The sequence below is a fragment of the Ruminococcus sp. FC2018 genome, from assembly GCF_000621805.1.
Taxonomy (GTDB): Bacteria; Bacillota; Clostridia; order Oscillospirales; family Ruminococcaceae; genus Hominimerdicola.
On sequence record NZ_JHXH01000002.1, the window covers coordinates 115343 to 173013 of the forward strand.

A 57671-nucleotide genomic window follows, 5' to 3' on the forward strand; every position below is an offset into this window, starting at 1 on the left:
AGCAGCTGCAATAATTATCCTTTTCAATTCAAACATCCCTTTCCTTAGCTCATTACCTTTGTCTTTTCGTATCTCCATGTCCATTTCTGTCCGTAGTTTATAAGGTAACCGTTGAGTCCTGTTTCTGCCTGGAAATCCGGGTCGCAAACATATACCTTACCGCCCACGGTTATCTCCACCCAGGAGTGAGGACCGTAGCCGCCTATTCTCAGCGGTACCTTTCCGGAGATCTGTTCGCACTTGTATCCAAGGGTTCTTGCCATTTCGCAGAACATTGCCGCCATGGCGTAGCAGTTGCCCTTGTTGTTTGTAAATGCGTAGTTTGCATACCACTCTGTTGTGTGGTCAGCGTCCTTTGGCATATCCCTGTAATATTTGATACATGATGCCTGGAAAGCCTTTTTAAGGTCCCAGCCCACCTGGTCCAGCTTTGCTGCCGCCAGAGGGTACTTGTAGTATTTTTTGAATGTGAAACGCCATTTAACTCCGCCGCTTGCATACTGCTGATACTGTGACCTGTCAAATGCAGCCTGTATCAGGTTGGTGGAGCTTACCTTTTCTGCATTGGGCAGCTCGTTTCTGTCAATGTCAATGGTAGTCACCTTGCTGCCGGGAGCACAGGAAGCTTTCCTGAATGCCAGCTCACAGGTCCTTCCTGCCGCCTGGGCAACAGTATTCAGGGCAAGCACCTTGGACTTAAAGAAGCTCTCAGGGTATATCGCAAGATATTTTTCAACTATTGCCTGCTGGTAGTGGTAGGACATATATCCCTTGAAGTCTGCAAAGCTTGTGGCAACGTACTCCTTCGGATAAGCCTTTTCCGGCGCAGGCTGTGGAGTGGGCTCCGGAGCAGGCTCTGCAGAGCTGCTGTCCTGGGACTTATCGTCCTCAGCCTTGCTTTCGTCAGCCTTGCTCTGGTCGGCATTGCTGCTGTCCTGCTGTGCCTGCTGCTGTGCCTGCTGAGCTTTTTTAGCCGCCTCGGCTGCCTCGGCTGCCCTGTCTCTCAGACCTGAGAACAGCTGGTCTATCCTCACACTTGGCTTGAGTTCAACATCCGCAGCTTTTGTAGTAGCCTTGGTAGTCACCTTTGTGGTGGCTCTTGTGGTAGCCCTTGTGGTAACAGCGCCGCCGTTAAGCTCAAATGCCTGACCGTATCCCTTGCCCGGGTCGTTGCCGGGAGGGGGAGCCAGCTTCTCGGTGGTGGTAGCTTTTTTTGTGGTGGTCGCCTTAGTGGTCGTTGTAGTCTTAGTGGTTGTTGTGGCATATGTGGTTGTCGTTGTGGTAGTGCCCGAGGTGGTAGTGGTAACTACCTCGAAGCTATCGTTATCCTCTGTTTCTGTTGAGCCGCAGGCGGTAAGAGCGGCAGCTGCACAAAGCAGCCCTATAAGAAACAGCCTTTTCATTTTATCACCCTTTTTCCATTTAATTGTAATAACAAAACAATTATACCACTTTTTCGACACTATGTCAAATACACACAACAGGAAAAATCGGGCAAGAGCCTTTTACAGCTCCAGCCCGATATGTTTTGATATCTTACCCCAGGTCAGTGCGCATTTTCTTTGAGAACGCAAAGCAGCTAAGCGACATAAGCACCACAGCGCACAGAACAACTATTGCAAGGGGTATCATAAAGCTGTCTGCACCAAAGTCAAGTGCCATAGCTGCCCTTGCGGATTTGGTACAGTAGAAAAACGGAGTACATTTGCTTATTTTCAGCATCACACCGCCTGTGCCCTGGGCATCGAACCAGATGCCGCCGAAGAACGAGCCAAGTGATATGATTATCGAGCAAAGCCCCGGGGCGGATTTTTCGTTGAACAGCACACCGAATATCAGCCCGAAACCGATAAACATCAGCGCCGATGGGATAAGCGTTATCATGCAAATAAATATGCCGCCGATATTCAGCCCGCTTCCCACAATGACAGAGATAATAAAAGCAACTGTAAATGTGATTGCTGCCTGTACCATTGAGATGATAAGCATAGGGATAATGTAGCCTGCGGTGAGATCAGATGCAGTCATTGGTGTTGCGTAAAGCCGCATAAGGAACGTGCCCGAGCGGTCGGTGGAAACGTTCAGAGCCGTGAACAGCATAATAAACATCTGCCCGAAGACTGCAACCCCCGGCGCAAGGTTTTCAATGTGGAAAACCGTCATATTTGCCTTTGGCGGAATGCTGCGGTCAACGATCGTCATAATGATAAGCATTATCAGCGGAAACCCCAGACAGAAGATGTACCCCAGAGGGTCACGCAAAAGCTCCCTGATGTTTCTGCCTGTAAAAGCAAAGGCTCTTTTCATTACTGCGCACCCCCTTCTGCGATGGCTACAAATGCGTTTTCAAGTCCCGTAGTGCCCGTTTGTTTTTCTAACTCTGAAAGTGTGCCCAGCGCAGCGAGCCTGCCCTCTATCATTATTCCGATGCGGTCGGAGAGCTGCTGGGCTTCCTCCATGTAATGGGTGGTGAGTATTATGGTCAGCTTGCCCTTGAGGGACTGTATCTCACGCCATAGCTCACGCCTTGCCAGCACGTCAAGTCCAAGGGTCGGCTCGTCAAGGAACAGCACCTGTGGCTCACCTATAAGTGCCATAGCTATGGACAGCTTTCTTTTCCAGCCCCCCGAGAGGGTCTTTGCACGGCTGTCCGCAACCTTTTGCATACCGAATGTGTCAATAAGCTCAGCTGTGCGGTCCCGGCTTTTTTGCTTGTCAAAGCCGTACACACGGCACATGAATAAAAGGTTCTCCCTTACCGTGAGCCTCTCGGCAACGGCAGTGTCCTGGGGCGAAATGCCGATCATGGACTTTACCGCCGTCTTGTCGCTGTCACAGTTTTTACCCATTACCCAAGCCTCACCCGAGGTGGCTTTCGCAAGGCAGCACAGCATTCTTATGGTGGTGGTCTTGCCTGCACCGTTCACCCCAAGCAGCGAGAACAGCTCCCCCTGCTCCACCTCCAGGTCAAGACTGTCAACCGCAGTCAGATCCTTGTATTTTTTAGTAAGTCCCTTTGTCTGAACAGCAAGCATATTATCACTCCTTATCCTTGTGTATGAGCTTTTCCAGGTCGTCCATGAATCCGCCCATTTTTACCATGGCGATACCGCCCTTTTCCTCGTCCCCCAGGACCAGCATAACGTCTCCGGGCTTTATATCAAAAACCTTGCGGCAGCTTGAAGGCAGGGTGACCTGTCCCTTTGAGTTTACACGGGAAAGTCCGAAAATATGCTTTCCGTCCCCTGTGTGCTCCTGCTTTCCGAAGCTGCGCACCAGCATATCCACTGTCGTTCCGTATATGTCCGCCAGCTTCATGCAGCTGTCAATGTCGGGTACAGATTCTCCCCGTTCCCACTTTGCCACCGCCTGGCGTGAGACCCCCACCTTTTCCGCAAGCTCCTCCTGGGTCAATCCGCTTTGGGTGCGGTATCTTTTAAGTCTTGAAAAATCAATATTGCTCATATACAGCCCCCCTTGTTTTCGTATTTAGTATACAGCACCTAAAATGTTAAGTCAACATATCTTTTTATACATCAATGTTATGATTTGTAGCATTGTGGTAAAATGTTATCCGGGAAAGCATTTTACCACAAAATAAAAAAGCCCCGTGTAAGGGGCTTTGAGCTATCCGAGTATCTGCTTTAAAAGGGTATCCATATCCTGTCCCGTGTAGTGTATCCCTCTCATTCCCAGAGCTTTGGCTGCCTCCACGTTTCTCGGAGTGTCATCTATAAAAACGCACTCCGACGGCACAAGACCGTATCTGTCACAAAGCAGCCTGTATATCTGTGCATCCGGCTTTGTCATTTTTACAGTGCATGAAAAAATGCCTCCGTCCATATATCGGGTAAAATCCAGAGCCTCGGGAGCGGTGTGCATAAGAAAATAAAAATAGTTTGAAAGGAAATATACCTTGTGTCCCCCGGCTTTCAGAGCCTGTATGATAGGTATGGTGCTCTGCCGTTTTCCGGGACATTGAGCTATCTTGGAAAATACCAGTCTTATCTCCTTCTCGTACTGTGGCGCATGGTCGATGAACCGCAAAAGCACCTCCTCGTCCGAAAGCACTCCCCGGTCAAGCTCGTTCCAGTCGCCGCTGTTCCACATGGCGTCGATGACCGCCTGTGCAGCAGCTTCATCCCCAAGTACCCTGTGTACAAAGCCTTCAAAGTCAAAGTCAATAAGCACCTTTCCTATGTCAAAAATAACGTTCATTTTTTCTCCTCTAAGATAAGCGGTTAAAGTACCGCAAATTTTATGTTGGCGGTCTTGCGCAGAGTACCCTTGTGCAGGTATGTTACCTCCACACCGTCCTTTGTCCATTTAAGCTTGTACCTGCCCTCGTTTCTCAGACCGTCCTGCGTGGTGAACTCACCTATTTTCACCGCACGCTGATCCTTTATCTGAAAGACATCTGCGTACCCGTCGGAACCTCTTGACCGTTCACAGATAACTATGCTGTGTCCCTTGTCGGGGGAGTCGTAGCGGTAGAATTTCGGGTCGTATTTGTCCCCCAGCTTGCTCTGATAATTTGTAACGATGATAATAAGTCCGATGATAAATACCGTAACGCACATTATAAGCGATACCAGCAGGTTTCTTCCACGGCTTCTTGCTGCCGTTGCACCTGCGCTGTCAAGCACCATTGAGGCAGCTATAAGCAGGATAGCCACAATGAACATAATGAAAAACACCGTGTCAAAATTGCCGTAGGAGCTGCTCTCTATAATAACTCCGTTTTTGTACGAGTAGGTTATTATCTCCTTTTTAACGTGCACAGCCACATAAAGCCCCGCAGCCGAAACCACCACCAGGAAAGACAGCACCCTTAACAGACAGGCGCAGCGCAGAGCCATTTTAAGGTGCTTGCGGCGCAAAGCGACAGCGGAAACGTATGTACCGTACAGATAATACAGCACCAGCACCGCAAAAAGTATTATCAGCAATGTCTCCATGCGCCTCACCTCTCTTTGCGCAGTATTTTGTTACCCAACGTCACCTATATAGTAAGTTTTGTACTTTTCATAGTAGTCGGCGATAAACTTCTTTTCGCCGTTTTCGGTGGTAAAATAGTACACCTTTTTCTTTATGTGACCGGTCTTTTCGCTGTAATTCTGAAGCTTTGTGATGCCGGGTATATCTCTTGTGACCATCTCCTCGGTGCGCTCATAAATGCACTTTACGCCCAGCTGATTTTCGGCGAAGTCCATAAAGCGGTATGCCTGCCACAGTTCTCGCTCGCCCGTTTTGCCGTCTTTGAAGCGGTAGAAAGCATAGAATGTTCCGTACTTCTCCGAGGCGGGTTCAACTCGCATATCAAATTCTGTGAATTTTTCACATACATCTGCTTTGCGTATCAGTTCTCCGAGTTTGGTCAAACCGTCTTTCAGCTCCTCATAAGGCTTGTCGCTTTTGAGCCGAATAAGCACGCGCTGTGGCATATATTTTTCTCTTTCATAGGTCATAGCATATTCTTTGCATATCTTGTCGGCTCCGTCTTGTACGCAGTCAAGCACATAGTTGTAATATGCAAAGCCCCAGCCGTTTACAGTTTTCTCCTCGTAGCCTGCCTTTGAGCCGTCAAAGTGTACTGTGGTCACCTCGCTGGAAACGGGGAACTCAAAGCCGCACTTATCATCGGTAAAGTATGCAGTATGCTTGTACTGCTCTTTTTCATACCGCACAAAAGTGCAGTCGGGACAGTTTTCCTTGGCATATTTTTTCAGGCTGCTTTCGTTTTTGAGGCTTACTGCGTCTTTGGACATATGGCAGGCTGTCAGAAACAGCACCGACAGCAAACCGAGCAGTAAGATCACCTTGTATGGCTTTTTCATTTTGTTCCCCCCTATTTTTATATTGGCAAGTACAGTATATCACAACACCGCTGTTTCGTCAACAACAAAAAACCGCCCGCATTTCAATGCCGGCGGCTGTGTTTATCCGGTGCTGTCAATAAGTTGGGACTGTGCCCTGTGTGCCGTTGAAATAGCTGTATGTGAGAGAAGAAAGCTCGATAAAGTGCATACCGTGCTTGCTTGCCAGATTTTCCTCCTCGCTAAGCACCACCAGAATATAATCGGAGTTTGGCGTGGAAACGATAGCGGCATCGTGTGACTGGTCTGTGGTGTCGCCTGTCTTGTTGGCGATAACGGTGTTGGGGCTGTATGGTATGCCATGGGGTATCTTTTCGGTGTAGTACTGCTGCTTGAGTATCTCGTACATCTTTTCCGATGCCTCTTTGGAAACGCAGTTGCCTCGGTAAATGTCCTCAAGCATATGCCCAACGTCGCTGGAGCAGGTGGCATTTGGCTTGTCCGAGGTGGTAAGTCCCTCTGCATTGTCCGAAGGCTCCAGCCCGTGATACTGGAAGGTGTGGCTGTATCCCATTGAAGCGCACCAGCGGTTGATATAAGTTGTCCCCATGGTGCGCACCATTTTGTTGAAGGAGCTGTTGTTGCTGTAAGCTGCCATGCTCACAATGGTGGGGTAGTAGGTCTGCTCGTCCATTCTTCCTTCCTCTATCTGCTGGTAGCAGGCACCCATCGCAAACAGCTTGATAACGCTGGCAGGGTAGAATTGCTTGTCGTTGATGGCGAACCAGTCGCCTGTGCGCAGGTCCTTGACATAAGCGGACCATTCTCCCGTATAGGTTTCAAACTTAGCCTCTATCGCCTCTTTAAGGTTGCCAAGGTTGCCCAGCTGCTCCGGCTCGGATCTGTCCTTTACAGGGTAGCTGGATTCTTCTTCGCTGCTGTCCTGCTGCTGTGCTGTTGAGGAGGACTGTTCCGGGGTGCTTTCCGAGGAGGATGAAACGGCGGAAGCAGGCTTCGGTTCCGATTCGTCGCCCGACTTGTCGATAGCCATAAAGATCACCATAAGGATCACAGCCGCCATGAAAACAGCAACAACGATATAAAAGGGCTTGAGGCTGTTTTTGTCGCTGTCGGGCATGAAATCCTCAAAATCATCCTGCTTATCCGAGCTTTCATACTCTTCCCAATCCGGCAGTTCTTTCACGGTGCCCCCCTCCTTTCCTGTCGAAATACGCTGTTTATATTATATAATAGCTTTCAAAAAAAGTCAATCGCCCCCGGATTATAAAATAACCGTAACTGACACAAACTATTTGTGGTTGAAATCATGGGGATTATGTGTTATACTTGTTGATAACCTGTAATTGCGGTGTTGAACAAATCGGAACAGTATACACAAACGGAGGTGCTTCGGGTGAAAGAAAAATGGAAAAAGCCCTATATCGTCATTCCTGTGGTGAGCATAGCTGCGTTTATAATGGCAGTAAACTATAAGACCTTTGTTGCCACCGGGGGACTTTACCCGGGAGGCGTATCGGGACTTACCATTCTGCTCACCAGGCTTTTCAAGTCTGCCTTCGGAATAAATGTTCCCTTCAGCGTGGTGAATATAGCCCTTAACGCCATACCCGTGTATATCGGCTTTAAGTTTATCGGCAGGAACTTCACATTGTATTCATGTCTGATGATACTTCTCAGCAGTATTTTTACCGACCTTATACCCACCTATGCTGTCACCGAGGATATACTTCTTATCTCTGTCTTTGGCGGAATAATAAACGGTGCTGCGATATGTCTTTGTCTTAATGTGGGAGCAACTTCCGGAGGAACGGATTTTATCTCTGTTTTTCTCTCCGAGAAAAGCGGCATGGATTCGTTCAACATTATACTGGGATTCAATGCCTTTATCCTGTGTATCGCAGGTTTTATCTTCGGCTGGGACAAAGCACTGTACTCTATTATCTTCCAGTATACCTGCACAGCGGTGATGCGGCTGCTTTATAAAAAGTTCCAGCAAAGCACCTTGTTTATCGTTACCAATAAGCCCAATGAAGTCTGCGCAGCGGTATACGAGCTTACCACCCACGGAGCGACTATACTTGAGGGTGAAGGCTCTTACGAGCATTGTGAAAGGAACGTTGTCTACTCCGTCGTTTCCGCCGCCCAGTCCAAAAAGGTCATCAAAGCGGTGAGAGAGGTGGACAAGGGAGCATTCATAAACGAAGTAAAGACACAAAAACTGCTGGGCAACTTTTTCCAGCCAAAGGAGGATTGACAGAGCTTGCTTGATAAAATAATGTCCCTGCTGAATAAAATAGATGACTTTATGTATTATCCCGTGCTGATAGTCGTCCTTGGTGCAGCAGGTCTTTACTTTTCCGTAAGAACAGGCTTTGTGCAGCTGCGTATGTTCAAGGAATCCTGCCGGCTAATAAGGGAAAAACCAAAGGGAACAAAAGGCGTGTCATCCTTCCAGGCTCTGATAGTTTCCACCGCTTCACGAGTGGGTACGGGAAACATCGTGGGAGTCTCCACCGCTATCTGTATCGGCGGACCGGGTGCCTGCTTCTGGATGTGGCTGATGTGCATTATCGGAGCGTCCTCTGCGTTTGTTGAAAGTACCCTTGCGCAGATCTATAAGCGAAAAGGAAAGGACGGGAATTGCTACGGCGGTCCCGCCTATTATATCGAACAAGCCCTGGGCAAGCCTGTGGTATCGGTGCTTTTCTGCATTTTCCTTATCGCTACATACGCCTTCGGATTTAATCTTCTGTGCTCCTTTAATCTCCAGTCATCCTTTGAGATCTACAGATTCTACGACCCCAAGGTAACTCCCGTTATCATCGGTCTGATGCTTGCCGTACTGACAGCCTTCTGTCTTATGGGCGGCGGAAAGAGAATAATCAGGCTAAGCGAGAAGATAGTCCCCGTAATGGGCGTAGCGTACGTGCTGGTTTCGGTAATTATTATTATCAGCAACTATTCAAATATACCCCATATGTTTGCGGTCATCTTTGAGGATGCCTTTGATTTTCGTTCCATACTTGGCGGCTTCTCGGGGAGCTGTATGGTCCTTGGTATCAAAAGAGGACTGTATTCCAACGAGGCAGGTGTGGGATCTGCGCCTAATGCTTCTGCGTCTGCAAACGTCTCCCACCCCGTAAAGCAGGGACTGGTGCAGACAGTATCGGTGTATATCGACACCATTCTTCTTTGTACCGCAACAGCCTTTATGTGCCTCAGCACAGGGGTGGAGTATAACGATAAGGTCTCCGGGGCATTATATGTGCAAAATGCCATCTCCACCTTTTCCGAAAAAGGGGGACCTGTCTTTATAACCGTGTCAATGGTGCTGTTTGCCTTTACCACCCTTCTTGGCAACCTGTATTATGTGGATAATGCGCTTATTTATCTTAACGGCAAAAAAGAGCCCTCTAAAAAGTTCATGGGAGTGTTCTATGCTTTTTGCGTGGCAGTCATCTTCGGCGGCGCACTTATGAAAATGGAATTTGCATGGACCGTGGCGGATATAACCATGGGCTTTATGACGCTGATAAATATACCCTGCTGTCTGATGCTGTCGGGGCAGGTGATAAAGGCGCTGAAGGATTATGAAAAGCAGAAGAAAGCAGGTAAGGACCCGCATTTTGCCGCAAAGGATATAGGACTTGACGAGTCAAAGCTGAGTTATTGGAAATGACCGCTGTGGGGCATGAGCCTTTTGGAGGGAGCGTGTGCCGTAAGGCTGCCCGGTAAAAGAAGAAAAAAGGCTTGACAATGTGGGATAACCGTGGTATAATATATGAGTTGAAAATGCGCCGGTAGCTCAGCTGGATAGAGTAACTGGCTACGAACCAGTAGGTCGGGGGTTCGAGTCCCTTCCGGCGCACTGAATACCATGCCGTAGTTGCGGCGAAAACCGTTTCTGACAGAAGTCGGGAACGGTTTTTTTGTTGTGCCGTAAAAAAATGTCCCCCCAAGCCCTTGACAAAACTACCGATTGGTAGTATAATAAATACCGAACGGTAGTAAGCGGCATTTATAAAAGAGGAGGCGCAAAGTTGGATAAGAAGGAAGAAATAATAATTGCAGCCCTTGACCTTGCCTCGGAAAAAGGACTGGGCAATGTTTCAATGGCGCAGATCGCCGAAAAAGCAGGTATACGCAAAGCATCGCTGTATAATCATTTTGACTCAAAAGAGGAAATGATATCCCAGATGTATGTGTATCTCAGGGAAAATGCAAAAAATCAGCTTTCACCCGGGGATATTGATATAAGTGCCCTGGTCAGGGATAAAAGCGCATACGAGGTGCTGATGCTGGCGGTGAACAATTACGTCAAGCTCAACAGCGACGAAAGAATGCAGAAATTTTATAGGTTTATCTACTCTCAAAGACCTATCGACCCTGTGGCAGCAAGGATAATCACCGAGGAAACAAATAAAATGATCGCAGCAACCAAGTCGCTGTTCTATGCCCTTGCCACACATAGGAAGATCTCCGACGACAATATAGATACAGCAGCAGTGTCTTTTGCAATGACGATCCATTCTATGCTGGATCATAAGCTTGACTGCCGCAGCTGCGGTGAAAAGTTTGACAGCACAATGATACAGGATTATATACACTGGTTGTGTAAACAGTTGGGGGGGCAATGAAATGAACAGGAAAACACTTGTTAATTATATGGGACTGCTGGGGGTGATAGCGTTTTTGTCTTACACCGCTGCGGTGGTCTTTACACCCCTTGCCTATCCCGGCTATAACCGCCTGGAGCAGGCGGTGAGCGACCTGAGCGCACAGAACGCACCCTCGAAAATGCTGTGGGATACGCTTAGTGCGCCGTATAATAAATGTACCCTCGTCTGCCTTATGGCAGTTTGCATCTTCATAAAAGATAAGCTGAACAAACCGCTGCGCATAGGTATCTACCTGTTTACGGCAATGAGCTGGATCTCCGGGATAGGGTATGCTATGTTCCCTCTGTCTGACAGCGGATATGCAGGCACCTTCCGTGATTTCATGCACGTTTATGTTGTGACCTCTGCCGTGGTGATGCTTTCCATCGCATCGCTGATCGTCATAATGGTTGGCGGATATAAGGACAAAAGATACCGCAGCCTTGCCCTTGGCGCAACAGCCGCACTTGCAATGATGTTTGCGGGTGCAGTAGGTACAAAGGCTGTCCCCAAAGCGTATTTCGGCGTTGCGGAGAGATTCAGTGTGTTTGCCGCAGTGGGATTTACAGCCTTTCTGGGTGTATGCCTTTTCAAAGGCTTTAATGGGAAAAATACCGAGCAGTAAAATAAAAGAGCTTGCCCCGGGCAGGCTCTTTTTGTTGACAACACAGCGCAGGCATGATAAAATATACCCAAACGATCGGACAGGGAAGGAGAAACGCTTTGAAAATACTGTTTTCAAAGGTGATCGCCGTCGTAATGCTGTGGCTGTGTGCAGCTTCGGGGATCTCCGCAAGCGCACAGAGCACAGGCAAATGCACCGTAAAAGGGGTATCGCTCACACTTACGGGGAATATCGGCGTCGACTTTTTCATTGAAATGGACAGTCAAAGCAGTGTAACAAGCTTTGACCTTGACGGTCCGCAGGGTAAGATAACTGTGTCGGCAAAAGATCTGAGACCTGTGGAAAACGGCGGGAATAAGGGGTGCTATAAGCTTTCCTACTCTGTCTCTGCGCAGCAGGGATCCCAAAGGATAACCCTTCGGGCAAATGATGATAATGGCATATGTGCACTTTACAGATCAGACGGAGAGAAACGCTTTGAGAGCGATAAAGCCTCCTTCAGCGTAATTGATTATATCGTCAAAGTCAAAGGCGACAGCCGGGCACGCAAGGCGTTGAAGGAGCTTGCAGACGCCCTGGATACCTACGTTAAAAGCAGCCCGCAGGAAAATGACCACGCCCGTGAGAAATACGAAAATGCAAAGGAAAATTACCGCCGTATGCTCCTTGACGGCTCAAAAGCAGACAGCATTGATATCAAAGATACCGACGGACAGGGCAGAAACTATACCTTTGAGTATAACGCACAGCAGTTTAAAGCCGAGTTTTCCTACCGCATCGACGGCAAGGAGAACTGGAGGATATATGACTCTTATCTTATACGCAGCAGATCGGATATGATAATGATCTGTGACCGGCTTTTAACGCTGCATAAGATCCACGGACGTGATATGGTATCCTACCGGACTGCGGAGGATATGGCAGATGAGTGGGAGATACACAATTCAGCCTACGACTATCTGCCTCAGGGGGATATGAAAAACCATGCAAAGGACGTTGACTTTGATCCGGACGACCAGGGCAAGAGCCTTGGAGATTTTATGCTTGAAAAGATAAAAGGGAAATGATATGAAAAGAAGAATAAAAAAAGGTCTTGTGCTTATGGCAGTGTGTGCGCTGATGCTCTGCGGATGCGGTAAAAGCAGCTCGTCAAGCTCCCGTGACACGGAGCAAGCTGAAAGCACCGCCGTGGAAAGCAAAGGTCATAACAGCACCCGTGAGGAAGCTGATGTGCAAGGCGCAGATATATCACAGGCGCAAACACACCGTACCGAGGATACCCAAAGTGCCCTCGAGCTGCCTGTGTACCCCATAGATTAAATAGCCCGAAAGCAAAAAACAAGGCGCACCGCTTGCTGCAAATTGCCCTATAAGAACTTTTTTAAAGACCGGATGACAAAAGCGAAAATATGTGTTATAATCAAAGCGTTGGAAACAAACTGAAATAAAGAGGAACGTATATGGATCAAATCAAAGAATCGCCAAGCCTTATAAGGCTCATACCCAAAAGAAAGCATGGGCTGAAAAAGCTGCTGTTCAGCCGTGTGGGCTTTTTTATCCTGCTTATTTTTATACAGTTGGCACTGGTGCTTGTGATCTCCGAGTATGCTATAAGATTTCGGATCCTTGCGCTTTTTATGACCGTATTTCTCATCGTGATGTTCGTGTATCTGTTCAATACGGATATGGATTCAAGTGCAAAGCTGACCTGGAGCGGACTGTTTCTGTTCTTTCCCGTTCCCGCCGCACTGTTTTTGCTGTTTACACAGCTGGACGTGGGGCACAGAAAGGAAAAGCGCAGGCTGAACGAACTGGTAAAAGGCTCACGAAAGCTCATAAGTCAGAACTCTTATACTATAATCAAACAGGAGCTTATCGACTCGGGAACAGCCGACCTGTGCTTTTACCTTAACCGCTCGGGAAGATTTCCCATTTATGAGAATACAGAGGTCACCTTCTTCCCCCTGGGTGAGGATAAGTACAATGCCATGCTGCCACAGCTTAAAGCTGCGGAAAAGTTTATCTTCCTTGAATACTTTATAATAGACGAAGGACTTATGTGGGGCAATATCCTTAATATCCTTATAGATAAGGCTGCCCACGGGGTAGACGTGCGTGTAATGTACGACGGGATGTGCGAAATATCCACCCTGACACATAACTATCCCAAGCTGATGCAGCAGCACGGTATAAAGTGCAAGGCGTTTTCACGGATAAGACCCTTTGTGTCCACGTCCTACAACTACCGTGACCACCGCAAGATACTTGTTATCGACGGCAAGGTAGCCTTCAACGGGGGCGTGAACCTGGCGGACGAATATATCAACCGTGTGGAGCGATTCGGACACTGGAAGGATACCGCAATAATGCTCAAGGGCGAAGCGGTGCAGAGCTTTACCCTTATGTTTTTGCAGATGTGGAACATGACCGAAGCACAGCCCGGGTGGGACGAGTGCAGTATATCTTTCCCGTCAAAAAGAACAGACGGCTTTGTTATGCCCTATTGCGATAACCCCCTTGACGATGAAAAGGTGGGGGAGAGCGTTTATATGGACATCATCAACCGCTCCATCAGCTATATCCATATAATGACCCCTTATCTTATCCTTGATAACGAGCTTGAAAACGCCCTGACCTATGCCGCAAAGCGAGGCGTTGAGGTAAAGATAATCCTTCCGGGCATACCTGATAAAAAATCCGCCTATGCCCTTGCAAAGACCCACTATAGATCCCTGACCAAGGCAGGTGTAAAGATATATGAGTATACACCGGGCTTTGTCCACGCAAAGGTCTTTGTCAGCGATAACCGGAAGGCTGTGGTGGGAACGATAAATCTGGATTACCGCAGCCTTTATCACCATTTTGAATGTGCCACCTATCTGTACCGCACAGCGTGTATAAAAGAGATAGAGGAGGATTTCCAGCGCACTTTGCTCAAATGCCGTAAGGTGACCTTAAAGACCATAGCGGATGAAAAGCTGGGCACAAAGATACGGGGCAGGATACTGAAGCTGTTTGCTCCGCTGATGTAAAAATGAAATAAAACTAAAATCGCCTGTGTTGAAAAGCACAGACGATTTTTTTTGTTGTTATTTTTTCAGATATGAAGCCGACACAGGGAACTCATAATAAGTGTCGGGATAAGGCTCATCCTTGAGCATAAAATGCCACCATTCGCAGTTTATGGGTTCAAATCCCCCCCGCACCATTGCCGATCGAAGGACCATTCGGTTTTCGTATTGCTCCTGGGTAACCTCCTTGCAGTCCGGGTGTGACACAGGGCTGAAAAGATCAAATGGACTGCCCATGTCCACCTCTTTGCCTGTTTTCATGTCAAACAGCGTAACGTCCACCGCACTTCCTCTGCTGTGGCTGGACTTTCCTGCGATATACCCCTTTATAAACAGCTCCTGCTTTTCCAGCTCAGGGTAAAAATAAGGCTTCATACGTATATCCTGATCCTCAAGCCCCCACAGGACAAATTGCTTTACTGCGCAGGCAGGGCGGTATGCATCAAATACCTTCAGACGGTATCCCCGCACAAACAGCTCGCTGCTCACAGCTTTGAGAGCCCTTGCCGCCTCAATGGTGAGAAGTGCGCATGGTTCCTCGTAGCCGTCGATACGCTCGCCTATAAAGTTATATGTGCAATAGTAGCGGATCTCCTGCACTATCCCGGGGATATATTCCCCCAGCACCACAAATCCCGAAGGGTCCATAAGGGTGTCCTTTATATTTTTCATACCACACCTCCCGGTTACTTACAGAAAGCATAAGCCACCGTCCGCTTATTAAACAGCAGACGGTGGTCATGACAAACACATTTTACTTGATATCTTTTTTGTTATACAGCTTTGTTGTGAAATACAGCAGAACAACTACTGTGATTATGCCGACTATCAGCGCTCGCAGCATACAGCCCTCGTCGTTGAGGTTCGTACGGTAGAGGCTGTCTGGCATATAATCTGAAAGCTCGAAATCCTTTTTGAACTTAAACAGCTTGTTAATACCTGCGGAGATGCCCGTATAAGCAAGTCCTGTAAAGCCGGCTCCGCACAGGATCGCAACTATCGTACCTGCGACATTTGAGCCGATCGCTGTGGTAAGCAGCAGCACCAATGCGCAAAGTCCCGTGAGCAGTATCCATTTTATCGCAAATTCAGCGAGCACAGACCCCATGCCGAATATCTTTTCCTCGGCTCTGGTCAGAGTCTCCTCATCAAAATCTCCTGCGACACTCATATCGAACACTATATGTCTGCCGACCAGCAGCTGACCTATGGTGTTGCCGATAACAGTAACTGCATAGAACAGCAGCGTTGTGAACTGGATCACTACGAATTTGGAGATTATGGTGTGACCTCTGCTGGGAAGCTGACCTGCGATATTCTTGATGTAGCCGTGCTGGATATCAGCATAGCAGAACCACACGATGCAAAGCAGGAAAACTGCGGTACATACCATACCGAGCTGGTCTGCGAGGACATTGCCGAAGTGGAAGGTGTTGTCCCATTCACCCAGCTGTGCAAGAGCCTTTTCGGGATCTTCATTCTGCTCTGCAAGCTTTTTGCCGAGGTTGAACATTATCTTTCCGAGCGGTCCTTCGATCAGATTCATAAAGAACACGATAATGAGACAGACCTTGAACGACATTGATTTAACGAGTCTGTAAAGGTCCATTCTGATAACGTTACCCATTATGCTCACCTCCTGTAAGACTGAGATAGTAGTCCTCAAGAGATACGCTGTTGACATAGAGCTCCTTGAGGGGAACATCAGCTTTTACGATAGCCGCTGCCATTTTGTCACTGTCTTCGAGTCTTTCACCGACACGCAGCACTCCGTCATCGTCAATATTGGTCTGCGTTATGCCTATGCCCGAAAGTGCCTTTATTGCGCCGTCGTTATCGGGCGTTTTTATTGCCACGAACTGGCCGCAGCGTGACATAAGCTCGTCATTTGTAAACTGCTCTATCAGCTTTCCCTCGTGGATTATGCCGTAGGAATCTGCGAGCTTTGCAAGCTCCTCAAGGATATGGCTGGATATCATTATGGTGATGCCCTTTTCGTCACGCAGCTGTGCGAGGGTATGTCTTACCTCAACGATTCCCTGCGGGTCGAGTCCGTTGATAGGCTCGTCAAGGATTATCATTGACGGTTCTCCGACGAGGGCGAGGGCGATGCCCAGCCTTTGCCGCATACCGAGTGAATACTCCCCTGCGCCTTTTTTATCGGATACGTTTTCAAGTCCTACGATTTTCAGCAGGTTGTCAAGGTAGTTATCCTTTTTATAGTCAACGCCCATTGCCATGCACTTGATCTTCAGATTCTCCCTTGCACTGCGCTTGGGGTAAAGACCCGGGTGCTCGATAAGTACGCCCACCTTGTTCATCATTTTCCTCATCTCAGAACCCGTCTTGCCAAACAGCGAGTATGTGCCGCTGGTGGGGTTTGAAAGACCGCTTATCATTCGCATGATAGTGGTTTTTCCTGCGCCGTTTCGCCCGATAAGACCGTAGATCTCGCCCTCACGGATATTGATGTTGATATCCTTTGCGGCGTCCTTTTTGCCGTAGGTCTTTGTCAGGTTCTGGGTCTGCATTATGTATGACATTTGCATTACCTCCGAATTGTTGTGGATTATTCCTCGCTGCCGCCCTTTTGGTTAGGGTCCTTTTTCTTAACGAGGCAGTGGATAGATGTTATCATGATAACGAACAGTACAAGCAGGGGAATAAGGTAACCGCCCAGAGCGTTGCCTACCTGCTCCTTGGAAGTAAGGATGTTCGCAGTGTCTGCTGCGTTGCCGCTGAAGCCTGCGGAGCTGAGGGCTGTTGCAACAGCCTCTTTGCTTGTGCCTGTTGCGGAAAGAGCAGACAGACCCTTGCAGGAGCGCAGAGCCGACAGAAACTCAAATCCGCCTGCCATGGTGGAGATGGAGAAGAGAAGGAAGATGATCTTGAAAACGTAAGATACCGTCTTTGTCTTGTATTTTGAAACCACTGCGAGGATCAGACAAGCGATCAGCATAACGAATGTAACATAGTAAAGTGTGGTCTTGTCACCGAAATCACCGAGGATCTTGATAACTCTCACACCCATGTTGTCCTCATTTAAACCGTCTGTTTCAATGTTTTTCAGTCCTGTAGCCATAACAAATATGCTGATGTTACTCATCACCCATGTTACGATAAGACAGATACGCAGTGCCAGTCCCAGTGTTTTGTTTTCTTTGTTTGCAATAAATTTACCCATTTAAATTACCTCCACGTTAAACTAGTCATTAAGACACTTATATTTTACACTTTTTATTGCATGTTGTCAATCATATTTTAAAGACAAATAAAAATGTGTTTGTTTTATGTTTTTTGTTTTTACTTATTGCATACATATAATAGCATATATCCAATGCATTTGCAACCGACAATTATGCCTAAAAGTGTTGTTTAAGCTGCATACTCCGTGGAAATTGTAGCTTAAGCTACAGAAAACGTTTAAGCTGTAACCTTTGTTCCGATCTCAGCAGTTGCCTGTATACACATACTTCAGCTTTTTTGCAGCCCGATCCGCCAGAGCTTTCAGCACCCCTATGTCCGTTGCCCGGCAGTCCGTCATTTTGAACCGTGGGAAAAATCTGTTGAGATGCAAGGGTATGTCTGCCCCCACATTCCTTGACTGTGCATCTTCAAGAGAAGCGATCCAATCGGTCATTGCGTCAAGCTCTCGTGGGTCATCGCTTATCCCCGGCACAACAAGAGTAGTCAGCTCAACGTGGCAGAATTTAACTGCCCCTGCGATAAAACGCTTCACCGTTTCCAGATCGCCCCCCAGCTGCTCTTTGTAGGTTTGACGGTTAAAGCATTTAAGATCGATGTTCATAGCGTCGATGTGCCCCGAAAGCTGCTCGAGTATCTTTTCCTCTGCGCAGCCGTTGGTGACCAGCACCGTTTTCATTCCTGCCTGCTTTACAAGCCGTGCAGTGTCCCTTACAAATTCATACCCCACCAAAGGCTCGTTGTAGGTGAAAGCGACACCTATGTTGCCCCGGTCTTTATATCCCTCTGCCAGCTGTACAAGCTCCCCCGGAGTCAGGCTGCCCCATCTCCCGGCATGATCCATAGCCTGCTGTGACCATGATATTTCGTAGTTCTGACAGAATCTGCACCGCATATTGCACCCGCAGCTGCCCACGGAAAGGATCATTGAACCGGGGAAGAACCTGTTAAGCGGCTTTTTCTCTATGGGATCAAGGGCAACAGCCGACACCACGCCGTAGTTTTTAGCTGTGACCTTACTGCCGCTGCCTATCCGTGCGCCGCAAAAGCCCACCTGCCCCGGCTCAAGGCTGCAATGTCTGAAACAGACCTCACATATTGCCAAATCTGCCCCCTCCTTTACCTGTGCCTTACCACCTCAAAGCGGTGCAGAGTTATGTTCTCCCCCTGCGTTATCCCGCCCTTTGCCATGGTAATGGCTATCTGCTGCTGTACGCTGTCAACGCCTTCAAGATCCGGCAGAAGCAGACCACGGCGCATACCGCAGGAAACGATCACCCCGTAGCGTTTCACATCAAGCTTTGACGGGGAATCTATAAGCTCCGGCTCTCCCAGAACGTCAACGTTGATTTCCAGAGCTTCAAGCTCATCGGGCGTTATGGGGTCAAACCTGGGGTCACAGACGGCTGCGCTCACAGCGTTTGAGATTATCTCCTCAGCAAGGCTTGGCTGGGTGGCGGCAATAGTTCCTATGCAGCCCCGCAGCTGCCCCTGCTTGTGTATGGAAACGAATGCGCCCCCTCGGGCAGCTTTCATCTCCTGGGGTATATCATCTGTCACACCGGGCTTTGTGCCGCTTTTAACGTACTGCTCCACCGTTTTCCTTGCAAGGGCAACATAAGGGTCCTGCCCTGTGGGATAGAAGGAGCATACTCCGTAGCCCACGCCGGTCACGTCCTCGTGGGAATATACGGTGGCTTTGACTTTATCGCCGTCCAGAACACCCGACATGATAACGAACGACCTGTGACCGCACTCTGCCGCCTGCTCGCACATATCCTCGTCAAACTCAAGCAGCTCATCCAAAGCCCCCCTGGAGCACACATCTATCAGCTGCCTGTCATACTCCGGACCCTGCGGAGCAAAGCCGTAAGGACCGTAGGTCTGAAGCTTGTGGGAAAGGTCGCCGCTTGCCACGTATACCACCCGCCGTCCAAGCGTGTCCACAGCCCTGCGGATAATCTGCCCGAAGCGGAAATGCTCCCTTAGCGGCAGCCATGACAGCCCCACACGCAAAAGCCTGAAACCGCTGTATTGCTGGCGGATAAAATATAAAGGTACCATTGTTCCGTGGTCAAGCTCTCCGCTGCCTCTTTCGGTCAGTCCCGCAGGGAAGCCCTCATCTGCGGCAAGCTGCGCCGTCAGCATAGCCAGCCGGGTGTCGTACTGTTCGTCAAAGCACACCTGTGCAGCGCCAAAGTCCGCAAAAGAGCCCTTTGCACCGTCGCCCCGGGAAATGTGGAAATAATCGCTGTACATCGTTGCGTGAGGGCTTGATATAATAATGGTGTCCGGCTTCAGAGCTGCGATCTGCTTTGCTGCGCTGATGTAGGAATCTATGGTCTTTTGTACCTGTTTTTCTCTGCCGTTTCCTACCTGCGACACAATGAGAGGCGGGTGAGGAACGATAAAAGCTGCAAGTATAGCCATGAGCAGCACTCCCTTCGTTTTTTTCTGCAACGATTATAACACATCCCTCCATCCTGCGTCAACGGGTTTTCCTGCCAAAAACTTTGTGCTTGCAAAAATTGTTTGTTTGTGGTACAATCTATTTTGTAATATGATGATATTTGGGAATGAAAGGGGAAAATGCCTTGAAAAAAGATACCGGTGCTTCAGCTGTAAAAAGGCTGGAGCCTGATGAAAACATCGGTCTGACCGCCGAACAGGTCCGTGAAAGGATACAAGGGGGGCTTGCCAATACCCCGGTCAAGCCGCCGTCAAAATCCATAGGAGCAATAATCGCAAGCAACGTATTTACGTATTTTAACTTTATCTTTACCGTGATAGCGGTCCTGCTTGTGATCGCAGGCTCGGTAAGGGACCTTACCTTCCTGCCGGTCATCATAGTCAACACCCTTATCGGTATTGTCCAGGAGATACGCTCAAAACGGCTGCTTGATAAAATGACCGTTCTTAATTCTCCCACCGCAAAAGTTATCCGTGACGGACAGCAGCAAAGCATCCCCTCGGAAAAGCTTGTGGCGGACGACATCGTGATCTTCAAAGCCGGCGACCAGATACCTGCCGACGCAGTAGTGGTCAGCGGCAAAGCCTCCGCCAACGAAGCTCTGCTTACAGGCGAAGCGGACGAGATCGTCAAGGAAAAGGGTGCCGAGCTTATGAGCGGAAGCTTTATCGTGTCAGGCTCCTGCAAAGCAAGGCTCACCAAGGTTGGCGCAGAATCGTATATCTCACAGCTCACCCTCCAGGCTAAGAAGGTGAAAAAGGGCGAGCAGTCTGAAATGATACGCTCGCTGAATAAGATAGTAAAAATTGCCGGCTTTATAATCCTTCCATTGGGAAGCCTGCAATTCTACCATATGTATGTGACAAAGTCCATGGACTATACCCAGAGCGTGCGCTCCACCATGGCATCTGTCATCGGAATGATCCCGGAAGGACTTTTCCTGCTCGCCAGCGTTACCCTTGCCATAAGCGCAATGCGCCTTGCAAGGCAGAAGGTGCTTGTACATAACATGAAATGTATCGAGACTCTTGCCCGCACGGACGTGCTTTGCGTGGATAAAACAGGGACCATAACCGAGAACACCATGCAGGTCACAGGCGTTGAGTGCGTGGGTGATATAAGTGAGGAAAAGGTCTTTTCGCTGCTGAGCGATTTCGCTTCCGAACAGTCTGCCGACAATATCACAATGGCAGCCATGAAGCAGTATTTTACCAGTCCCACAGGGGCAAAAATAGTCTCCCATACCGATTTCTCCTCCGAGTTCAAATATTCCTCTGTGACCTTTGAGAAGAAAGCATATGTCCTTGGTGCTCCCGAATGGGTGCTGCGTGATGAATATGAAAAATACCGTGAAAAAATAGAGATTGACAGCCGTAAGGGCTACCGTGTCCTTGCCTTTGCCGAGTATGACGGAAAGCCGGACGGAAAAGCGCTTAAGGAAAGCTCTGCGCCCCTTGCCCTGGTGCTTATCACAAACCCTGTGCGTAAGACCGCACCGCAAACCTTTAAGTTCTTTGCCGACGAGGGCGTAAACGTCAAGGTCATATCGGGAGACAACCCCATAACCGTTTCCGAGGTGGCAAAGCAGGCAGGCATAGAAAATGCGGAAAAGTATGTTGATGCCTCCACCCTTACCACCGACGAGGCTATTTACGAGGCTATGAAGAATTACACCGTCTTTGGCAGAGTTACCCCCGACCAGAAGCGTAAGTTTGTCAAAGCGCTCCAGGCGCAGGGCAGAGTAGTGGCAATGACAGGAGACGGAGTCAACGATATCCTGGCTCTTAAAGATGCCGACTGCTCTATCGCCATGGCATCGGGAAGCGACGCCGCCGTGCAGGCAGCCCAGCTGGTATTGCTTGATTCCGACTTTGCCCATATGACCGACGTGGTCATGGAGGGCAGACAGGTAGTGAATAATATGGAGCGTTCGGGAAGCCTGTTTCTTGTCAAAAATATCTTCTCCATACTGCTTTCGGTAATAACCCTTATCTTCGGAGTGGTTTACCCCCTCACCCCGTCCCAGGTAACGCTTATAAGTATGTTCACCATAGGTATCCCGGCGTTCCTGCTTTCCCAGGTGCCCGACCATTACCTTATAAAGGGACACTTTATGAGGAACGTTATCGTCAAAGCCCTGCCGGGAGCCGTCACCGATGTGGTCATGGTGTTGGCGATGGTGTACTTCGGAAAGATATTCAATGTGTCAACAGGAGAGATAACCACCGCATCAACTATCCTTATGTCTGTGGTTGGAATAATGGTCCTTCGCCAGGTCAGCAAGCCGCTTTCGGTATATAAGTGGGCTGTAATAGTCCTGTGCATATCGGGACTTACCCTGTCCTTCCGAGCCCTTGGCTGGGTGTTCGGCACGACCACCCTTTCCACAAAGACTTTGCTGCTGTGTATAAACTTCGGCATTATGGCAGACACCTTTATCCGCTTTATATCCTTCCTGTTAAAGGGCGGAGAAACAATGATATTCCATCTTTCACATAAGAACGCAAAGCAAAGTGAAAAGGCTGTAAAAACATAATAAAGCACAAAAGGTACTGCATTTTCGCAGTACCTTTTTTATGTCTTTTTAAAAATTTGCCCAAGCCTAAATAATGCCCAGCCCCTCAAGAAGTATCTTTCCCCCAAGGAGAATAAGTATCACACCGCCTGCTGCCTGCGCCTTCTTGTTGTACTTTGCGCCCGCACGGTTGCCTACCGCCACGCCGGTAACGGACAGAGCAAAGGTGACTGTACCGATGATAAGCACCGAGGGGAGCACCGGCGTGTTCTCAAAGGCGAACACCACCCCCACCGCAAGTGCGTCAATGCTGGTTGCCACTGCCAGAATGAAAAGCTCCTTGTAGTCAAGACCCTGGTCTATTTCCTCCTCAGAGCCTTTAAAAGCGTCTATAAGCATTTTTGCACCGATAAATACCAAAAGACCAAATGCCACCCAATGGCTTACCGAGGTCATGAAACGGGCAAACTGCCGTCCCACAGCCCAGCCGATAAGGGGCATTATTGCCTGGAATGCGCCGAAAAAAGCGCCGATAATAAAAGCGTTGCGCCAGTTTATCTTTTTCATGCCCAGCCCCTTGCACACCGACACCGCAAAGGCGTCCATAGAAAGGCTCAGAGCGAGAAAAAGGGTGTTTATCAAAAACATACTCTCATTCCTTTTGTGTTAACAGACTTTGTACCGGGCTTGTCAGAATTCCCATGGGAGATATGCCGCACCTACCGCAAGTATCAGCGTTCCAAGTCCCGTCATCAAGACATCTCCCTATTTGAATATCATCATCAACAGATTTACCGCCAGCGCAGCGCCGCTTGCAGAGATAGCCACCGTCAGCAGCCCTTTTTCAAAGAATGCCAGCGCACCGCCCACTGCAAGTCCCGCAATGGCAGAGGGGAAATTGCCCGTGGAATAGATTATCTCCGGGAAGGTCATAGCCCCCAGCACCGCCATTGGTACATAGTACAGAAAATCTCTTATGTATTTGCTTTTTATCCTGCCCTTGCAAAGCACAAAGGGCACAGCTCTTATAAGATAAGTCACCCCTGCCATTACCGCAAGATAGGTGAAGAAAACAGCGTTGCTCATCCCTGCACCTCCCCTTGCTCATTCTCCGCAACAGGGAATAAAAATGCCCCCAGCCCCGCAGCCGCAACAGTGGAGATGATTATGGCAAATCCGCCGGATATTTTGTTCATTCCCGGAACGTAGCGGAAACAGCAGCTTAATGCCACCGCCATGAGTATGACCTTCAGCACCGCACCGCTCTTTTTTGCGGGAGGTATTATTATCGCCAGGAACATTCCGTAAATAGCGATGCAAAGAGCACTGCGCACCACCTCCGGCAGCACGGAACCCGCCGCCGCACCAAGGAACGTGCCTCCCGACCAGCCTATCACAGGCAGTATTATAAGCCCGTACAGGTATTTGCTTGAGACCTTGTGAATGTTTCCCATGGCAACAGCGAATATCTCGTCGGTTATGCCAAAGCCTGTGCCCCAGCGGTGAATGCCCCTTACAGACTCGTCCACCTTCTGGGAGAGCGAAAGCCCCATAAGGGCATATCTTAGGTTTATTACAAACTGTGTGCTCGCCATTTCTATGTAAGCCCCTGCCCCCGAGACCATTATCCCCAGCCCTGCGAATTGACCCGCAGAGGTCAGGTTTGTCAAAGATATCAAAAATGCCTGCCACCAGGTCAAGCCGTTGGCAATGCACTGTATGCCGAAGGTAAAGGATACCGACAGATAGCCCAGAGCGATAGGTATACCGTCATGAAGTCCCTTTCTGAAATTGCTCATTTCCCCCAAAACCAGCCTTTCGATTTAACATCCCGAAAACTTATTATACTATCCCTGCGCAGAAAAGTCAACCGCATACACAGGTGCAAAAATCTTGCAAAATCATTCCGATTGTGCTATACTTGAACTGAACGTTTTTGTAGTAACTTTCTAACGGGAGGGAAATGTCACATGGATAACATCATCACCATAACCGCCAATATGTCAGCCAAGCTGAACTATGCCTTTGTGCAGAACTATATCCCTGTGCTTCGCAGCATACGTCTTACAAACAATACCGCCGAGACCATAAGCGATATAACGCTGAAAATAAGCTTTGAGCCTGAGTTTGCAAAGCCGTATGAGCAGCATATCTCCGCCCTGGAGCCTGAAAGGACGGCAGAGATAAGCCCTGTGGATATCACCGTCAGCGGCGAGTTTCTCTATGCCGTCACCGAGACCCTTACGGCAAACGTGACCCTTAGTATAGAAAAGGACGGACAGACCATATCGGAGGCAAACGGCACCATCGAGCTTATGCCCCTGAACCAGTGGACAGGTGTGAACTATGTCCCCGAGATGATCTCTGCCTTTGTCTGCCCCAACCACCCTATGGTCACACAGATCGTGGGCAAGGCAGCGTCGTTTTTACAGAAATGGACGGGCAGCCCTTCCTTTGACGGATACCAGAGCAAAAACCCCAACGTTGTGAAAAAACAGGCGGCTGCCATCTATGCCGCCCTGCAAGCGGAAAACATCGCATACAGTATGCCTCCCGCAGGCTTTGAAAAGCAGGGACAGCGTGTGCGCCTGCCCTGGGACGTGCTCACCGCAAAAACAGGCACCTGCCTTGACCTTTCGGTGCTTTATGCCTCCTGTCTTGAGGCCGCAGGACTCAATTCGCTTATCCTCTTCACACAAGGTCATGCCTTTGCAGGCGTGTGGCTTGAGGACCAGAGCTTTTCCGGCTGTACCGAGGAGGATCCCAGCCTTATCTCAAAGCGCATGGCAGCAGGCATCGACCAGATATGCCTTGTTGAGTGTACCGCCTTCACCGCCGGAAAGTCTGTGGATTTTGACGGAGCAAAGGCGGCAGCGGAAGCGCTTGTACATAAGCCCGAGGAGTTTGAAATGGCAGTGGATATCGCACGCTGCCGTGGCAACTGTCTGCGCCCTGTTCCGGTAATGGCAGATGGCGTGGCAGCCAACGACTTTGGCAAGCGTAAGGATAAAGACATCACCGCAGCACCAAAGGATATCGACCTTTCGATCTCCGGCAGAGTGTCCGACCAAAGCGAACAGGTCACACGCCAGACCATGTGGGAAAGGAAGCTGCTTGACCTTAGCCTTCGCAACTCCCTTCTGAATTTCCGTCCCACCGCATCTGTGGTGCGGTTTATCACCGCCGATCTGCCCACCCTTGAAGATACCGTCTGCGCAGGGGGCGATATGAAGATACTGCCGCTGCCGGAGGATATGTCTCTGGAAGCCGCCGACGCAAAGACCTTTGAGATGCAAAACCCGGATACCGACCGCCTTGGAGAGATCGCAAAAAGCGAGCTTGAAAAGAGCCGTCTGCGCTCTTTCCTCAAGGAAGCGGAGCTTGAAAAAGCCATGAAAAAGCTCCACCGCCAGGCGAAAGTCAGCCTTGAAGAGAACGGCGCAAATACACTTTATCTTGCCCTCGGATTTTTGAAATGGTTTGAAACGGATAAAAGCGAACAGCCTCGCTATGCCCCCATCGTCCTTGTGCCGGTGGACCTTGTTAAGAAGATACAGGAAAAATGCTACGTTCTTCGTGTAAGGGACGAGGAGCCGCAGATGAATATAACCCTGCTTGAGTTCCTGCGCCAGGATCTTGGCATAACCATCAGCGGACTTGATCCGCTGCCCCGGGACGAAAGCGGCGTTGACCTGCCGCTTGTGTTCAATACCCTCAGACAGGGCGTTATGTCGCTCAAACGCTGGGATATCATAGAGCAGGCGTTCCTTGGACAGTTCTCCTTTAACCGCTTTATCATGTGGAACGATATCCGCAACCGCAGTGAGGAGCTCAGACAGAATAAAGTCGTCTCCAGCCTTATAAGCGGTACGCTTGGCTGGCAGCCCATGTCCACCGATGTGTCTCCCCGACAGCTTGACGAGCAGGTCAGACCCTCAGATATGGCTGTGCCCATGAGTGCCGACTCCTCCCAGCTTGCAGCCATATATCTTGCCTCAAAAGGGGAGAGCTTCGTGCTGCACGGACCTCCGGGAACGGGTAAATCCCAGACCATAACCAACCTTATCGCAAACGCCCTCTATAACGGCAAGTCTGTGCTTTTTGTCGCCGAAAAAATGGCGGCTCTCTCCGTGGTGCAAAAGCGTCTTGCAAAAATAGGGCTTGACCCCTTCTGCCTTGAGATACATTCCAACAAAGCCACCAAGCGAGAGGTGCTTTCTCAGCTTGAAAAGACCTTTGAGGTGGGGCACGTAAAATCTCCCGCCGAGTATCAGGCGCAGGCAAAAAGAGTGGGCGAGCTCCGTGATTCCCTTAACGAGATAATCACCCAGCTGCATATGCCCCGTGCCTGCGGAATGAGCGTTTACCAGAGCGTGGTGAATTACGAAAATAATAAACAGTTCAAAGGCGCAGTCACCGTTGACGGGGACTTTGCCGCAGCCTGCTCCCCACAGACACTTGAAAAGATACGTGACAGCATAAACAGCCTTGCTGTCTGCGGAAGGGAAATAGGCGGACTGGAAAACTCGGGACTTAAATATTATAAAAACCCTGATTATTCCGTGGAGATACGCACCGCCTTTGAAACTGCCCTTAAATATGCCGCTGCAAGAGCGGACGAAGCTCAGACTGCCTTTGATGAGCTTTGCGCCCTGGTAGGTGTGAAGCTTGAGGGCAGCAAAAGGAACATCACCGACCTTGGTGAGTTCGCAAAGACCCTGTCCTGCTCAGGGGAGTTTCTTCCCGCCGTGCTCAACGACCCCTCCGCCGCAGCCGATGCACAGTGTAAAATGCTTATCGACGAGCTTAACGGCTATAAGACCGCCAGAGCGCAGATGAGAAGCCTGTTTGAGGACTCTGTCCTTTCCTTTGACAGCGACAACGCCCTGCTGGAATGGAACCGTGCCGCACAGAAATGGGCGCTTGGCAAGTCAATGGGACAAAATAAGCTGGTGAAGGAGCTTAGAGTGTACGCCAAGGACGGCAATTATGTCACCAAGGATAACTACGTTGATATCGTCCGCAGCCTCAGCGACCTTAAAAAACTCTATGCTCACATCGACAGCCTTGCAGGCGCAAAGGCAGCTTTTGCAGGACTTTATAACGGCGAGAATTCGGATACCGCCCGTATGGCACAGCTGTTTGAAAACTCCGTTAAGCTCCGTGGACAGATAGCCGACCTTAGCCGCAGCGATATGAGCATCAACAATGCCTTCATGTCCTTTGCCGCAGGATATGCAGCAGGCGATCCCCGCCGGGAGAAGCTTGACAACGGGGCACAGGCTATCGCTAAAATGAAACAGAGCATCTCCTCTCTCAGCGGTGATTTCACCCTTGACCTTTCCTATCTTGACCAAAGCACCGACTATATCCCCGACCTTAAAGATACTCTTAACGATATGCAAAATGACCTGGGAAGTCTGCGTGACCGAACCATGCTCACCCGGGCACGCAATGCCCTGCTGGAGCTGGGACTTGACGACCTTGACAACGCCTATGAAAACGGCGAGGTAAACGAGGATACGATACTTCCTGCCTTTGAATGTGCCTTTGCACAGGGCGTTATCGTCAGCGTAATGAATACCTCTCCTGCCCTTGCGTCCTTCCAGGGAGTAAAGCTTGAGGAGACCATAAAGAAATATACCGAGGCGGACGAAAAGTTCAAGGAGCTTACCGTTGCCGAGCTGGTGGCAAAGCTGTCGGCAAATATCCCCGATCCTTCCAATGCCTCAAAGGGCAGCTCCGAGCTTTCCATACTGCTCAAAGCCATCAAGAGCGGCGGCAGGAATATGCCTATCCGCAAGCTGTTTGACAGCATACCCACCCTGCTGCGGCGCATCTGTCCCTGTATGCTCATGTCGCCTATCTCCGTTGCCCAGTATATAGACCCCAAGTTCCCCAGGTTCGACCTTGTGGTGTTTGACGAAGCCTCACAGATGCCTACAAGCGAAGCCGTGGGAGCTATTGCCAGAGGCGACAATGTGATCGTCGTAGGCGACCCCAAGCAGCTGCCGCCTACCACCTTCTTTGATGTCAACCGTTTTGACGAAGAAAACGAGGAAGCCGAGGACCTTGAAAGCGTGCTTGACGACTGTCTTGCCCTTTCCATGCCCTCAAAGCATCTGCTGTGGCATTACCGCTCACGCCATGAAAGCCTTATTGCGTACAGCAATGCGAAATATTACGACAATAAGCTGCTCACATTCCCATCTCCCGACGACAGAGTTTCAAAGGTCAGCTGGGTGCACCTTGAGGGCTATTACGATAAAGGCTCCTCAAAGCAGAACAAAGCCGAAGCGCAGGCTATCGTTGACGAGATCGTGCGCCGCCTGAAGGACGAAAAGCTGCGCTGTGAAAGCATCGGCGTTGTGACCTTCTCCGTGGTCCAGCAGGTGCTTATCGACGATATGCTCTCCGACAGGCTGCGTGAAGAGCCCAAGCTTGAAGAATACGCCGACTCCATGTACGAGCCGATCCTGATAAAGAACCTTGAAAATGTCCAGGGCGATGAGCGTGATGTTATTTTGTTCTCTGTGGGCTACGGTCCCGATAAGGACGGAAAGGTCTCCATGAACTTTGGTCCGGTAAACCGTGACGGCGGTTGGCGCAGACTTAACGTTGCCATTTCAAGAGCAAGAAAGCAGATGATAGTATATTCTGTTATCCGCCCCGAACAGATCGACCTTTCAAGGACCCGCTCCGAGGGTGTGGAGGGACTTAAAGGCTTTATAGAATTTGCCGCACGTGGACAGTCCGCCCTGCCTGTTCGCCTTGGACAGCAGTCTGCCTGCGAAAACGGATTTGTAAAGCTTGTTGCCGACGAGATAGAGAAAATGGGCTATAAAACAAAGACCAATATCGGCTGCTCGGAGTATAAGATAGACATTGGCGTTATAAGTCCCGACAATGAAGAGGAATACTTTATGGGCATAAGCTGTATGGGGGATTCAAACCTTGAAAAGACCACCGCCCGTGACCGCAGCGTGCTGCAGCCTTCCGTGCTGAAAGGACTTGGCTGGAGAATGTACAATGTGAATATTCTTGACTGGTACGACAATAAGGATAAGGTGCTTGAAAAGCTGAAAGCACAGATAGAGACCGACCTTGCCTTGTACCGTGAACCGACCCCGGAGCAGCCTGAGCCGCAAAAGGCGAAAGCCCTTGAATTTGAAAAGGAAGAAAGCGTAAGCGTCAGCGATAAATGCCCGGCGTTTGAGGAGATCGCCCTTAAAAAAGAAGGCAAGCCATCCGAGTTCGTAAAGCCCGGTTCCGAGGAAAAAGCGGTGCAGCAGATCTCACAGGTCATAAACGCCATGGCACCTGTCAGCAGCAGGCATACCATGAAAATAGTCCTTGCCGCATGGGGTATAGCCACACCCAAGCCCGAGGTGCAGAAGGCGTTTTTCGGCTATGTGAATAAATGCGGTGTCAAGGTCACCAGCAGAAAGAACGACGACGGAACATTTGATACCTACTACTGGCGTGCCGACCAGGATCCTGACAGCTATGATCTGTGCCGTATCCCTAAAGGAGGAAAGGGCAAGCGCAGCTTCCCTGACGTAAGTCCCCAGGAGCTTACCAACGCCATGCTGCTTATCCTTAACGACCAGGTGAGCATGACACACGAGGACCTTGTAAAGGAGTGTACCACACTTTTCGGCTTTGCCCGTACCGCCGACAATATTGATGCGCAAATGACCAAAGCCATAGAATATGCCGTTGAAAGCGGAAAAATGCGAATTGAAAACGGCAGGCTCTTTGCAAATGCTTAACGGCAGGGCAATGCCCGTTATCTGACAAAAAACACCGAAAAAAGTACCCGTGGAAATTTGTTTTCTTCGGGTACTTGTTTATTTTTTACCGAATCTTTCCCGTCAAACCTTACAGTTTCACCCTGCCGTATCTGTGCAAACAAATGATAAAACAAATAATTAACGTATTTTTCTGTAATTGTTGCACGTTTCAATGCAACATATCCCACCTTTTCGCCTATTAGTGAAAGGATCCTTTCCTGCCTGCCGCAAGGCTTGACCGGTGCGGCAAGTAAGGTTTTAATTCTAAGGGCATCTCCTTAGACATAAAAAATAACACCTTCCTGAAATGGAAGGTGTCACCGCATACTGCGGTCTTTTCTGCGGGCAGATCGTGAAGGGTCTGTCCGCCCGGAGAGGATGATCTGTGCCTTGAGGGAAAGCTACTGCGCCGCTGCCATAAGGTCTATGACCTCCAGCATAAGCTGGGCAGGCAGCTGCTTTTTGTCAAGAGTAACAGCAAAGTGCTTTTTGCCCGTGTCCACAAACCTGATGCGGTTTTTGTATTTTTTTGAAAGTGCCTGAATGTGGCATACCTCCGGCTGGTCAATGAAAAACAGCATCTTTGCCCCACACTGTGTTATTTCTTTTATGTGCATCCTTGCTGCCCTGTTTCGTGTAAGAGCAACGTTCACAAGTCCCATCACCGCCTTAGGCGGCTCACCGTAACGGTCGATAAGCTCGTCCAGAACATCCTGTGAGTCCTCCTTGCTGGTAATGGAAGCGATCTTGCGGTAAGCGTCTATCCTCTGGGAGGGGTTTTCGATGTAGCTGTCGGGAATAAATGCGTCTATGGAAATATCCACCGGGCAGTCCTCCGGTGATGCAGGAGGAGCTTCTCCTTTTTGCTCTGCAATAGCCTCGTTGAGCAGGCGGATATACATATCATATCCCACCGCCTCCATGTGACCGTGTTGTTTTCCGCTGAGAATAGAGCCTGCGCCTCTTATCTCCAGGTCACGCATTGCAATGTGAAAGCCCGAGCCGAACTGAGTAAATTCCCTTATGGCATCAAGCCGCTTTGAAGCCACCTCCGAAAGCACCTTGCCCCGCCTGAAGGTGAAATAGGCAAACGCCCTGCGGTTTGAACGACCTACACGACCTCTGAGCTGGTAAAGCTGTGAAAGCCCCATCCTGTCTGCGTCCTCGATGATAAGTGTGTTAACGTTGGGAACGTCCACACCTGTCTCTATCAATGTTGTGCACACAAGCACATCTATCTCTCTGTCCACCAGCTGCCGCCAGATCTCCGAAAGCTCGTCCTCGTCTATCCGTCCGTGAGCAATGGCTATCCTTGCATCGGGCAAAAGCTCCTGAAGCTTTGCCACAGTCATTTCAATGGAGTTTATCCTGTTGTGGATATAATATACCTGTCCGCCTCTGCGAAGCTCCTTGCTTATTGCCTGGGCGACAACTCCGAGATCGTACTCCATAACATAGGTCTGTACAGGGTATCTGTCCATAGGTGCCTCGTTTATCACCGACATATCCCTTATCCCGCTAAGAGCCATGTTAAGGGTTCTTGGTATAGGTGTGGCTGAAAGGGTGAGCATATCCACGCCGTGGAAAAGCTCTTTGAATTTTTCCTTTGCGGCAACGCCGAAACGCTGCTCCTCGTCGATTATCGCAAGTCCCAGATCCTTGAACACAACGTCCTTCTGCACAAGTCTGTGAGTGCCGATAATAAGATCCACCGTGCCCCTTCCAAGCTCTCTTATCACCGCCTTTTGCTCCTTTGGCTTGCGAAAGCGTGAAAGCAGCTCGACTTTGATAGGGAAGTGTTCAAAACGCTTTACCGCAGTCTGATAATGCTGCCATGCAAGTACCGTCGTGGGCACCAGCACAGCTACCTGCTTGCCGTCAAGCATTGCTTTGAAAGCGGCACGCAAAGCCACCTCCGTTTTGCCAAAGCCCACATCGCCGCAAAGAAGTCTGTCCATGGGGTGGGGCTTTTGCATATCCGATTTTATCTCCTCTGCCGAGCGAAGCTGGTCCTCGGTCTCGTCGTAATCGAAACGTTCTTCAAATTCCGCCTGCCACTCGTTATCCGCAGAAAAGGCAAAGCCTTTTGCAGCCTGCCGCTGAGCGTAAAGCTGTGTAAGCTGCTGCGCCATATCCTTGACCGCAGCCTTTGCCTTGCTTCTTGTCTTTGCCCATTCGGTGGAATTGAGCTTGTTGAGCTTTATGTTTTCGTCGTCTCTTGGACCGATATATCTTGACACAAGGTCAAGCTGGGTAACGGGCACATAAAGTACATCTGTGCCTGCGTATTTTATGGTTATATAGTCCTTTGTAACACCGTTTGTTTCAATGTTTTTTATTCCCTCAAATCTGCCGATCCCGTACATTGAGTGTACCACAATGTCGCCGTTTTTAACGTCCGAAAGGCTCTTTATCTCCTCGCCGGCTTTCTTTGCCTTGCGCCTGCGCTTTGCCACCATGGTCTTCATCTGGGTTATTGCGGCGCAGCCTGCCTGGGGGTACTCAAATCCGCCGGAAAGACTGCCTGTGCGAACATAGACCTTTCCGGGTATTATCTTACTGTCATCGGTAAGCTTTTCTGCACTGATACCTGCGTCCACCAGGTCCTTTACGATTATGGGGACGGTCTTTTCCGAGCCTGCAAGCACAACGGTACAGTATCCGCCTTGGCAAAGGGAAGAAAGCTCCTGCTCCAGGTGTACGATATTGCCGCCCCAGGGGGAGTTCTGGCGGCAGTCGGTATTTATCAGCTTCTTGTATTTTATATCATTGTTTGAGCGCATAAAGGTGTCAAGGAAAATACATTTCGATGACAGGATACTGCTCTGGGCAGAGGGTATGTCCGTTACAAAGCCCTCCAGCTTTTTGAAGAGGATACCGTCCTCATAAAGCAGCTTTATATCCTCGTTAAGACGGGCAAGAGATGCCTTGCCTTTTTCCACGCAGTTTGCATATTCGCACACAATGACCGCACCGCTTTCAAAGTAGTCAAAAACGGTGGCGGTCTTTTCATATGCCAGAGTGTAGTATTTGTCAAGGTTTGTAAGAGTTATGCCTGCCTCAACGGTCTGGATATCACGGCTTATATGCTTTCTTATGGCTTCCAGCTTTTTGCCCCTTGCGCTTTTTGAAAGCTCTTCAAGCTTTTGCAAAAGCACTTGGCTGTTTTCAAATATAATTTCAAGGGCAGGGAAGACGGTGATGCTGTCAATGGCGTCGGTGCGCCGCTGGGTGGCGGTATCGAAATAGGAAAGGGTGTCTATCTCGTCGCCCCAAAGCTCCAGACGCACAGGGCGTGATTCCTGGACGGGGAAGATGTCAACGATTGAACCACGGACAGAAAACTGGGCATGACCTTCTATCTGGTCGGTTCGGGTATAGCCTCCTGTCAGAAGCTTTTTTACCAGCTCCTCAAGCTGTATCTCTCCCCCTGTTTTCAGTTCAAAGGAATCGTCCGCCAGCACTTTTGGCGGGATAGTCCCCTGAAGGCAGGCTTCCATGCTTGCGCAAAGCACCTTGCATTTGCCCTGCAAAAGCAGCGACAGAGCTTCAAGTCGCTTGTGCTCGTATTCTCTTGAAATGCCCTCCATGTAGGCAAAGTTCATATCCTTTGCAGGGTAGACACAGGCGACAGACTGCTGTGCCATGGAGTTTATGTCCTCTGCCATACGTGTGCAGGCAGCTTCGTCCTCGCATATGACAAGGCATGGAGAAAGTGTGCTCACCGCCATTGAAAGCTGGGCTTTGTGGATATGTGAAACGCCTGTTACGCAGCAAGGGGTATAACCTCCCAGGAGGCATTTTTTTATGTCCTGATATGCGCTCAGGCGGGAGCATATGTCGTAAAAAATGTTCATAGGGTAATGTGTCCTTTTTGTTTATGCTTTAAGATGCAGACCTGCAGTGTCTGTCCGCAGCGGCTTGCCCGGGCGGGGCTTAGTTAAAATCGTTCATCGCTTCATTCATATTGCCACGGAGTATAAGCTCCACAGCTCTTGCGGTGTGGTCAAACACCTCCTGCAGCTGCTTGATCTCCTCGTCGGTATACCTGGAAAGCACCCAGTCTGCCAGGTCATAGTCCGGGTGGGGCTTGCTTCCCACGCCTATCTTTATTCTGGGGAAGTCCTGTGAGCCGCAGTTGTGGATAATGCTTTTTATGCCGTTGTGTCCGCCGGAGGAGCCTTTTCTCCGCAGGCGCATTTTGCCCACGTCCAGGGAAATATCGTCAAAGATAACGATGATATTCTCGGGGGGGATATTGTAAAAATCCATAGCGTCGGCGATAGCCTCACCGCTTTTATTCATGTATGTCAGGGGCTTCATCACAAGGCAGCGTTTGTCCGATATCACCGTGTCGCCGACAAGAGCGTTGAACTTGTGGGTGTTGACGCTGACACCGAAGCGCTGTGACAGGGCATCTACCGCCATAAAGCCGGTATTGTGCCTTGTTTTTTCGTATTCTACTCCCGGGTTGCCCAGACCTGCGATAATGTACTCGGGTTTGCCCTGGGGTCTTTTTGCAGAAAGGGCTTTGAGCTTTTCAAAAATATCCATAATTTTTCTCCTTTACGGAAATAACGCCAATAACCCCGTTTTTATGCCAAAACGGGGTGTTTTTTTATTGATAACAATATATCACAAAAGCGTGGCTTTGTCAACAAAAAGCAGCCGACGCAGGGGTGCGCAATGCCCTCGCCGTCTGTGCGCAGGGCATCGACGTTCTCGCCGCCGGCTATAAGATCGTGTGGATTACTTTCTGAACTCAAAAGGTCCCACCGAGGTGTGGGGAGGTATGCTCGCTGCGTAGACGTGTGAGGACAGGATAATGCTGCCCTCGCCGATGTTTGCACCGTCGATAACGCTGCCCTGTCCGATATAGCAGTCCTTGCCTATGGAGGTGTTTCCGCTGAGGGTAACGTTCTGGCAAATGGTGGTGCCTATGTCGATGGTAACGTTTCTGCCGATGCTAACCCCGTCGGTGCAGGTAAACTCGATGCCCATGTCCAGCCACTTTGCGATAATGGCTTTTCTTGCGATATCGTTAAGCTCCAGCAGCCCCTTACGGTCGTTTGCACCCAGGGAAACGCTGGGGTTAAGGGAGGTATAGGCATCTGCACGCTTGCCTTTGGCGATTATAAGCCCTACGCAGTCGGTGAGGTAATACTCCCCTTGTGCGTTGTTTGGCTTGATGTCCCCCAGAACGTCAAGAAGTGCCTGTGTTTCAAACCAGTAGCAGCCGGAATTTATCTCGTTTATCTCAAGCTGCTGCGGGGTACAGTCCTTATGCTCCACAATGCCGGAAATGCCGCTGTCTGTACGGATGACCCTGCCGTAGCCGAAGGGGTCGTCTATTTCCGAGGTGACAACGGTAACGCCGCAGCAATTTGCCTTATGAAGCTCAAGCGCAGCGGTTATGGTCTGTTTGTCGATAAAGGGCGCATCTCCGCAGAGGATAAGGGTGTTGCCCCCGTTCCTTGCTTTAAGATACTCCGCCGCCTGCATTACGGCGTGACCTGTGCCAAGACGCTCTTTCTGCTCCACGGTGGTGATATCCGCTTTTCCCTGCCGGGTGGAGAGATATTCGTCTATGTACTGTCCCTGATAACCCTTTACCACGCATATGTCGGTTATGCCCGAATCCTCACAGGCACTTATCACCCACTCCAGCATAGGCTCTCCCAGAACGCTGCAGAGCACCTTGGGCTTTTCGCTTTTCATTCGCTTGCCCTGTCCGCCTGCAAGAATTATAACATTATCTGCCATTTTATGACCTCCCTGTTATTATTTCACTTATTGTACAGCTAACATTATATAGCTAATCGCTCGCTAAGTCAATAACCGGCGGAGGGCGCAAGTCCAATTAACAAAGGATATATGTGGAAAGTATACATAAATAACATGGAAACATTGTGCAAAAATTATAGTTTAAAATTCTGTGAAAACTATGGTAATTTCATTTAATATCTGTTATAATATAAGGGCAACCGTAGTATTAGCGTCCGTAAGGTTCGCTTTTGGCGGAGCTATTGCCGCCTTTACGGGAATTCAAAATAAACGGAGGTATAATCAATGGCTAAAAAGTATTGTTACCTTTTCTCAGAGGGTAATGCCAGCATGAGAGAACTTCTCGGCGGTAAGGGTGCAAACCTTGCTGAAATGACAAACATCGGTCTTCCTGTTCCTCAGGGATTCACCATCACAACCGAGGCTTGTACTCAGTATTATGAGGACGGCGGTATCAGTGAGGAGATCCAGGCTGAGATCAGAGAGTACATCGTTAAAATGGAGGAGATCACCGGCAAGAAATTCGGTGACAAGGAAAATCCTCTTCTCGTTTCCGTTCGTTCCGGAGCAAGAGCTTCTATGCCGGGTATGATGGATACTATCCTCAACCTTGGTCTGAACGAGGACGTTGTGGAGACTATCGCTGCTAAGTCCGGCAATCCAAGATGGGCTTGGGACTGCTACAGAAGATTTATCCAGATGTATTCCGACGTTGTTATGGAAGTTGGTAAGAAGTATTTTGAGCAGCTTATCGACAAGATGAAGGATGCAAGAGGAGTTAAGCAGGACGTTGAGCTTACTGCTGACGACCTCAAGGAGCTCGCTGGTCAGTTCAAGGCTGAATACAAGGCTAAGATCGGAACAGATTTCCCAAGCGATCCTAAGGAACAGCTCATGGGCGCTATCAAGGCTGTATTCCGCAGCTGGGACAACCCAAGAGCAAACGTATACAGAAGAGACAACGATATCCCATTCAGCTGGGGTACTGCTGTTAACGTTCAGTCAATGGCATTCGGTAACATGGGTGACAACTGCGGCACAGGTGTTGCATTTACCCGTGACCCTGCTACAGGTGAGAACAAGCTCATGGGTGAGTTCCTCACAAACGCACAGGGCGAGGATGTTGTTGCAGGTGTTCGTACTCCTATGCCTATCGAGGAGATGGCTCAGAAGTTCCCACAGGCTTATGAGGACTTCGTAAAGGTTTGCGAGACCCTTGAAAACAGATATCATGATATGCAGGATATGGAGTTCACCGTTGAGGACGGCAAGCTGTATATGCTGCAGTGCAGAAACGGTAAGAGAACTGCACAGGCTGCTCTGAAGATCGCTTGTGACCTGGTTGCTGAGGGACACAAGACCGAGGCTGAGGCTGTTGCAATGATCGATCCGAGAAACCTTGACACTCTTCTCCACCCACAGTTCGACGCTAAGGCTCTCAAGGCTGCTACTCCTATGGGCAAGGGTCTGGGCGCTTCTCCGGGAGCTGCTTGCGGTAAGATCGTATTTACTGCTGACGACGCTGTTGCATGGGCTGAAAAGGGCGAGAAGGTCATCCTTGTAAGACTTGAGACTTCACCTGAGGATATCACAGGTATGAAGGCTGCTCAGGGTATTCTGACAGTTCGTGGCGGTATGACATCCCACGCTGCCGTTGTTGCAAGAGGAATGGGCGAGTGCTGCGTTTCCGGCTGCGGCGACATCAAGATGGACGAGGAGAACAAGAAGTTCGAGCTGGGCGGAAAGACTTTCGTTGAGGGCGACTACATCTCCATCGACGGTACAACAGGTAACATCTACGACGGCGTTATCCCGACAGTTGACGCTACTATCGCAGGTGAGTTCGGCAAGATCATGGCTTGGGCTGACAAGTACAGAAAGCTCAAGGTAAGAACCAACGCTGATACTCCTGCTGACGCTAAGAAGGCAAGAGAGCTGGGCGCTGAGGGTATCGGTCTTTGCCGTACAGAGCATATGTTCTTTGAGGCTGACAGAATCGCAGCATTCAGAGAGATGATCTGTGCTGACACAGTTGAGGAGAGAGAGGCTGCTCTTGCTAAGATCGAGCCAATGCAGCAGGCTGACTTTGAGGCACTTTACGAGGCTCTTGAAGGAAATCCTGTTACTATCAGATTCCTGGATCCTCCGCTTCATGAGTTCGTACCTACCGAAGAGGCTGACATCAAGGCTCTTGCAGATGCACAGGGCAAGTCCGTTGAGGACATCAAGGCTCTTATCGCTTCTCTGCACGAGTTCAACCCGATGATGGGTCACCGTGGATGCCGTCTTGCAGTAACTTATCCTGAGATCGCTGCTATGCAGACAAAGGCTGTTATCAAGGCTGCTATCAACGTTCAGAAGGCTCATGCAGACTGGAAAGTTGTTCCTGAGATCATGATCCCGCTGGTTGGCGACGTTAAGGAGCTCAAGTTCGTTAAGAAGGTTGTTGTTGAGACTGCTGACGCTGTTATCGCACAGGCCGGTTCCGATCTGAAGTACGAGGTTGGTACAATGATCGAGATCCCAAGAGCTGCTCTTACAGCTGATGAGATCGCTGCAAACGCTGACTTCTTCTGCTTCGGTACAAACGACCTGACACAGATGACATTCGGCTTCTCAAGAGACGACGCAGGCAAGTTCCTGGGAGCATACTACGACAAGAAGATCTTTGAGAGCGATCCATTCGCTAAGCTGGATCAGGACGGCGTAGGCAAGCTCATGAAGATGGCTCTTGACCTTGGTAAGCCTGTTAATCCAAAGCTTCACTGCGGAATCTGCGGCGAGCACGGCGGAGATCCTTCCTCTGTTGAGTTCTGCCACAAGATCGGTCTGGACTATGTTTCCTGCTCACCATTCCGTGTGCCTATCGCAAGACTGGCTGCGGCTCAGGCTGCTATCGCAGAGGGCAAGTAATTGAGCATAGTTTTGCTGCTTGAATAATAATAAGCCTCCGCTGGGTCAGAACGACCGGCGGAGGTTTTTTGTTGACAAACTACGGTGGATATGCTATCTTATTTATAAGGTCGATAGGGGGGATCTTTTGTGCAGATGATAAGCGAAAAAACATTTTACAGTCAGATGTCGGGAAACTCTGTGGGACCTATTGTTGCCACCGTTCTGAGCGGTGTGATACTTGGGGGCTGCGGGGTATTCTGCGGGACTCAGCTGGGCTGGAAGCATATACTGTCTTTGGTTTTTCTCGGCACAGCAGGGCTTTGCGTGCTCTTGCTCATATTTTTCATCATAAAGGCAGCTCGAAAGAAAAGTCACCCGGTATTCAAGCGTTACGGGAATGCTGCGTTTCTTTCAATGAAGATAAACGAGGGGCTGGCAAACCCATGGTATTATGCGGAGCCCTTCGGGGGAAATGCGCCCTTTGCCACACTTATGACCGACCGGTTCATTGTGTCGGGAACGGAGCTTACAAACTATATGGAGTTCAAGGATCTGCGGACTGTTCATGTGGATGTATTTGTGAGAGTTCACAGGATAGCGGTGGGGGATCCCTTTGCCACGGCGGCTTCGCTGGCGGCAAACCGTATGGGGGACAGGTATCTGGAATCAAGGGGTATAAACGGAGACAATCAGTTCGACCTTATGATCTTCGAGGACGAGCAAAGAAAGAAATACAGATACAGCGTACATCACTGTGATGTGCAACAGGTGCTGGGCATGGTTGCACAGGTGGCGCCGCACATCAGATATATCTGATGTATGATACGAGGCTTGCTCCCGCATTTATCTGCAAGCAGGGCAGGTTGCTTCCGGATCATTTTGTCAACGGGTGAGCGTATGAAAAAAATAAGAGCATCCAAAGGCGGCAATATCATTAAGCTAACGAAGAGTTCACATCAAAAAGATGTGGACTCTTTTTTTGCACCGTGAGTATTAAATAACTGTAAACTTTAGCTGCAATGGCTTGACAAAATTGCGATTTTGTCAAGTCATTTTGGGCAGTCGATTACTACTTCGACGGCTTTCTTTGATATGCCTACTTTAAAATAATGCAGTCATTGGCTGTTTTTGTTTGCCAATGACTGCATTTGGTTGATTCCTTAGCTTAATGATATTGCCAAAGGCGGGTGCTCTTTTTTATGCCCGGGATCGCTGTGGGGAAGCTTGCAAAAAGAGCGTCTGCATTGTGCAAACGCTCGGGGGGTTACTATGTATAGCTTTCAAGCAGCTTTTGTGTCAGATCAAATCTGTCATAATCCGTATTACAGCCCATTGCAAGGCAGATGTAGGTTTTTGAGTTGCGCTTGAATGCGGTTATAAGGCAATATCCGGCATTTTCGGTGGTGCCGGTTTTCATTCCCAGCGCATCAGGGGAGTAATAGTTGCTGCCGGGAATAACGAAATAGTTATTGTTTGTCCATGTGGCGTAACCGCCTGCCGAAAAGCTCACGGTCTTATACGCTGTCTTCATTGTTTCGCATATTTCCGGAACGGTGAGGGCATACTCCGCAAGCTTTACCATATCCGCTGCTGTGGAGTAGTGCTGAGGGTCGTCCCAGCCGTCGGGGTTGACAAAGTGGCTGTCGGTCATGCCAAGCTCCTGTGCAAAGTCGTTCATCAGTTTACAGAAGTGATCCACCGCTTCCTTATCGGAAAGCTGCTTGCCGGGCTGCTGTGCTCTTGCTACGTTGACGGCGATAACGTATGCCGCATCGTTTCCCGAGGGGATAAGCAGTCCGCCGAGGAGATCCGAAAGGGACATCTCGCAGCCGTAGTAAACGTAACAGGTGGTGGACTGGGGGTTTATAAGTCCCAGCTCGCTGCCTGCTGTGAGAATGGCGTCGGGCTTCATATATTTAAGGGCAACGGACGCTGTCAGCAGCTTTGTGGTGCTGGCGATAGAGATCCGTGATTCCAGGTTTTTACCGAAGTTATAGGTCTTACTCTCCACGCAGTAAACTGCGCTTACGGTGCTGTATGGTTCGGTGTCACCTTGTATGGTATTGAAAACAACAGGGGGTGTCTTTTGCGGCTGTGAGCTTTCTTCCGCTGTGCTTGATGCCGGATCTGTCCGGGAGCTGTTTTGCTGAGAGTCGGAAGAATCGCCCTTTGCGCAGGACGTTAAAAGAACCACCGCACAGCAGCACAGTGCAGCCAGCTTCAGGAGCATATATCTCATTGGTATTCCTCATTTCAAGATAGTTACCTGATAATTAATGTCTGCTCTGGCAACATAAAATTGGCTGTATACAACTTATTATAGCCAATTTATGTTGTAAGAGTGCAAGAAAAAATATAGGATTAATGATTTTTCTTGCACTCTGATTTGCCCTTTAGGGCAAAAACGAGCTTGACATCAAGAAATGTGGAGCGCAAATTCCCTATTATGTAAAGAATTTGCGCTCCCCGAACGCAGTTCGGGGCAATAACCGCTTGACAGCGGTTATTGAGGACACATTAATTATATCCCCAAGTCGGCATTTTGTCAACCTTTTGCCGACGGCGGTGATTTTGTGTTTACTTATATCTTTTATTGGTATACATGATATTGAAATCGGTGTCGCCGCTTATGCCCGGTATCCTGCCGTAGCACTGCTGCCAGATACCGTAGCTGCCTGAGTAGCCGGTGCTTTCCACGTAGTGGGCAAGCCATACGGGACTGGTGCTTTTATTTGATGCGCTCCACATATTGTTGAGCGTCATGGGATTGCCGTATATCATTGCGGAGTATCCCGACTTTGCAAGCTCAGATTTGAATGCGGAGTATGCGTTATTTATGTCGTTAAGGCTTGCACCGAAACGCTGGAAGTTGGAAAGCTCTTCCCAGTCAAATGCCACAGGGAGCTCAAGCTTTGTGCCGCCCAGCTGGTTTATTATCCACCTTGCGCTGTCACGGGCGGCAGCCTGGGTATGGTCTGTGGTGTAAAGGTAAACGCCCACCTCAAGTCCTGCGGCTTTGGCGTTTTTCAGATTGGTCTTGAAATAGGGGTCAAGGGTATAGCTGCCGTACTTGGTGCCGACACGGATGAATACAAAGCTGCAGCCTGCATTTTTCACGGCTTTGAAGTCGATATTGCCCTGCCACTGTGAAACATCAATGCCGTAGCGTCGGCTGCTGCCGGCATATTTCTTCATAAAGTCGGCAAAGGATATCCGTGGGGAAGCCGGATATGAGGGGTAGGAGGGATAGCTGCTGACCACATTGACGGTTATGCCCCAGGAGGTATAGTTGCCCGAGGCGTCGGAGACTCTGGCGGTGATGTTGTAGGTGCCCACTGCATTGGGGTTGACATATCCCGAATATGTAAGCTTTGGGTTTCTGTCGGTATCGTCACCGTAGCTCACATAGCTGTTAAGGTCAAAGGGATTGCCGACAAGGTGGGTGATGCTGTATGCTCCGTAAAAAATCACAGGCTTTGTCTTGTCATTTCCTGACGGTGCAGGCGCAGAAGCTGCTGTGGCGGCTGTGGAAGCGGGCTTTGGCTTGGGGGCTGTTGTTGTGGCAGCGGTAGTTGCTGTGGTGGTTTTTGCCGCAGTTTCGCTTGCCTTGGTGGTGGTAGTTGTGGTGGTTTTTGCGGCAGTTGTACGGCTTGCAGCCGTATACGGCAGGGAAGGCTCCCAGGTAGTGGGGGCAGCTGCAGACGTGGCGGTGGTCTGAGAAGTGGTGACAGTTTCGCTGTCCGATTCGCTGACAGTCTGAGAGCTGTCATGGGTAATTTCATTTCCGCAGCCTGAAAGTGCCATAGCCGCAGCAATGGCTGTGAAAAAAACTCTGCATTTCATTGTGCATACACCTGCCTTTATTATCTGAAAAAAAGTATAACACGTTCTCAACAAGTTGTAAAGTGTATTTAATGGAAAACAAAAAGCATGACCGCAGCCATGCTTCTGAATGGGACACAGGAAACTATCTGTTATCCACCTTTTCGGGATACAGGTCATGGTGAGAGAGCCGCTCCCATGCTACCTGTTCCCACTTTGTTCCCGGTCTGCCGTAATTGCAGTAGGGGTCAATGGAGATGCCGCCTCTGGGCAGGAATTTGCCCCACACTTCAATATATGACGGCTCCATAAGCTTTATCAGGTCGTTCATTATTATGTTCACGCAGTCCTCATGGAAATCACCGTGATTGCGGAAGCTGAAAAGATAGAGCTTCAGCGATTTGCTCTCCACCATTTTCACACGGGGGACATAGGAAATATAAATGGTGGCAAAGTCGGGCTGTCCGGTAATGGGGCAAAGGCTGGTAAACTCGGGACAGTTGAATTTTACAAAGTAGTCACGGTCGGGGTGCTTGTTTTCAAAGGTCTCCAGCACCGAGGGGTCGTAGCTGCCCGGATATTTTGTATTGCGCTCACCTAAAAGGGTGAGACTCTCATTTTCTTTATCTCTGCTCATTTTAAACCTCCGATAAGATCAGGAAAGTGCAGGGTCGCTCACCCCGTTTGCGGCAAAGGCTTTTGCTCTGTCGATACAGGTGCCGCAGCAGCCGCAGGGCTTTTCGCCCCCTTCGTAGCAGCTCCAGGTGAGCTCATATGGCACACCAAGCCGCAGACCCTGTGCCACAACATCTGCTTTGGTAAGCTCCACAAAGGGAGCCTCCACTCTCAGCTGTTCGCCGCTGCCGATGGATATGGCTTTGCTTATATGCGAATTGAAATCGCTGCTGCAATCGGGATATGCGCTGCCTGCTGCGTCGTCGGAGTGGGCACCGTAATAGATAACATCACAGCCTCTTGAAAGTGCTACGCTTGCGGCGCAGGACAAAAACAGTCCGTTACGGAAGGGAACATATGTGGAAACGGGCTTGCCGTCGGTGCTTTCAAGCTGTCCGGCATACTCTCCCTTTGGGATATCCTGCTGTGAGCCTTCAAGGAGTGCACAGTCGGAGCCTTCAAATATGCGTGCAAGGTCCAGAGTAATAAGCTGCACACCGTAATGCTCCGCCACGGCTTTGGCAGAGTTTATTTCCTTTTGGTGCTTCTGACCGTAGGATATGCTCAGGGCAAGGACATTTTCCCTGCCGTACTTTTCTATTGCCATAGCAAGGCAGGTGCTGCTGTCCAGTCCGCCTGAAAATAAAACAAGTGCTTTCATAGCTTTACTCCTTTACGATCTTGATCTTTTTTCTGACCAGAGTATAAATAAGCCCGCCCCAGCCGAGCACCATAAATATGCTCCATACGATAAAAATTGTGGTCAGCTTCGGCACTTCATAGTTCTGGCGGCAGGCTTCATTTTTGTAAACGAGAAGGGTGGTTTTTCTGCCAACATAGTCCTCGTAAGATGAACGGACCTCAACTTTTTTGCCGTCCTCTGTAACGAATGTTGTGTAGTTTATGAATGATTTGCCGCTGGATTTAGTGCCCATAGCGACAGCTGTGCATTCCTGCGGCGTGCCGTTATGGCGTGCGCTCAGGTTTTCCATCCTCGGCATTATAAATGTTACCAGCGGCAGTGCGACTGTCAGGATAGAAAACACGATGATGAACTTCAAAAAATCCTTGCGCTTGAGCTGTCCGGGTTCTCTTTTTGTTGGCTGTTTCATATTGTCTCACCCATAAAAGTGTTATTTCAGCAGGTCTTTAAGGCTCTGTTCTGTTTTGAATCTGCCCAGATATGTTTTTGTTTCTGTTTTGGCAGATGTGTTTTTGATGCCTCTTGCGGTAAGGCAGCTATGGGTGCCGGCAATAACAACTCCCACGTCGGGGGAGCCTGTTGCTTCAGACATTATCTCGGCGATATCCGAGCCAAGTCTTTCCTGGAGCTGCAGACGCTTGGCAGCCATATCACAGATACGGGCGATTTTGCTCAGACCGATAACTCTGTCCTTGGGGATATACGCCACGCTTACGGACATATCGTACATAAGTGCCATGTGGTGCTCGCAGTAGGAGAACACCTCGATATCTCTCACGATAACAGGACCTGCGTTGGCAGGCGCTTCAAAGGTCTTGCCGAACATTTTTGCTATATCGCTGTTTGAGTATGCGATACCCTGAAAGACCTCCTCGTACATTCTTGCCACACGCTGGGGTGTTTCTTTAAGTCCTTCACGCTCGGGGTCCTCGCCAAGGGCAACAAGTATGCCTTTTACGTGCTCCTCAATGGCTTTTTTATCTATCATTTCTTTAAACTCCTCTCTCGTCGGGGTCCCAGATGAATTTGTGCAGCTGAAGCTGCAGGCGGACTCCGTTAAGACCGTTATTTACCATATACTCAACTATATCCTTGGGGTCTATCATGCCGAAAACAGGGCTTAGATAGACCTTGCATATGTCTGTAAGAGCGTACTGTTTTATGACCTGCGCCGCACGCTCGATGTCATCTTGTCCTGCACAGACGAATTTCACCGTATCGTTTTCGGTGAGCCTTGCAAAATTATCAAGGCACATTCTGCTTTGCATACCGCTGGAGGGAAGCTTATAGTCCATGGTGAAGGAAACGTCACAGTCAAGCCCCCGGGGCAGGGGAACGCTGCCGTTGGTCTCTATCTCCACGCTGTGCCCCAGGTGGGCAAGAGCCTGTATAAGGTCGGTGACATTCTCCTGTAAAAGGGGTTCGCCCCCTGTAAGGGTAATGTTTTTAACGTCGCTTTGCTGTGCGATACGGCAGAGCTGTGAGATATCCATGGGGGTAAAGGGGACATCGGGCCGGTTTGCCCACTTTGTATCGCACCAGCTGCAATTAAGGTTGCACCCTGCAAAGCGGATAAACAAGGCAAGCTCGCCTGCTTTGCGTCCCTCGCCGTTGATACTTACGAAATGCTCCGCAACTTTAAACCGCTCCATTGTCACACCTCATAGCTTGCGCAGTTGTCCGGTGTTTCGTATACAACTACCTTTGATACCGCAAGACCCTCACCGGAAAGACGGTCATAGATAGCTTTTGCAAAGTTTTCCGCCGTTGGTCGGAAATCCAGCGGCAAAAGGCGGAACCCCTCATCCAGCAAAGCCTCCTCGGTGTTTTTTTTCAAAGAGCCATTTTCGTACAAAAGGCAGTGGTCAAGCTCATCTGCAAGGGCATTCACAATTCTTTTCAGGTCAGAAAAGTCCATGACCATACCACGCTGCTGACCCTCACTTTGAAGCGAATCGGAGCAGGCGTGCACCTCCATGACCCAGCGGTGCCCGTGGATATTTGCGCATTTGCCGTTGTAGCCCGCAAGAAAATGTGCGCTGTCAAATGATGCGGAAGTTTTTAAAGTATACATTTTTCACTCCAGAAATAAAAAGTCCCGTCTGTAAAAAAGCAGACGGGAGCACATAGTTATCCCATAGTCTGCCCTAGTTTTGTTTAACGACAGGATGGTGCAAACGAACTGTCGGGCTGCCTTAAACGGTGTACCGGGTAATATTATAACACAAATATCCCCAAAAGTCAAGCCGCCGCAGCGGCGGTCCGCAAAATCCCTCGCCCACAGCCCGGTGCATGAGGCACATTTGTTACGGCTCGGGGCACAAATTCCGGGGGTATCTTACATCGGTATGCAGCGGCGGTCCGCAAAATCCCTCGCCCATGGCTTGGCGCAGCAAACGAAAGCCCCCCGATAACTCGGGAGGCTTTTTAACTTATGTATTATGCCGGGACCGGATCATTCCTCTTTGTTCTCAAGCTTCTCAGCAGCCTCTGCTGTCTTGCCGTTTGCAAGCAGATCTCTGATCTCGGTGAGCAGCTCAATCTGTGGATCGGGAGCTTCAGGCTCTTCTTCCTTCTTCTTGCGGAACTTGTTGATAGCCTTTATCATAATGAATACGCAAAGTGCTGTGAGCAGGAATGTTACGATCGCCTCAATGAACAGGCCGTACATGATAGTAGGCTTATTGCCCCAAGGAATAGTAACGCTCAGGCTCTTGAAGTTAACACCTGCAAGGATCATTCCCAGGAAAGGAGTGAAGATATCTTCAACCAGTGACTTTACGATAGCTGTGAAAGCGCCGCCGATGATGATACCAACAGCCATATCCAGAACGCTGCCGCGGGAAATAAATTCCTTAAATTCTTTTATAAAGCCCTTTTTCTCTTTGTCTGCCATATTTTTCGACCCCCAAATATAATAATGTACCTATATTATACAATTTCCGACGGTTTTTGTAAATAGGCTGTTAATAGTGTTCACATAAATTTTACATTAACCCGCCGTTTTTTTATCATGTTTTTGTGCAATGTGCTGAGTTTTAACAGGAAATTATTGGCTATGTTGACTTGGTAAGAGACGGCGAAAAAGGACCCGGGGTATGCTCCCGGATCCGGTGTTTGTTATATCCTTTTTTTATCTGTCACATTGGCATTATGCTTTGTCAGTACAGGGGGAAGTTCCCGAAAATATCGAAATCTTCCATATCCCCCGAGCTGCTTTTGCTTTGTTTCTGAGAGCTTTGGCTGCTTTGTGTCTGCTCGGATGTTTTTTCATCAACGGTTATTGTCACCTCGACGCTGCTGCCGTTTCTGTTCACCTTACAAACCAGCTTATCGCCTTTTGATGTGGTCTTTATAAAAGAGGTAAGCTCGCTGCCGCTATTTATCTTTTTGCCGTTTATCTCGGTGATAACGTCGCCCTCTTTAAGACCTGCCTTCTGTGCGGGAGAATCGTCGTAGACTTTTTTGATGACTGCACCCGAAACGTCGTCTTCGGACTGTGCGGAGGAGGCGGAAATACCTACACCGATATAGGGCGAAGCGGCATACCCGTTTTTGATAAGGCTTTCAATGATAGACTTAACGTTGTCGATAGGTATAGCAAAGCCTATGTTATCTATGGATGCGGTGCCCATTCCGGAGCTTGAATACTTGGCATTGGTAACGCCTATCACCTCGCCCTGCATATTGAAAAGTGCGCCGCCGGAATTGCCTGCGTTGATAGCCGCATCGGTCTGGATAAGGCTCATTGTGGTGTTCTCTGCGGTAATAGTTCTGTCAAGTGCACTGACAACGCCTGTTGTAAGGGAGAAGGTAAGCTCGCCCAGGGGGTTGCCTATGGCTGCCACCTCGTCGCCTACGCTAAGGGCGGAGGAGGAACCAAGCTTAACGGGGGTAAGATCCTGTGCGTCTATCTTGACAACGGCAATGTCGTTGCTCTCGTCGCTGCCCACAAGCTCGCCCTCGTATTTCTTTCCGTCGTAAAGGGTAACGGTTATCTTGGTGGCGTCTTCTATAACATGGTGGTTGGTAACTATGTAGCCGTCGCTTGAGATAATGAATCCCGAGCCGGATGCCGCAGCGGTCGTCTTGTAGCCGAAGTAATTTGTGTTTATGGAAGTGGTTATGCCTACGGTGGAGTTAACGTTTGCTTTATATACCTCTGCCGCAGTCATTTTGCCGTTTTCCGAGGCTGTATCGGCAACGTTCACGGTGCTGCTGTCTGCTGTTTTGGGAGTGCTCAGAAGCACAGGCTCGTTTTTAGTTTCGTCCTGTGACTGCTGCTGTGAGACCGCAGAGGAGCTGCTTGACGAGGAGTCTTTAAGTGCAAAATAAGTTCCGCCTGTGCCTATTGCGCCTCCCACAAGGGAAAAGCAAAGGGCAAGGGCGACTATTTTTGAGCCCGGGGTTTTCTTTGTTTTTTGTATTGGGGTTTGCTGAGAATAATTCTCCTGATAATAATTGTTATTATTGTTGTTATTGTTATAAGACTGATACATGACTGCAAAATCCTTTCCTGTTTTGGATATGTATAATGATAAGGTCATAACTTAAAAGGAAGTTTAAAGGTTTGTGAAAAAAAAAGGAAAGATTTTTCACACAGTTTTGACAATGTGACAGGACTTTTCAAACTTCCGGGTGGGAGATAAAAGAACATTGACAAGAAGGGATTTTCGTGCTATACTGAAAGGAAAATCCTACTAAAATGGTAGGATTTTTAAAATCCCATTGGTACCGGTGGTAAAAGAAAAGCACCGGGTCTAACCGATGCTTTCACGGGTGATATATGAATTGACCGTTTCATATAGCTGCGCCGCCTCGTTGGGGCAGTGGGAAAGATATGCGGCGACTATGCCTTTTTGGGGGTAAACCATGCAGCGCTGCCCCCATTTTCCCACAATGGAGAAGTGGTCACGGGCTGCACGGAAGAAGTAGCCGTAGTGGTCGGTGCCGGTGAAAACGTGGGGAGAAACTGCCCGGCTGACGGCTTTTTGCGAGATGAGCTGCTGACCGTTCCATTTGCCCTTTTGCAGGTAAAGCTGTCCAAGCATGGCAAGCTGATGGACCGTCATTTCCATGCCTGTTGCGCCGTAAAAATGCCCCTGTGGACAGCGGGTATATTTCGGTGCAGCCATATCCATAGGCTGAAAAATACGCTTTTCAAGATAGCTCATAAGGTCTTGCCCCACGGCGTTTTCACAGGCTGCACCCACAAGATAGGCGGGGATATTTGAATAGTGGAAGGCTGTGTCGGAAAAGTCCACGTCAAGGGAAAGAATGTACTTCATCCAGTCATCTCCCTCGGGTCTGAAGGGATAGCTCCCTGCGGTCATGGTGAGAAACCGCTCAAAGGGCAGCTTGTCAAAGCCCTGTGGGAAAGAGCTTTTGTATTTGCTTTCGATAAAATCCCCAAGACGGCTCTCAGGGGAAAGTATACCATCGTCACAGCACAGGGAAAACGCCATTGAGGTAACTGACTTTGCAGCTGAGTAAACAGGGTACGCCCGGTCGGCGTCAAAGCATTTATGCAATGCGACCTCGCCCTGTGTGAGTATTTCTATTGCGTGCACAGAGGAACCGGAGCTTTCAAGCGCACGGCAAAGGTCTTCAAACATTTTTATCACCGCCTTAGAATACTAATAAAAATATAATTCCAAAGCTGCTTAAAGTCAAGAGGCAAGCAAAATGAAAAACGGTGCTTTGGTGGTATTTTATCCCATAAATGAATAAAATGCAGCGTGTATACTGTTGTTTCAGACGATTTTTCTGTGTGCGAACAAATGATATTATTGACATATCGGCGCAGTTATGGTATCATTTTAGAGGACAATGATGATAAAATGCAACAGTGGGTGGTATAATGGACAAGCGTAAGGTTATATATTATTCCGACGAGCTTAACGACGAATTCTCCACGGCGCAGATAACACCGAGGAAGATCGACGAAAACTATGTCTATATCCACACCTCGCCATTTAAGAGATTTACCCACTTTTTCTGGTACAGGATAATCGCTACGCCTATTGCTTTTGGCTATATGAAGCTGGTTTTCGGGCACAAGGCAAAGGGAAAGCATAAGCTGAAAAAGCACCTGCATGACGGGTACTTTATGTACGGCAACCACACACAGGATATTGCCGACCCGTTTATCCCCAATATTATAAGCTTTCCCAAGACCGACTATGTTATCGTTCACCCCAATAATGTTTCCATGCCGTTTCTTGGCAGGATAACCCCTTCGCTGGGAGCTTTGCCCATACCCGAGGGTATGCAGGCGTACAGGAATTTTATCGATGCTGTGGAAACAAGGATATCTCAGGGGCACTGCGTGGTCATTTATCCCGAAGCCCATATCTGGCCCTACTACACAAAGATAAGAGATTTCCCCGACACCTCCTTTGCTTATCCCGCAAAGCTGGGTGTGCCGGTGTACTGCTTTACCAACACCTACCACAAGCCGAGGCTGTTTTCTCAGCCAAGGATAGTCACATACATTGACGGCCCCTTCTATCCGGATATGGATAAACCTTTGAAGGCACGCAGGAGAGAGCTTCGTGATAAGGTGTACCGCACAATGTGCAAACGGGCGGAAAAGTCCGACCATGTACAGATAAGATATATTAAACGGGAGAATAGCAAATGATAGATGTTTTGTTCTGCGGCAACGACGGAGTGTTTGACGGGGTGCTCACCTGCACTCTTTCCATACTTATGCGAACACAGACAAAGGAGCCGTTTTGCTTTCATATATTCACAATGGACGTTTCCCACCTTGACGGGAAATACACCTGTATCTCACGGGAGCATATCAACTGTCTGGAAAAAACGGTGAAGAGCTATAACAGCGATAATTCCGTTATGCTCCACGATGTGACAAGGTATTACATGAAAGCCTTTTCCGGCTGTCCCAATGAGGGAGCGTACTGCTCGCCGTATACGCTTATAAGGCTGTTCGCCGACGTGGTAAGGGGTATCCCCGACAAGCTTTTGTACCTTGATGCGGATATAATGTTCAACAGGGACGTAAGGCTTCTGTGGGACACCGATCTGACAGACTACGAGTATGCAGCTGCAAGAGACCACTACGGCAAGTATCTTATAAAGCCCAATTATATCAATGCAGGCGTGGTGCTTTTCAATATGAAGCTTGCACGTGAGACGGGACTTTTCAAGAAAGCACGATGGTGGATAAAGCACAAAAAACTCGTTTTTGCCGACCAGAGTGCCCTGATACGTTCCACTACACGCAAAAAGATGCTGCCACAGAGGTTCAACGACCAGAAGTTCCTGCACAAGCATACGGTGGTGCGGCACTTCTCAAAGCGGCTTTTCTGGCTGCCCTATCCCCACACGGACAACATAAAGCAGTGGAACATCCAAAAGGTCCATTCGGTCTTTGGTTACAGACAGTTCGATGATATTTACACACAATATCAGAAAATTATAAATCAATCCCCAAAGGAGTAAAAATGAAGGAAACAATAATACCTATCTTCTATGCCTGCGATGATGCCTTTGTAAAGTACACGGTGGTTTCCATGTACTCTATGATACACAACGCATCAAAAGAATACAAGTATGTGCTGCATATCCTGCATACAGAGATTTCCGACAAAATGAAGGATATAGTGAGCAGGCTTGCTGACGACAACTTTGAGATAAGCTTTGTTGACGTCAATCCATATTTGCAGTCCATATCGGATAAGCTGCCTTTGCGTGACTATTACTCAAAGACTACATATTACAGGCTCTTCATCGCAGAGATGTTCCCTCAGTACAGCAAGGCACTGTATATCGACAGCGATACGGTGGTGCTGGGTGATGTGAGCAGGCTGTATCTTACCGATATAAAAGACGCTTACCTGGGTGCCTGCCATGAGCAGGCTATGGTACAGACTGATGTGTTCGGTACCTATGTGGAAAAGGTGGTGGGCGTTTCACGCTATAACTTTTTCAACGCAGGTCTTATGCTTATTAACTGTGAACAGTTCCGTCTGCATTTTGTGCTGGATAAGTTTATCGATTATCTGCATTACTATAACTTTGTGGTGACTCAGGATGAGGACTACCTCAACCTTATCTGCAAGGACCATGTGTACTGGCTTGACCAGCGATGGAACACAGAGACCTTCGGCAAGATTGAATACCCCATAGAGCAGGCGGAGATGATACATTATATCATGAACAACAAGCCATGGCACTATGAGGACTGTCTGTACGGGGAGTTTTTCTGGAAATACGCACGGCAGACCCAGGTTTACGACGAGGTGCTGGCGGTGCAGCGTTCATACAGCGATGAGAAAAAAGCACGTGATGCAAAGGCAGGGGAAAAGCTGCTGGAGCTTGCGGTAAGCGAAACAAACCGTGAGGACAATTTCCTTAACCGGATAAACCGTGATAAGCGTGACAAGGACCGTGTGGAGATACTTCATAAGATAGAGCAGTATGAGCGTGAGGGACGCTTTGACGAGGACGTGGAAAACGACCCCCCGGGAAGGGTGCTCATGCCGGACGAGATAGAGTATGTACGAAAGACCAAATCCGAAAAGCTCAAGACGAAATTCGCTTTTAAAATGGCGCATAAGTTCGTTGACGGGCTTATCGAGGACAAAAAGCTTATTATAAAAGAGATAAAGGGGATCGAGAATTTCAACGGACTTGAAAGGGGAGCGGTGATAACCTGCAACCACTTCAATGCCTTTGACAGCTTTGCCATTCAGCTTGCATACGAGGCTGCCAACCAGCCAAACCGCAGCTTCTGGCGTGTTATAAGAGAGGGCAACTACACCTCTTTCCCGGGCTTTTACGGCTTTCTGATGCGCCACTGCAACACGCTGCCCCTGTCGTCCAATGTGGACACTATGAAAAAGTTTTTCAAAGCCATAGACGAGCTTCTTGAAAACGGGGACTACGTGCTGTTTTATCCGGAGCAGAGTATGTGGTGGAATTACCGTAAGCCAAAGCCTTTGAAGAGGGGCGCATTCCTTTGCGCCGCAAGAAGCGCAGCCCCTGTGCTGCCCTGCTTTATAACCATGAAGGATTCCGACGTTATGGGTGAGGACGGATTCTATGTTCAGGAATACACCATACATATTTCCCCGCCTATCTATCCTCAGCAGGGTCTTACCCACCGCCGCCAGGCAGAGATGATGATGAAAAAGAACTACGAGCTTTGGAAGGAGATATACGAGGCAGAGTATCATATACCTCTTTCCTACACCACCAGCGGCAATATGGATCAGCTCAAAGGGTTTGTCCCGGAAACAGAATAAAAAAGCATGACCCGGACGAGGAAGATCGCCCGGGTTTTTTGTATGAATATGCAATGCAGCGGCAGTTGTCCCTGCGGCATGAAAAAAGCCCGCAGGCAGTGAGCTTACGGGCTTTGTGCGTATTATATTCATTCGCCGAAAACAGTGTCGTAGTATGCAAACAGCTCCTCCAGCAAGGGCTTCATGCCCTCTATCTCGCTTGCTTTGAGGGTGTCGATGTTCAATCTGTTTCCGCTTTCATATTCTGCGTGCAGACTTACACTCAGCTCCTTTGAGTCCTCCTCGCTCGTGGGCATACTGCCGAAGCCGAAATATCCACGGTCGTGATTTCCGTAATTGCCTGCCTCGTAGTCATAACGGCTTTGGTCGTATTTAAGGTCGGTGCTGTGGTCAAAAAGTATCTTTGTGACGGCGGCGAAATAATCCTGTGGAAAGGGCACAAGCTTATTGACGAGGGTCTTTTTGGCATTGTCGTCGTAGATAGTTTTTTCAAGCAGATAGCTCTGCCCGTTTATCGCAAGCTTCCGGTCCACGTTTACTCCGCCGTACTCGGTGTAGATACCCTGCCGGATGTATCTCAATCTTATCCTTTTCACCGCCGTGGTTTCTCTGGGCGGCATAAGAGAATCTTCTCCCTTGCGGCAAAACCACTGTGCAAACAAGGTGTATATCTCCTCTGCCCATATTGCAAAGGGGTCGTTGTTTTGGGTAAATCCAAGCGTTTCTCCGGAGGAATAGCCTGCACAAAACCTGCTTGGCTGATACTCGGGAGGCAGTCCTGCGGTGACCTTGTACAGACCGTTAAGCTTAGCAAGCTCATGGCGGTCGATTATCTGCTGCAATCCGCAAAGCAGCTGCTCGTCTGCCTCAAAGCTGATATTTTTTATTTCGTCGCAGGCTATGGTGCTGCCGTTTACCTGCTTTACGCTGAAGCAGAAATTATGCCTATCATCTGAGGTACACCTGTTGGAAAGGAAAAAGTTTGCATAAAAGTCGGTTATATCCTTTGAAGCTATCTGCTTGGGTGCGCTTGTATCCGTACGATCGGTAACTCCTCCGCACAAGATCTCCTCTTTGTTCCTTATCATTATGACCTGTCACCTCCCTGTTATCTTGATAAAAAGGTAGCATAAATCCCCGGGGAAGTCAAGAGCTTTACACAAAAAAAGGGCAGTCCCGGGGCTGCCCTTTTTGCGATCTATGACACTGTATTTATCTTCATGTCCGGAGTTATCTCCTCCACAGAGGTTATCTGTCCGTCCACCAGCTTGATAAGCTTTGAACCGTACAAAGCCGCAGATTCGGAGTGTGTCACCTGAACGATAGTCTTATTGTATTTCTGATTTATGTCCCTGAACAGCTCCATAAGCTTTATTCCGGTCTTTGTGTCAAGATTTCCGATAGGCTCGTCAAGAAAGATTATCTTTGGATCGAAAACCAGAGCTCTTGCAATAGCTACTCTCTGCTGCTGACCGCCGGAAAGCTCTCTTGGTGTCAGCTTTCTTTTGTCCTTCATACCGATTATCTCCAGACACTCCTCAAGCTTGTCTTTGTATTCGCTTCTTTTCCTGCCTGCGATCATAAGGGGCAGAGCGATATTGTCCTCCACAGTAAGATTTGGCACCAGATTGTAAAACTGGAACACAAAGCCTATATCCCGGTTTCTCATGGAGCAAAGCTCCTTGTCTTTAAGGGTGCTCAGGTCTGTTCCGTTTATGCTCACCGTTCCGTCGCTTGGCATATCCAGTCCGCCCAGCAGGTACAAAAGGGTAGACTTTCCGCTTCCCGAAGGTCCCATTATGGATATAAATTCCCCCTGCTCCACCGTAAGGTCAATGTCTTTAAGAACGTGAGATGTTTCCTTGCCGTTTACAAAGGATCTGTTTACTTTTACTGCCTGTATTACATTCATTTTTCTTACCCCTCTTTTATTCGTATTTAAGCTCAGCTACAACGTTGAGCTTCTTGCTTTTTCTTATGGTGGAAAGCGTTGCGATAAGCACTGCGGCGGCTGCAACTGCTGCGTATATAGGGACCGAGCTCCAGTCCATTGACACGTTCATGGGCAGGTCAATGGATCTGAACAGCTTTTCCATTATCCCGTTGACCATTACCGAGACCGGAACAGCTATCACAAGGCTCCAGATAACGCTGGAGATGCTTTCGGTAAGCACAAGATTTCTGCGCTTTGACCTGTTCATTCCCACCGATGTCATCACGGCAAACTCTTTTCTTCTCTGCTGGAACGAAATGGAGATGTTGTTGAGGATACCTATTGAGGTTATGACAAGGGCAAGGTATGAGAAAATGGAAAGGATATCGATGACCATCTGGTTATCGTCAACGTTCTGTTTCATCATATCATCTCTTGAGATGTATGTCGCACCAAGACTGCTTACTGCTTTTTTGAACTCTTTTTCCACCTTCTGTGCATCGGCGCCCTTTTCAAGTCTGAAATCTATGCTCCATGCTTCCTTGATATTGAAATACTTTTGTATATCCTCCGGCTTCATAAGTGCAACTCTGCCGTTGTTGTAAACCTTGGAATCAAAGGTACCTATAATGTTGAAGGTCTCCTTTTTGCCGTTCATCTCTATTTCTACGGTGTCGCCGGCTTTTTTGTTTATGTGCTTTGCCACAACGTCTCCGATAAGGATACCTTTGTTTGTGTCTTTTTTGTATTTTTCATAGGTATCTTTGTTCTTTTGTGAATCAAGCTCAAAATACTGCATATACTCTGCATACTTATCAGGCTGTGATGCAAACACAAAGTAGATGTAGTCGTTGTTCTGAGTATCACAAGCGTACTGGGGCGTTATGGAATCCTTGTCTATACCCTCTATCTGTGACAGCTTTTCCCCCAGTATTTCGGTGGTAGTCGTGGCTGCGTTGCTGGGTATGATATTTGAGATGGTGTAATCTGTGTTAAGCTCCTCGTAAGCCGAAACCACAAGGTCTTTCATTGAGCTTCCCACAGACACGATGGCAAATACTGCCGAAAGAGAAACTATAAGCAGAGTGATATTGCCCCGCAGCAGCTTTGAGGACTTGATATTGTTCATTGCAAGAAATGCGGTGGTGTTCCCACGGAAAAGCTTGCTGACCCAGCCGGAAAGGAATTTGAGAAGCTTTCTTGAGATCATTACTATACCCAGCAGTTCGCACATGAACAGCACCGGGCTCAGGTCCACAGTCCATTGTGCGTCAACTGCATAGCCCACTATGGCAAATACCAGCAGCACACAGCCTGCGATAAATCTTGCCGCACCCTTCTTGTGCTTTGTTTCCACTCTGCCCAGGATAACATCCTTGACTTGCAGCTTTTTTATGCTTCTTGCAGGCAGCCATGCAGAGCCTATTGAAAGAACTATTGCAAAGGCAACGCCTATGAGGATATGTACGGGGTTTATCTTCATGGGGGGATAGATCCCGTATTCCTTCAGCGGAGCGAACTGTCTGGAAAAGACCATAAGTCCCACTTCACCCAGCACTACTCCGAACAGCGAGCCGACTATGGCGTAGAGCCCTGCTTCCATAAGCAGTATCCGCTCCATCTTTGACCTTGTGGCACCCTGGCTCATAAATGTGCCGATAATAGGCAGCCTTTCGGTGATGATAAGCTTGAATGCACCACAGATAATGATAACGCAGACTATACATACCAGCAGCAGCATACCGTAAAGTCCCATTGTAATGGACTCTGTGCCGATGGTTGAATCGTCAACGAGTATGGTCGCCTTGAAGTCGGGGTTGTCGCTGTTAAAGTTCTTTACAGCCTCCTTGACGGTAACTCCGCTGTCGGTTTTCTTTGCGCTCATGTAGTTATATTTTCCGCCGGCGTTCATCATTTCGTTCATATGATCATAAGCAGCCACCGCAGAAAAGCTGTTTTTCTTGTCCGTGTAGAACAGACCGTCGTTGGCAGCTATACCCTTGATGATAAATTCTTTCTTCTCGCCGTTTATGGCAATGGAGAGCTTGCTGCCGATCTTAAGGCTGTAGTCCTTTGCGGTCCTGTCGGAAATAATTATCCCGTTTTCGTTTTTGTTCTCAAAAGAGCCTTCGACCATTTTTTTGTCATAGCTCTTTCTTGCGGACAGTGAAACGTATCTTACCTCGTCGTTCTCGTTGATAACTCCCGTGAGCTCCAGAGAACCCACAAGATCATCTATGCCCGTTTTTTTAATGTCCTGCTCGCTGAACATCGGATCGTCCGTGTTTGAACTGATGCCTATGTCCTGCCCCTCGGATCTTATGGTCAGCGGCTGGATAAAGCTGTCCATTACCGAATCGATCAGCCCCAGGCTTGTGATGAGCAGTGCTGTACTTATCATTATTGAAAAGATA

General features: G+C 49.0%; 49 protein-coding genes and 1 tRNA gene (2 of these 50 running past the window's edge). 15 read left to right on the forward strand and 35 right to left on the reverse strand.

The annotated features are described in order from the left end of the window. The 9 genes from T494_RS13250 to T494_RS0101895 form a co-directional block, all read right to left on the reverse strand. On the reverse strand, positions 1-36 hold the beginning of the coding sequence (locus T494_RS13250; protein ID WP_051539881.1) for a hypothetical protein. It extends 345 nt beyond the left edge of the window; the window shows 36 of its 381 coding nt (coding positions 1-36); it begins with the start codon at positions 34-36; its stop codon lies off the left edge, out of view. An 8-nt stretch (positions 37-44) separates the two neighbouring features. After that, positions 45-1403, reverse strand: coding sequence for a transglutaminase-like domain-containing protein (locus T494_RS13255; RefSeq protein ID WP_051539883.1), 1359 nt, complete (start codon positions 1401-1403; stop codon positions 45-47). Positions 1404-1536: 133 nt separating this feature from the next. Next, positions 1537-2307, reverse strand: a complete 771-nt coding sequence (locus T494_RS0101865) for an ABC transporter permease (RefSeq protein ID WP_028504831.1) — start codon at positions 2305-2307, stop codon at positions 1537-1539. Further along, the gene (locus tag T494_RS0101870; RefSeq protein WP_028504832.1) at positions 2307-3035 is read right to left on the reverse strand and encodes an ABC transporter ATP-binding protein; all 729 of its coding nucleotides are present in this window, start codon (positions 3033-3035) and stop codon (positions 2307-2309) included. The genes T494_RS0101865 and T494_RS0101870 overlap by 1 nt, the downstream gene beginning before the upstream one ends. 4 nt (positions 3036-3039) lie before the next feature. After that, the gene (locus T494_RS0101875; RefSeq protein ID WP_037343632.1) at positions 3040-3465 is read right to left on the reverse strand and encodes a helix-turn-helix domain-containing protein; all 426 of its coding nucleotides are present in this window, start codon (positions 3463-3465) and stop codon (positions 3040-3042) included. Positions 3466-3627: 162 nt separating this feature from the next. Continuing rightward, positions 3628-4218: an HAD family phosphatase gene (locus T494_RS0101880; RefSeq protein ID WP_028504834.1), complete on the reverse strand. Its 591-nt coding sequence runs from the start codon at positions 4216-4218 to the stop codon at positions 3628-3630. A gap of 23 nt (positions 4219-4241) precedes the next feature. Then, entirely contained in the window at positions 4242-4958 is a 717-nt protein-coding gene (locus T494_RS0101885) for a hypothetical protein (RefSeq protein ID WP_028504835.1), read from the reverse strand. 30 nt (positions 4959-4988) lie between these two features. After that, a complete protein-coding gene (locus T494_RS0101890) occupies positions 4989-5837 on the reverse strand; it encodes a hypothetical protein (protein ID WP_028504836.1) in 849 nt (282 codons plus the stop codon). 115 nt (positions 5838-5952) lie between these two features. Beyond that, entirely contained in the window at positions 5953-7020 is a 1068-nt protein-coding gene (locus T494_RS0101895; RefSeq protein WP_028504837.1) for a serine hydrolase, read from the reverse strand. Positions 7021-7230: 210 nt separating this feature from the next. Here T494_RS0101895 and T494_RS0101900 point away from each other — a divergent pair, with 210 nt between their 5' ends. The 8 genes from T494_RS0101900 to cls all read left to right on the forward strand — a co-directional run bounded on the left by T494_RS0101900 (position 7231) and on the right by cls (position 14152). Next, positions 7231-8091 (forward strand): YitT family protein, encoded by an 861-nt coding sequence (locus tag T494_RS0101900; RefSeq protein WP_051539886.1) that lies wholly within the window; start codon positions 7231-7233, stop codon positions 8089-8091. A 6-nt stretch (positions 8092-8097) separates the two neighbouring features. Continuing rightward, positions 8098-9516 carry an alanine/glycine:cation symporter family protein gene (locus T494_RS0101905; protein ID WP_347490837.1) on the forward strand — a complete coding sequence of 473 codons (1419 nt, stop codon included), beginning with the start codon at positions 8098-8100 and terminating at the stop codon, positions 9514-9516. Positions 9517-9631: 115 nt separating this feature from the next. Then, positions 9632-9705 (forward strand) — tRNA-Arg (locus T494_RS0101910). Between the two features lie 172 nt (positions 9706-9877). Then, positions 9878-10474, forward strand: coding sequence for a TetR/AcrR family transcriptional regulator (locus T494_RS0101915; RefSeq protein ID WP_028504840.1), 597 nt, complete (start codon positions 9878-9880; stop codon positions 10472-10474). Position 10475: 1 nt separating this feature from the next. Beyond that, entirely contained in the window at positions 10476-11120 is a 645-nt protein-coding gene (locus T494_RS0101920) for a DUF998 domain-containing protein (RefSeq protein WP_028504841.1), read from the forward strand. A gap of 53 nt (positions 11121-11173) precedes the next feature. Beyond that, positions 11174-12187 carry a hypothetical protein gene (locus T494_RS0101925; protein WP_155984003.1) on the forward strand — a complete coding sequence of 338 codons (1014 nt, stop codon included), beginning with the start codon at positions 11174-11176 and terminating at the stop codon, positions 12185-12187. Between the two features lies 1 nt (position 12188). Next, positions 12189-12440, forward strand: a complete 252-nt coding sequence (locus tag T494_RS0101930; protein ID WP_028504843.1) for a hypothetical protein — start codon at positions 12189-12191, stop codon at positions 12438-12440. Between the two features lie 140 nt (positions 12441-12580). Continuing rightward, positions 12581-14152, forward strand: a complete 1572-nt coding sequence (gene cls / locus T494_RS0101935) for a cardiolipin synthase (protein WP_051539888.1) — start codon at positions 12581-12583, stop codon at positions 14150-14152. 57 nt (positions 14153-14209) lie between these two features. Here the strand turns inward: cls and T494_RS0101940 are convergent, their stop codons facing one another. The 6 genes from T494_RS0101940 to amrA form a co-directional block, all read right to left on the reverse strand. Next, positions 14210-14863, reverse strand: a complete 654-nt coding sequence (locus T494_RS0101940; protein ID WP_028504845.1) for a M15 family metallopeptidase — start codon at positions 14861-14863, stop codon at positions 14210-14212. A gap of 82 nt (positions 14864-14945) precedes the next feature. After that, a complete protein-coding gene (locus tag T494_RS0101945; RefSeq protein WP_028504846.1) occupies positions 14946-15818 on the reverse strand; it encodes an ABC transporter permease in 873 nt (290 codons plus the stop codon). Continuing rightward, positions 15811-16734, reverse strand: coding sequence for an ATP-binding cassette domain-containing protein (locus T494_RS0101950; RefSeq protein WP_051539890.1), 924 nt, complete (start codon positions 16732-16734; stop codon positions 15811-15813). Before T494_RS0101950 ends, T494_RS0101945 begins: the two co-directional genes overlap by 8 nt. Before the next feature lie 26 nt (positions 16735-16760). Then, positions 16761-17375 (reverse strand): hypothetical protein, encoded by a 615-nt coding sequence (locus T494_RS0101955; RefSeq protein WP_028504848.1) that lies wholly within the window; start codon positions 17373-17375, stop codon positions 16761-16763. Positions 17376-17639: 264 nt separating this feature from the next. Further along, on the reverse strand, positions 17640-18500 hold the full coding sequence (amrS, locus tag T494_RS0101960; RefSeq protein ID WP_028504849.1) for an AmmeMemoRadiSam system radical SAM enzyme: 861 nt from the start codon (positions 18498-18500) through the stop codon (positions 17640-17642). 14 nt (positions 18501-18514) lie between these two features. Then, positions 18515-19855 carry an AmmeMemoRadiSam system protein A gene (amrA, locus tag T494_RS0101965; protein ID WP_347490839.1) on the reverse strand — a complete coding sequence of 447 codons (1341 nt, stop codon included), beginning with the start codon at positions 19853-19855 and terminating at the stop codon, positions 18515-18517. 134 nt (positions 19856-19989) lie between these two features. Here amrA and T494_RS11970 point away from each other — a divergent pair, with 134 nt between their 5' ends. Beyond that, complete coding sequence (locus T494_RS11970) at positions 19990-22401, forward strand: cation-translocating P-type ATPase (RefSeq protein WP_051539893.1); 2412 nt, start codon at positions 19990-19992, stop codon at positions 22399-22401. Between the two features lie 66 nt (positions 22402-22467). Here the strand turns inward: T494_RS11970 and T494_RS0101975 are convergent, their stop codons facing one another. From T494_RS0101975 to T494_RS0101985, 3 genes are all read right to left on the reverse strand, one after another. Beyond that, entirely contained in the window at positions 22468-23028 is a 561-nt protein-coding gene (locus T494_RS0101975; protein WP_028504851.1) for a manganese efflux pump MntP family protein, read from the reverse strand. 117 nt (positions 23029-23145) lie between these two features. Further along, entirely contained in the window at positions 23146-23466 is a 321-nt protein-coding gene (locus T494_RS0101980) for an AzlD domain-containing protein (RefSeq protein WP_028504852.1), read from the reverse strand. Continuing rightward, positions 23463-24179 carry an AzlC family ABC transporter permease gene (locus T494_RS0101985; RefSeq protein ID WP_028504853.1) on the reverse strand — a complete coding sequence of 239 codons (717 nt, stop codon included), beginning with the start codon at positions 24177-24179 and terminating at the stop codon, positions 23463-23465. The genes T494_RS0101980 and T494_RS0101985 overlap by 4 nt, the downstream gene beginning before the upstream one ends. Positions 24180-24350: 171 nt before the next feature. Here T494_RS0101985 and T494_RS0101990 point away from each other — a divergent pair, with 171 nt between their 5' ends. Continuing rightward, complete coding sequence (locus tag T494_RS0101990) at positions 24351-30152, forward strand: DUF4011 domain-containing protein (RefSeq protein WP_028504854.1); 5802 nt, start codon at positions 24351-24353, stop codon at positions 30150-30152. A gap of 422 nt (positions 30153-30574) precedes the next feature. Here T494_RS0101990 and mfd read toward each other — a convergent pair whose 3' ends face one another. From mfd to T494_RS11975, 3 genes are all read right to left on the reverse strand, one after another. After that, positions 30575-34030 carry a transcription-repair coupling factor gene (gene mfd / locus T494_RS0101995; RefSeq protein ID WP_028504855.1) on the reverse strand — a complete coding sequence of 1152 codons (3456 nt, stop codon included), beginning with the start codon at positions 34028-34030 and terminating at the stop codon, positions 30575-30577. A 79-nt stretch (positions 34031-34109) separates the two neighbouring features. Beyond that, positions 34110-34727 (reverse strand): aminoacyl-tRNA hydrolase, encoded by a 618-nt coding sequence (gene pth, locus T494_RS0102000; protein WP_028504856.1) that lies wholly within the window; start codon positions 34725-34727, stop codon positions 34110-34112. A gap of 195 nt (positions 34728-34922) precedes the next feature. Then, complete coding sequence (locus T494_RS11975) at positions 34923-35936, reverse strand: sugar phosphate nucleotidyltransferase (RefSeq protein WP_081777190.1); 1014 nt, start codon at positions 35934-35936, stop codon at positions 34923-34925. Between the two features lie 306 nt (positions 35937-36242). On the opposite strand from T494_RS11975, the gene ppdK reads away from it, so the two are divergent. Continuing rightward, entirely contained in the window at positions 36243-38870 is a 2628-nt protein-coding gene (gene ppdK / locus T494_RS0102010; protein WP_028504857.1) for a pyruvate, phosphate dikinase, read from the forward strand. A 129-nt stretch (positions 38871-38999) separates the two neighbouring features. Further along, positions 39000-39668: a hypothetical protein gene (locus T494_RS0102015; protein WP_028504858.1), complete on the forward strand. Its 669-nt coding sequence runs from the start codon at positions 39000-39002 to the stop codon at positions 39666-39668. A gap of 451 nt (positions 39669-40119) precedes the next feature. Here the strand turns inward: T494_RS0102015 and T494_RS13260 are convergent, their stop codons facing one another. The 11 genes from T494_RS13260 to T494_RS11995 form a co-directional block, all read right to left on the reverse strand. After that, positions 40120-41091, reverse strand: a complete 972-nt coding sequence (locus tag T494_RS13260) for a D-alanyl-D-alanine carboxypeptidase (protein WP_028504859.1) — start codon at positions 41089-41091, stop codon at positions 40120-40122. 338 nt (positions 41092-41429) lie between these two features. Further along, positions 41430-42695 (reverse strand): GH25 family lysozyme, encoded by a 1266-nt coding sequence (locus tag T494_RS0102025; RefSeq protein WP_028504860.1) that lies wholly within the window; start codon positions 42693-42695, stop codon positions 41430-41432. Positions 42696-42819: 124 nt separating this feature from the next. After that, complete coding sequence (gene queF, locus T494_RS0102030; protein ID WP_028504861.1) at positions 42820-43311, reverse strand: preQ(1) synthase; 492 nt, start codon at positions 43309-43311, stop codon at positions 42820-42822. An 18-nt stretch (positions 43312-43329) separates the two neighbouring features. Further along, positions 43330-44010, reverse strand: a complete 681-nt coding sequence (gene queC, locus T494_RS0102035) for a 7-cyano-7-deazaguanine synthase QueC (protein ID WP_028504862.1) — start codon at positions 44008-44010, stop codon at positions 43330-43332. Between the two features lie 4 nt (positions 44011-44014). Next, positions 44015-44461 carry a hypothetical protein gene (locus T494_RS0102040; protein WP_028504863.1) on the reverse strand — a complete coding sequence of 149 codons (447 nt, stop codon included), beginning with the start codon at positions 44459-44461 and terminating at the stop codon, positions 44015-44017. Between the two features lie 21 nt (positions 44462-44482). Then, on the reverse strand, positions 44483-45040 hold the full coding sequence (folE, locus tag T494_RS0102045; protein ID WP_028504864.1) for a GTP cyclohydrolase I FolE: 558 nt from the start codon (positions 45038-45040) through the stop codon (positions 44483-44485). A gap of 4 nt (positions 45041-45044) precedes the next feature. Continuing rightward, the gene (gene queE, locus T494_RS0102050; RefSeq protein WP_028504865.1) at positions 45045-45704 is read right to left on the reverse strand and encodes a putative 7-carboxy-7-deazaguanine synthase QueE; all 660 of its coding nucleotides are present in this window, start codon (positions 45702-45704) and stop codon (positions 45045-45047) included. A 2-nt stretch (positions 45705-45706) separates the two neighbouring features. Then, entirely contained in the window at positions 45707-46126 is a 420-nt protein-coding gene (gene queD, locus T494_RS0102055) for a 6-carboxytetrahydropterin synthase QueD (RefSeq protein ID WP_028504866.1), read from the reverse strand. Between the two features lie 381 nt (positions 46127-46507). After that, positions 46508-46948 carry a large-conductance mechanosensitive channel protein MscL gene (gene mscL, locus T494_RS11985; protein ID WP_051539896.1) on the reverse strand — a complete coding sequence of 147 codons (441 nt, stop codon included), beginning with the start codon at positions 46946-46948 and terminating at the stop codon, positions 46508-46510. Positions 46949-47213: 265 nt separating this feature from the next. After that, entirely contained in the window at positions 47214-48551 is a 1338-nt protein-coding gene (locus T494_RS11990; protein WP_051539898.1) for a trypsin-like peptidase domain-containing protein, read from the reverse strand. A 261-nt stretch (positions 48552-48812) separates the two neighbouring features. Next, complete coding sequence (locus tag T494_RS11995) at positions 48813-49667, reverse strand: serine hydrolase (RefSeq protein ID WP_051539901.1); 855 nt, start codon at positions 49665-49667, stop codon at positions 48813-48815. A gap of 245 nt (positions 49668-49912) precedes the next feature. Here T494_RS11995 and T494_RS0102075 point away from each other — a divergent pair, with 245 nt between their 5' ends. Genes T494_RS0102075 through T494_RS13585 form a run of 3 tightly spaced genes read left to right on the forward strand, consistent with a single transcriptional unit; the run spans position 49913 to position 53324 of the window. Then, complete coding sequence (locus T494_RS0102075) at positions 49913-50695, forward strand: hypothetical protein (protein ID WP_197021108.1); 783 nt, start codon at positions 49913-49915, stop codon at positions 50693-50695. Then, positions 50692-51519, forward strand: a complete 828-nt coding sequence (locus tag T494_RS0102080) for a glycosyltransferase (protein ID WP_028504868.1) — start codon at positions 50692-50694, stop codon at positions 51517-51519. Before T494_RS0102075 ends, T494_RS0102080 begins: the two co-directional genes overlap by 4 nt. A gap of 2 nt (positions 51520-51521) precedes the next feature. Beyond that, positions 51522-53324, forward strand: coding sequence for a glycosyltransferase (locus tag T494_RS13585; protein WP_081777192.1), 1803 nt, complete (start codon positions 51522-51524; stop codon positions 53322-53324). Between the two features lie 128 nt (positions 53325-53452). On the opposite strand, the gene T494_RS0102090 is transcribed toward T494_RS13585, so the two are convergent. The 3 genes from T494_RS0102090 to T494_RS0102100 all read right to left on the reverse strand — a co-directional run. Beyond that, positions 53453-54412: a hypothetical protein gene (locus tag T494_RS0102090; RefSeq protein WP_028504869.1), complete on the reverse strand. Its 960-nt coding sequence runs from the start codon at positions 54410-54412 to the stop codon at positions 53453-53455. Between the two features lie 110 nt (positions 54413-54522). Then, on the reverse strand, positions 54523-55236 hold the full coding sequence (locus T494_RS0102095; protein WP_028504870.1) for an ABC transporter ATP-binding protein: 714 nt from the start codon (positions 55234-55236) through the stop codon (positions 54523-54525). 16 nt (positions 55237-55252) lie between these two features. Then, positions 55253-57671, reverse strand: the 3' portion of a protein-coding gene (locus T494_RS0102100) for an FtsX-like permease family protein (RefSeq protein ID WP_028504871.1). It continues 65 nt past the right edge of the window; the window shows 2419 of its 2484 coding nt (coding positions 66-2484); its start codon lies beyond the right edge, outside the window; its stop codon occupies positions 55253-55255.

Coding starts and splice junctions, on each gene's coding strand:
- T494_RS13255 (WP_051539883.1), bottom strand. CDS start 1,403: ATGAAAAGGCTGTTTCTTATAGGGCTGCTTTGTGCAGCTGCCGCTCTT.
- T494_RS0101865 (WP_028504831.1), bottom strand. CDS start 2,307: ATGAAAAGAGCCTTTGCTTTTACAGGCAGAAACATCAGGGAGCTTTTG.
- T494_RS0101870 (WP_028504832.1), bottom strand. CDS start 3,035: ATGCTTGCTGTTCAGACAAAGGGACTTACTAAAAAATACAAGGATCTG.
- T494_RS0101875 (WP_037343632.1), bottom strand. CDS start 3,465: ATGAGCAATATTGATTTTTCAAGACTTAAAAGATACCGCACCCAAAGC.
- T494_RS0101880 (WP_028504834.1), bottom strand. CDS start 4,218: ATGAACGTTATTTTTGACATAGGAAAGGTGCTTATTGACTTTGACTTT.
- T494_RS0101885 (WP_028504835.1), bottom strand. CDS start 4,958: ATGGAGACATTGCTGATAATACTTTTTGCGGTGCTGGTGCTGTATTAT.
- T494_RS0101890 (WP_028504836.1), bottom strand. CDS start 5,837: ATGAAAAAGCCATACAAGGTGATCTTACTGCTCGGTTTGCTGTCGGTG.
- T494_RS0101920 (WP_028504841.1), top strand. CDS start 10,476: ATGAACAGGAAAACACTTGTTAATTATATGGGACTGCTGGGGGTGATA.
- T494_RS0101925 (WP_155984003.1), top strand. CDS start 11,174: ATGATAAAATATACCCAAACGATCGGACAGGGAAGGAGAAACGCTTTG.
- T494_RS0101930 (WP_028504843.1), top strand. CDS start 12,189: ATGAAAAGAAGAATAAAAAAAGGTCTTGTGCTTATGGCAGTGTGTGCG.
- cls (WP_051539888.1), top strand. CDS start 12,581: ATGGATCAAATCAAAGAATCGCCAAGCCTTATAAGGCTCATACCCAAA.
- T494_RS0101940 (WP_028504845.1), bottom strand. CDS start 14,863: ATGAAAAATATAAAGGACACCCTTATGGACCCTTCGGGATTTGTGGTG.
- T494_RS0101945 (WP_028504846.1), bottom strand. CDS start 15,818: ATGGGTAACGTTATCAGAATGGACCTTTACAGACTCGTTAAATCAATG.
- T494_RS0101950 (WP_051539890.1), bottom strand. CDS start 16,734: ATGTCATACATAATGCAGACCCAGAACCTGACAAAGACCTACGGCAAA.
- T494_RS0101955 (WP_028504848.1), bottom strand. CDS start 17,375: ATGGGTAAATTTATTGCAAACAAAGAAAACAAAACACTGGGACTGGCA.
- T494_RS0101975 (WP_028504851.1), bottom strand. CDS start 23,028: ATGTTTTTGATAAACACCCTTTTTCTCGCTCTGAGCCTTTCTATGGAC.
- T494_RS0101980 (WP_028504852.1), bottom strand. CDS start 23,466: ATGAGCAACGCTGTTTTCTTCACCTATCTTGCGGTAATGGCAGGGGTG.
- T494_RS0101985 (WP_028504853.1), bottom strand. CDS start 24,179: ATGAGCAATTTCAGAAAGGGACTTCATGACGGTATACCTATCGCTCTG.
- T494_RS0101990 (WP_028504854.1), top strand. CDS start 24,351: ATGGATAACATCATCACCATAACCGCCAATATGTCAGCCAAGCTGAAC.
- mfd (WP_028504855.1), bottom strand. CDS start 34,030: ATGAACATTTTTTACGACATATGCTCCCGCCTGAGCGCATATCAGGAC.
- pth (WP_028504856.1), bottom strand. CDS start 34,727: ATGGATATTTTTGAAAAGCTCAAAGCCCTTTCTGCAAAAAGACCCCAG.
- T494_RS11975 (WP_081777190.1), bottom strand. CDS start 35,936: ATGGCAGATAATGTTATAATTCTTGCAGGCGGACAGGGCAAGCGAATG.
- ppdK (WP_028504857.1), top strand. CDS start 36,243: ATGGCTAAAAAGTATTGTTACCTTTTCTCAGAGGGTAATGCCAGCATG.
- T494_RS13260 (WP_028504859.1), bottom strand. CDS start 41,091: ATGAGATATATGCTCCTGAAGCTGGCTGCACTGTGCTGCTGTGCGGTG.
- T494_RS0102025 (WP_028504860.1), bottom strand. CDS start 42,695: ATGAAATGCAGAGTTTTTTTCACAGCCATTGCTGCGGCTATGGCACTT.
- queF (WP_028504861.1), bottom strand. CDS start 43,311: ATGAGCAGAGATAAAGAAAATGAGAGTCTCACCCTTTTAGGTGAGCGC.
- queC (WP_028504862.1), bottom strand. CDS start 44,010: ATGAAAGCACTTGTTTTATTTTCAGGCGGACTGGACAGCAGCACCTGC.
- T494_RS0102040 (WP_028504863.1), bottom strand. CDS start 44,461: ATGAAACAGCCAACAAAAAGAGAACCCGGACAGCTCAAGCGCAAGGAT.
- folE (WP_028504864.1), bottom strand. CDS start 45,040: ATGATAGATAAAAAAGCCATTGAGGAGCACGTAAAAGGCATACTTGTT.
- queE (WP_028504865.1), bottom strand. CDS start 45,704: ATGGAGCGGTTTAAAGTTGCGGAGCATTTCGTAAGTATCAACGGCGAG.
- queD (WP_028504866.1), bottom strand. CDS start 46,126: ATGTATACTTTAAAAACTTCCGCATCATTTGACAGCGCACATTTTCTT.
- mscL (WP_051539896.1), bottom strand. CDS start 46,948: ATGGCAGACAAAGAGAAAAAGGGCTTTATAAAAGAATTTAAGGAATTT.
- T494_RS11990 (WP_051539898.1), bottom strand. CDS start 48,551: ATGTATCAGTCTTATAACAATAACAACAATAATAACAATTATTATCAG.
- T494_RS11995 (WP_051539901.1), bottom strand. CDS start 49,667: ATGTTTGAAGACCTTTGCCGTGCGCTTGAAAGCTCCGGTTCCTCTGTG.
- T494_RS0102075 (WP_197021108.1), top strand. CDS start 49,913: ATGGACAAGCGTAAGGTTATATATTATTCCGACGAGCTTAACGACGAA.
- T494_RS0102080 (WP_028504868.1), top strand. CDS start 50,692: ATGATAGATGTTTTGTTCTGCGGCAACGACGGAGTGTTTGACGGGGTG.
- T494_RS13585 (WP_081777192.1), top strand. CDS start 51,522: ATGAAGGAAACAATAATACCTATCTTCTATGCCTGCGATGATGCCTTT.
- T494_RS0102090 (WP_028504869.1), bottom strand. CDS start 54,412: ATGATAAGGAACAAAGAGGAGATCTTGTGCGGAGGAGTTACCGATCGT.
- T494_RS0102095 (WP_028504870.1), bottom strand. CDS start 55,236: ATGAATGTAATACAGGCAGTAAAAGTAAACAGATCCTTTGTAAACGGC.